Raw genomic sequence first — 42,446 nt, forward strand, 5'->3', positions numbered from 1 at the left:
CTGCGGATGGTCATAGCCTAAGCTTCCGATAAACGATCTAGTCGAAGTAATTTCTCTTAAGTAATCCATTGGAAAAAGATCCTCCGATAATTCTCCGCTGGCTAGATTAATCATTTTATGTTCCACGGCTTCTTTTCGTATCTGTTGGGTAATAGGTAAATTAGGTAAGAAGGAACCTGCCTCAATATACCTATTCCAGCTAGGAATACGTTTCTTAGTAATTCCCCATATATCCTTGCTTATAGTCGTCCCGCTTCCTCTACTTCTTTGAATAAGCCCATTTGATTCCAACTCATCATATGCAGCAACTACCGTGCTTCGGTTTATATTTAGCTCCTTAGCTAAGTACCTTTCAGAAGGTAATGGTTTGTCAGGTGGAAATGTACCATCCCCTATTCCATTTTCAAGATATTCAGCAAGTTGTTTATAAATAGCTTTTTTTGCTTTTCGATCTGGTTTCCAATCCATGCATAACAGTCCTTATTATTTAATCAATACCTTTTACCAAATGATTATTTTCCCGTTCGTATTCTTTACTCTGCCCTATCTTTCTAATAAAAACAAAACTCCACTCGAAAAAATAACCTATTATCATTATTACAATAATAGGTTAGAACATCATATAATTTGTTTTAAGAAAAAAACCTAATATATACACCGAGGGCAATGAAACCCAAGATAATAATGACCACATAAATTAAAGTTAAATTTGTGAAATTTCTTTTGGTTGAGCTACTATAATTATCGTCGCCCTTACCTGCGATTAATATCGTTGAAACAATAGATATTATTATAAGAATAATGACCAAAGCATATATAACCTTCATATTCCACCTCTTAGAAAATTCTACGTTTATACAATAATTATATTTGAGATAAAACAAGTAAAACTCTTAAAAATAATCTATTGAGTATAGCTAATGATCTTTACGGTAAGTCAATCCCTTTAACTAACTCTATTATAAGAAAATAACAACAATTAACCACCATCCAATTAACTCTATAAATTATCGACAAATTGCTTCATTCTCTTCATGGCCTCTTCATTGAAGTTGCATAGGAGCACCGTATATGCCCTTCTCCACATTCTCCAAAGGCATTTCCGGGTACAACCGCTACCTCATGCTGAATAAGTAGTTTTTCCGCGAATTCTTCTGATGTAAGTCCAGTTTGACGAATCGATGGAAATACATAAAATGCCCCTTCAGGAAAATGACAGTCCAGCCTCATTTCATGCAAATGTTTTACGACAAAATTACGCCGTTTACGATACGAATTTCTCATCTCAACGATATACTTTTGCCCATTTTTTAAAGCTTCAACGGCTCCATACTGAGTTATCGAAGGAGCACTTATTGTTGTGAATTGACTAATTTTCAATATTTGTTGAGTTAAATAATCTGGAGCACATATAAATCCTAATCTCCAACCCGTCATAGCAAAGCCTTTTGAAAAGCCTGATACAAGAATCGTTCGCTCTCTCATTCCCTTTAAAGAGGCTATCGAACAAAAAATGTCTTCTTCATACGTTAATTCAGCATATATTTCATCTGTAATAACTAATAAATCATGTGCTATGATTATATCAGCTATTGCTTCTAATTCCTGTTTGTCTAGCAAACTTCCTGTCGGGTTGTTCGGAAAACAAAGAATTATTGCTTTTGTTCTTGGGGAAATTGCTTGTTTTATTTGTTCTGGTTGAGGTTTAAACGCTTTCTCCATAGCAGTAACAATTGGAACAGGTTTTCCTCCTGCCAATTAAACCAACGCCCCATAAGCAACATAGCTTGGTTCTATGACCAGCACTTCGTCACCTGGATTGATAATAGTCCTCAATGTAGTGTCTAAAGCTTGACTCCCTCCTAGCGTTACCATTATTTCTTTAGCAAGAGAGTAAGAAAGCTGAAAACGGCTACTCATAATGGAATGATTATTCACTTTTCATCAGTAACATTATAAAAAAGGCAATCACTATGATTACCTTTTCACCTATATTAAAGAATTTATAGAGAAAGTAACCATCCAATTTGATTGTTTTTTAACCATCCAATCTCCTTAAAGTAAACTCCATCTATTCTGTATTATCTTGGCAATATGGACTCTGTCTTGTTTCGCAGACTTGTCCAATGTTTCCTAAATTTATATGAAGGAGGATATAAAAAAGACTATTCCCTTTCGAAGATAAAGGGTGTAAGTTCAGAAGGTGAATCCATTCAAAGGTATGAATGTATGAAAATATAAATTTTCATACATTAGATAAAATAAAAAAAGACCACATCATATAAGATGGATCGTCTCTTACTTCTTATTCAACTAAACCAGCCAATTTAAAATGATCAAACTTTTTTATAAAATAGTTCTCTCGCTGAATATGAAAAGAATCCATTTTGATCAATCTTTTTTCAAAATGGATTCTTTTTATTTGGCCGTTAATCGGGAATTTACGCGATATTTTTAATCAAACTTTATAGAAAGCTACAACGATTATATTAACTAAAAATGTGATTTGTTAGATTGTAGAACTTAATTTGCATTTTTCAAAAGAAAAAGGTCTTGTTTTACAAAAAATGAATTTGGCTTTTTTGCTTTAAGTTTGTCTAGTTCAAAAAAAAGTTCTTTATATTCAACAATAGATAATTCTCCATAAATATAACTTTTTTGAATATAATCTAGTAATTCATTGGCATGTAATGGGTTTCGTTCTTTTACTAGTTCAAAACGATGTATTAAGTTTTCTATTAACATAGTAATCACTCATTTCATCAGTTTTTTTGAACAATGTATGCGTTCGCAATTACTATAACATGTATATCGTTTTAAGTTTATTTTTTTAAAAATTCAAACACGAGGTATTTTTTTACATATTGGGGTACAGTCCCGAAATGTTGACGGTAACCCCTACCATGATTAATTTTTAAATTTTCGGTCCTCCCTTTGCTGATGAATCAGTGATGCAGTGATTCACTGATGTAGTTTCAAGCTTTGAAAAGTCTAAGGAAAAACAAAAGAAACTCATTTGGAGAGAGGAAGGGAAGAGGTTGTATTAAAAATTGTTCTGAACACAAATGGACAAGCATAAATATAGATCAAAAGTGGTTCACTGATGCAGTACACCACTTTCAAATACTGATATATCCAGTAAGGGGGAAATTTTAATGAGTGTATTAAAAAATCGTTCAGATGCAGCTAAAAAACGAAGTTTAGGTGGTAAAAGGTGTGTCCGGTTCAGCATTTCAATTAACAATGAATACGATAGAAAACTCTCCAGGTTATCAACTTCTTGTGGAATGACTAAATCAGAAATGTCTGACCAACTGTTAAGGATTGCCCTTGATTCACCTAATGTGTTGGAGTGGTTACAAGACCAGTTTAATAAGGTGGAAGAATACAAAGTTCGCCCTACAGTGATTAACAATAAGGTTTATTATTAAAAAAATCTCCCGGCCAGGTGTGGCTAGGGAGATTTTTATTTTGCACTTGAATATTTAAGACCTTCTTTTACCCACTTTTTGTCCCAGCTATAACACTTTGCACATAGACCTAATCTTTTTTGCGAATCCTTCGTCTTACGTATAGTTTTACTACAATATCTACATTTCATATAAACTACCTCCCAAGGGGACTACTTAGTATTGTTATTGACTAATAGAAGTAGCTTTATACAACCAATATATAAATTTTCATGACCGGATGAATTTATAATATAATCAGTCATGACTGATAGGAAGGAGAAACCTTTTGTATCAATGAATATAAGATTATCAACGTATGATGTATGCATGAATGACCGATACATGAAGGATGTGAACGAACAATTAGAAAATATCAATCAGCAATTATCAGAGATCAAGCAGAATGAAAATGTAAAAGAATTAGCAGAACATGTTTCCGAATTAAGTAATCAAGTTGAACAGATAGTAAAAACAATACAAGAGCCAGCAGCCGTAAAGGAAAAGAAATGGTGGCAAGTATGGAAATAAATAAAAGTAAGGTCTGTATATTTCTTATTGGTTAGTCATTTTTGACTACGTAAAAAAACCCTTTATTTTCAAAGGGTTTTTATTGGTTCTGAGAAGACTCATTATGTTAATTGGATATTGATAAATTTTCTATTGTCTCGTTAAACGCTCAACTTCTGATTCTGTTTTAAATAATCGTTTATTAAGAACTTGGATTTCATCGTCTCTTCCATCCAGTTTCCCGTTGATCTGTTTCAACATGGCTAAAACGTCAGCTGGTTCATTCTGTTCCACACAGTCAACGCTATTTTTAATGCTAGAAACATCACCTTGCATATGGCTCATGTTGGTTTCTATGGTATCAAAACGGCTGTTCATTTGTGACTTCACGTCTTGTATTTCGCTTTCTATACCACCTACACGTTGGTTTAACCCTTTTAACTCATCTAAAATTTGTTTTAATAATTCATGACTCACTTTATCGGACCTCCCTTTCTTTATTTGATTTTTCGTATTCGACCACGTCGTCTAGCTGGCAATCCAAGTAAGTACAGATCCTATCCAGTACAGACATCGCTACATTTTCATTACGGCCCATTTTCGCAATCGTAGCCGGGGAAACTTTTATTGCTGTTCTTAGTTTCTCTTTTGTCATTTTTTTATCGATCAGTAGTTTCCATAGTGGATCATAAGAGAAACTCATAGCAAAACCTCATTTCTATCTTTCTATGGACATAATTCTACAATATATTAAAGAAAAAATACATGATTTTAAATGATTTATTTGATAATTCAAAACTAAATATATAGAATTTCTTTATAAAGTTAAAGAACCAAGGGGATACAAATAGAATAAAAATCGATTGAAATTAAAAGAAAGGCTAGGTATGCAGATCCACTTCTATTTCTTATGGTCCAAATTAAAAAAGCCACAACGCTGGAAACGAAGTGGCTCTTCATTGGAATATCGACAATTCCATTCTATCATGAAAAAAGACTTGATCACACTGTCCTATTTTTAATCTAGTATTGAATTGCTAGAGTTAAAAGTTTACAATTAATCCAACAATTAAATGATCGGATAAAAGCAAAAGAGCCTTAAAGCGTTTATAAGTAGGACTGCAATCCTCTTATAACGTCCGTCGTGCCGAGACCACGACAAACACCTGCTTAAGACCCTTACTGCTATGTTATGCACTTATTTTAAGTGATAATGTAGTTTTTTTCAAGAGGGATCTACTGTCTAATTTTGTAGAGCGTTGTTTGTCGTAGATTTTTTACGATGGACAGCGTTCTTTTTGTTTTCCGAGAAAAAGGGAGATAAAACAAAATGACAAAATTTAATGGATTCCAAAGCCCAAACTTTACACAAGTACCAAATGAATATTTAGAATACACAACATCAGCTGAGTGCGATCTTACAGCCTTACAAATGAGGATCATGAACTTAGTCTTTCGAGAAACATTCGGATGGCATGACAAACACAAAGCACTCGTTATATCCAGCACTTACATTATGGACCTATTCGATATAAAGAAAAGAAATTCGGTGGTTAATGCTTTAACGGATCTAGTCGATAACAAACAATTTTTAGAATCAATCGAAGTAGGTAAGCTATCAAAAAAGGTAAGAGCAAACATAGAAAAGTTAATAGGGAAAACATTGCACCCAAGCCAAAAAATATATCGTTTAAATTTAATAAAAGAGAAAAAGCGACCTTGGGATAATGCCGAAAAACCACATATTAAAGATAGTAACCAAAAGGTTAGTATTGATGATGATACTAACCAAAAGGTTATAGATAAGTATAACCAAAAGGTTAGTATTAAGGGTAACCAAAAGGTTAGTATTGTAGAAGCTGAATCCCTTGATACTATAGGTGTTGAAGCATCTCTAAATAAAGGTTTAAATAAAGATTTAAACAAAGAAGAAGAAGAGGTTTCACCTCATTCTGAATTAATTTCATTCTTGCTTTCAAAAGACATAACTCTAGAAAATGCTAAAGCATTTGAAACTCGTTTACTAAGAGAAGGAATAACTGGATATACGAATGATGATGTGATCGAAGCGATCAGACTATCCTTAACAGATTTTGTAGAGGGTCATTGTAAGTCTCCTTATTTGTGGGCTGTAGGAAAACTTAAAAACATTCTAGATAGTAAGACTAAGGGCGAGAACAAAAAGCCTGTTAGAAAGCCAAATAAGCCGACTAGAACTGAAAAGCTACCTGATTGGTTTGATGATAAAAAAGAGCAGGGTCAAGTTGAACCAAAGAAAAAGGAAAAACCAAATAGTGAAGCTGTTGATCCAAAGAAAGAGGAAATTGAACGGATGCTACAGCAGTTACGAGCTTGAAAACTCACTCACAGCAGATAAGCCTATAATCATACTTATATACGATAAATAGGAGCAGTCTACCCATTAGCGTGTTATAGTTCCGTTTAAATACCTCTCAGGTTTATCAGATTGCTGTATTTAGCGTTTGAATAGTAGATTAGTAGTTTTTATTAACCTAATACAAAAAAACTCAAATAGGGGATTTTGTAGGTTTATTCTAGTTGGGGTTCAGTCGACAAAACGCAGATAGGGTATTTTACATATCCCCTCGAAAAGGTTTATTAAGAGAAAAAACAATTCAATAGTTAAAAGTTGATAAAAACAATAAAGGAGGACTAATTGAATATGGATATAACAATCGCTGATATTAAAAAGGAATATACCGAAGGATATAAAGCATTACAAGTAGAGTGGAAAAAGAAAGACAAAGAGCTAGTGTTAGTTGGTAGGTTAGCTTATTGGGTTTACTGGCTAAGTAAACTTGCAGAAGGATCTAATAATCTAGAAGAAAGGAAACAGCTATTCACACTCAAAAAGAACGGATTAATTTTACTACTAAAAAGTGATTACGTTAGTGTTAGAAAATATATCCCTAAGTTTCATAAGAAATTGTGCTACTCTCACTATGCACAAATGAAAAAGGCTAATATGAATACACACTTATATCTATATAAAAGACACGAATGGTTTGAATCATGCCCTAATTGTCAGAAAGGAAAAGATCACTATTTTAGTCTTTTTTCGATTGCTGTATTAGACGAAAAAGAGGACAGTCATGGTAGGACTCTTTTATTTCTTATGAATACGCCATATCTAATTGCCAAAGATGATTTACCCGATTTGGATTCTTTAGAACGGGTGAAAAAATACTATGGTAATGAACGGTGTACAGTGGATATTGATAAGCATGTTTATCAGCTGAATACACAAGCATTTAGTTCAGAAATAGTTTTTAAATATTTTTCAAAAAACTATGAATCTCTTTCTGAATACTTAAGGGTACAAGTATAAAGGTATATCAATCATGCGTCTCAGACCTTTATATATGGCCTGTAATCATTTAATTTTTAATTTTAATAGTTAACACTAAGGGTTAGGGTTCTAAAGGTCAAATACGGCATTCTCGGTAATGGGGGAAGGAAACGATTCGAGGAATGAGGGGCCACATCTAAAACATTAACTATGGACGGGTTTTTGCTTAATGTTTATTTAGAGTTATCAAATGAGTGTACCCTATTGAGAGGGTAACGATTTATTGATTTTCAAGGCTTATCAAAATTGATTAAATGGTATTTACCCCCATAGTGGCCCCTGAAATCCGGAATCGTTTCCATACCCCAAAATCAGTGGATTTCATTATGAAAATAGAAAAAAAGGAAAAAATTGAACTAAAAAAAAGCATCTGGCAACGTTTATTGGGCTGATCTCTCGCAACAGCTGTTTTATTAAATTTGGAAAATATCTTAAGGTTGGTTGGTCATATGGTCAAAAGTCTGTATTAAAATGAGAGTGGGGGAAAGTGACGTCAGCATTCTTTCTCAACAATTTATGTGTTGAATTACCTTACAATACTTGTTGTATAACTTTCTCAGTTAACAAGGTTGCCCCGGTTAACCACCTAATTTTAGGTAAGTTAAGGGTTAACCATAATAACAACAATAAAAAGTAATACCCCAAGGAAGTGCCCTTTTACTTTATCGGTCAAAATCCATTCCCCTATCTTTATTTTTATCTATCTTTGTTGGTTTTAATTGCTCAGAACCATCCAAAGAAGATTCAGAACGATTGAGCCCAGGATGCTCGACCCTGCTACGATCGTGAACAGTTGAAGCTTTTCCTTTGTCACCATTTTCTTTTCTTGCTCTCTGATCGGCTCCAATTTCGTGATGACTTCCAATGCTTTCTCTGTTACGTTCACGTTCTTCTGGTAATGGCTTGATATGAGACTCTGAACCTTTTGATTTACCTCGTTGTTGTTCTCCAGGACTGCTGCTAACTGCTCTTTGATCTCGTTGTTGTTCTGCTGTGTTTGTTTCCAAAGTTCTTGAGACAGCTCTTGTGTTGCTTTCATTTCTTTCATGACTTCGGTCATCATTTGCTCTAACTGGTTTTTGTGAAGGACGTTTCTGTCCCATTGTATATTCTGAAAATTTTTCAAGTCTGCTAAGAGTTCTTTCACTTCCTGTAAGTCGATCTGCTCTCTCTCTGTTTCCTGTATCTTTTGTGGTGGATCCTCCAGTATCAGCGTTGTCATTTCTTCCTGCAGATCGTGCTGTGCCTCTTTCAAATTGTTTTTCCAACTCATTTACCAACGCCTCCTTTGTATAGCCAGAACCCAGTGTTTTCCCTCTCACAAAACGCTCTCGATCAGGAGCCTTAAACGAAACATTTCTATTTTGAATTTTCATTTCAATTTGGAACTTTTCTTTTAGCTTTTCTCTCATCTCTTCCAACGTTTTCACGGCCGTTTTTACCACGTCAATGGCCTGACGCACATGCTCTTTATACGGAATTTCCCCACGTTCTAAGAGTTGAACTTCAGCCATCTTATAGGTGGCTTTTTCAGTTGGTTCTTTGATGATTGAAAGACCTTCAGCACGACACAGATCATTACTCATTTCTTTGATTTCATACATCTTTTTTCGGTCGGAATGATACTTTTTCCCGGTTTCCGGATGGACCGAATTAATGACAATATGATTGTGAATATGCTCTTTGTCCGCGTGCGTATAAATCATGACTTGGTGTCCTATGGCCACTTTTTCAGCTAACTGTCTGCCAATCTCATTCGCCTGTTCCGGTGAAACCTTGTCCTCTGGACTAAACGATTGAATCATATGATGACCTTGAACACTGGTGTTTTTATTAAAGGCTTTTCTCACTTCATACATTTCTTTTGTGGCTTGTCTTTCATCAAAAACGTTGCAATTGCTTTTTACCTCTGCTCGTTTATCTGCATATTGCAGCAACGAGCTTATTTTTTTCGTAGAGAGTAGTTTAATAACTGCCATACCTTGCTTAGCTCCTCTTGAACTTCGTTCAAGCCCATCACCTGGACCTGTCCGGCATTCGCCTTCCTTGCCAGTTGATTGACGTTGTTCCCAATCGCAAAGAGGAGACGTCTCAATTCTTTTGCCGTCTCTTCATCAATCGCAGATTGCTTCACTCTTTGCTCTGTTCCCAACTCTCGCAAAAATTCCGAAACGCTCAAGCCGTTGGCTTTTGCCTTTTCCGCAATTTGTTTTTGCTCTTCCTTCGAAACGCGCAAATTTATGTAATTTTCCCTCGGTGTTCGTTCGTTTCCCAAGAAACTCAACACCTCCCTAATTTTTCATTTTTGTATTATATTTCCATCCTATCACAAATTCAGTGGAATGAGTAAGATTCGCTTTTGTCACTACGTGACATCAGCTATCTTGTTGGTGCGATGCCCCAAACCCCCTTTTCATTGGCTCATCGCCAATGTCATTTTCTACGTGTTACTTGAAAATGAAAAACCTAAAACCTTCTTAAAAACAAGAAAGCCTTCATGGCTTTCTCGATCAGCTTCAGCTGATCAGGGTTCATCCCCTTTATGGTGATGGTTGCAGCCTAAAGGCTGCAACATAAAAAAAGACCGTTGATAATGATCACTCTTACTCAATTAAAGCATGCCGATTGTTGGAGAATGATTATATGAATTAAGGCTATCTTTTAGGGCTTTATTCCTGAAATATGTAAAAAATTTGTGAATTGTACCTACTAAAACTAAAAAAGGAGTTTAATAATAATAGATCGTTTTTAAAATTCTTCCAAAGGTGGACATCATGAGACAAAGACAAGTTTACAGAAGCCCTATATCAGCCATACTATGGTCTATTGCACTCCCAGGTCTAGGGCAGATCTATAACAGATATTACATACCAGCCTTTCTTTTAATAGGGTTAGAATTTCTAATTAATCTTTATTCTAATCTGAACCTAGCAATCTTGTATTCATTTAATGGGGATTTTCTACAAGCCCATGAAGTCATTAATTATGAATGGGGTCTATTCTATCCTTCTATTTATGGCTTTGCTATTTGGCAAGCTTATAACCATGCAAAGGCCAATAATTATAAAGTGGAAGGTAAGGGCCTTGTTAAAAAAACCTATTTTACAGGCTTCTTTTTTGGCATGGTAATCGGAATGAATTTGGGACTTTATTGGCATAATCACAAAACCCTTGAACAGGTAAAATATCTATATTTTTTACATTTCCCTGTTTATAACGGTTTAATATTGGGATTATTAGGGGCACTTTTAGGGGCTTTAATCGAAAAAACTTACAGGAAAAACTCGAATCGAAAAAAGTAGGTAGAGCCAGGCCTACTTTTTTCGATTTGACCACATTATATACATTATCAATTTAAATAATAGCAATTTTAGGAAATAGCAAAAACGCCAAACCCTTATGATTCAAGAGATTGGCGTTCGTTCATTTTTAATCGTTTATACAGGTTTTTATACATCGTTGTTACATCAACGTTTTCAGCTTCTGAAGAAACCTCTCAACTGCATAAAAAAGCTAGTTTTAACAAACAAAAAGGCCATTTTCTTTAAGCCCTCTTCCTGGTATCGGCCCCACCTACGCCAGATACTATGACAGCCACACATGCCATCCAACCCATTATCATTATAATAGAAAACGCTTACATTTTCAAAGGTTAATGTAAAACAAGTTTCGACATAAAAATGGCACTCCTTATCGAAGGACATTTTTTGTCTTTGATTTACAGGTATGATTTTACATAAAAAGTTACATTTTGTTCTCAGAACATAACATTCATTATCAGCGTCATAACTCATCAGAATGCAGGTTTTGCAGGGATTCACATAATGAGTACCGTGCACTTTTTGAGATTTATCGACTTGATCCAGCTATTACACAGCTAAACGCCCCAGGGCGATCTTATACCGCCGAAATACGGCTTATCTTATCCTTCCTTGAATCATTCCGCTGTTCCGAACAACAAAAAAGACGATTCTCCTTTAATCGGTGTCGGAGACTAGATCCACAACTTTTTTTATGTCAAAAACGAGTGTTAAAGGTTGTCTAAAAGTTGTGAGGTCTGCATTTTGCAGTTCTCAAATTCCATCACAACCTACATGCTAAAAAAGAAGTGCTGATATGATTCCAGAACTTCAAAAAGTAATTGAGGTTATTAATCAAATAACCAATGACAAGCATAGTCTAGTTGAGCGGTGTCCAATATGTAAAATCGTGAATTATCAAAATTTGAGGGAACGAATAAGTGAAAGTTAACTTTTGCTTAGGTGAAAACGGAATTTTAGAAGATGGCTTTATATAGAGAATAGATTTTCAAAGTATTTTTGTTTTGATCGGTACTCATTAGGTGAGTATCTTTTTTTATGTCTAAAAAGGACCATTTACTGCCTTGAGAAGGAACCAGTTATGGTGGCTTCTTTTTGTTATGCAAATATATATTTGTAGACCGAATAAAGCTAGGGTAACGAAAGTATATACTAGCAATGAAATAGCCGTATCTATTGATACCAACTTCCAAAAGGAAAAGAGGTTTATTTAATTTTACAACTTTTTGCATACAGGCTTATACAACGATGGTATTTGCGGATACACACATATACCTATAGCATAAATATATGCTGTAGGTATATTACTGAAGGGAGTAAAGGCTATGGCGGACAGATTATTATCAGGTCAAACTCTTTATCCAGGAGAAAGTTTGCGTTCAGCCAATGGACGGTATCGATTCATCCTTCAAAATGATGGGAATCTTGTGTTATATGAAGGAAATCAAGCACTTTGGGCTAGTAATACCCAAGGTAGGGCAGTTAGTCGTGCCATAATGCAAAGCGATGGAAACTTTGTTATTTATGGATACCCAGGCCCAGTTTGGGCTTCTGACACAGCAGGGTGGAATAATGCGTACTTAATTGTCCAAAATGATGGAAATGTTGTTATTTATGGTCAGAAGGCTGCATGGGCAACAGGCACGAACCGATACGCATATTGATTTTAGGAAAGGCACCGTAGCGATTCCCTTAAAAGAAAAAATACCTAATGCTGCGAACATTAAGTCTTAAATAAGAGAGTTACAAAGATAAGGAGGGAAAGGACTTTGTCTTATATGCAATCTTCACCTTATTATTATGGATATAATCCATAATAATAAGGGCATTATCCATATCCCTTTTATCCTAGTTATTTACCAGAGGATGATCCTTGTGTCCAAGAATGTAAGAGATTAAATATACCTCATTTAAACTGTTGCTTTCGCTGCGGATATTGCTAACAAAAATGCCGGTTTTCTATCTTGGAAACGGTTTTTTTATGGAATTGTGTTTAAATTAGCTGTTGGTTTTTTGGTGCCTGAGAAATTATCCCTAATGTATTGTTCATTCATTTTTAGCTAAAATTGATCATTTTTTAAACTAATGTAACAACATGTTCGGTAGTCTAAAAAACGATCATTTTATAGGTGTCTAAAAGTTGTAAGTTTTAGACAGTAGCATTTACTGAATTTATGAATTTAATTATCTTCGTACACTGAAAAGAGTGCCTTAAGGCACTTAACATAATCACGCTTATCGACAATAACAAAAGGATCTTCCAATCGAAGATCCTTTTGTTATTGAATTGAGCACCCGTTTGCTTATAGAAACGTACTTTTACAAACGCGTATGAAGAGAAATTTGATATTTAAGCAATATCGTAGGGCAAGATCATCAATTCATCAGAAGGTGTATCAACACCACGATCTTCTGTTTCTTTACACAATTCTAGACAAATTGTTTTAATATCATCGAAATCAGCACAGGACATATTTTCCTCCTCTTATAATTAATTTGAATATTCAAATATTATTATCCAACTTTTATTGAATGGTGTAAATGGGGTTCAGCCGAGATACATGTAATTTTGGGTCATATAATGTATTTTATTTCCAAATATACAAAAGACAGCCTACAATATTGCCAAATACTTTTACAAAAATACTGGAATAGCATAGGAAACAGCATTTGGTAAGTAATGTAACGCTATGGTCTGTTTTTAAACGTATCTCGGTCGTACCCCTAAATAACTGAAATTTACATTCTAGTCAACATAAGCGATGTTATAGGTACTGAAAAAGGATCTTCGACTGGAAGATCCTTTTAGCTGTTTGTTCAATTAAAGCATCCGTTAGTGAAACAAGGACTATTCTTTAATTATGCTTTGTTCTATTTTTAACCCAAATACTTCTTCTAATATTTATTTACCTCTTTTACAATAGTTCGTTCCACTAATAGTTGATAAAAATAAATAACGATTGCTGTTACAACTGACAATATGTAAAAATGTTTAGGTCGCATTTTCTTGAATTCGAATACTCCTATTTTAGTGAAAAATTTTACGATAGGGAATGCAAGAAGATAATCTAGTACCATATTTAATGTTAAGTACTTTATAAATCTACCGTATGTTAATTTAAATACCCAAATAGTTGTTATGAAAAATAAGCCTAAAAGGTAAGAGAAATCTAAACGATAATTTGGAAATAAAGCATTTTTTACTTTCCACCACTTACGTCTATCAGCTATTTCGCTTAAAAAACTAAAGGTATAACCAATAAAAGTTGAGACTGGAAGAAAGCGAATAAAAGAATTTTTCCCTAGCAATGGAGTAGTTAACCAAGGGATAACTAATGTACAAAATGATAAAACTTTTCTTTTACTAATCATAAGAACCCTCACAAGGTATAATTTATACATTAGTATCCTTTAAACATACTTTTTTTATTCTTCAAGATGCTTTTTTAAAAAAGTATTCTTAGTAAAATTAGGAATATATTCTTGAACTAAACTGCATCGTTGAAGAATATATTGAAGAATCGAATGAATACTGTATACAAATCTAGTTTACATAAAGTTCGTTATAGGTATGAAAAAAGGATCTTCGATTGAAGATCCTTTCATGCTGTTTATTGAAGTAAAGCACCCGTTAGCACAAGAAAGAACTTCTGTAGAAAACTCCCTTTTTAGTTCACCATTTAATTTTTTGAAAGTTAATTACCCAATAAAATAACAAAGATAACGAATGTGATAATGGCTAAACCAAAGGATTTTTTTAAATCCTTTTTCACCACAGTCACGGAATTTCTCAACCTCTTGATCACCCAAAAAATAAAGAGAACCAGAAGAACTACTTTTTAATTCTTAGGTATGTTTTTCATCCACTCCAGTTTCAAGTTTCTTACATATCTATTTTGTAGCCCAAACCCGTATAGCTACACCATTTTTCTTGCCCGGGTCAATGGAGTAATCGGTAGTTACAGTCCAGTTGTTCTCAAAGGCTTCTCTTAATAAAGAGAGCATTCCCTCGCGAGCTGGGCGATTTTTATCGTTGCGAAGTTGGAAGCCAAAAGCCATTCTAGGATGAGTATCAAGCCAAAAAACAACTTCAACATCAATAAAATCCTGGGACGGTCCATAGCCAGTACCTACATCATGTACCCTTAATAGAGTAACTTTTCCTTTTGCTTGACGAAGTTCTCGCCTCTGATTTTCCATTGTATATGGATTATAATAAAGATCTTGATAATTATACAATATCTATACCTCCATTCTTAGATCTATATAATTTTAGGATATTTGGAATGAGATTACCCTTTCACATATGAGCCATTCAATATGATATTCGTATCCAGTGAAACAAAAATAAAGATCTGTAATAAAAGTATGTAATGAAATGGTTTAAGTGTATGTCTGATCCATAATATTCCTCTTTTTAATTGTTAGAGGGAATGTATGTTGTATGCAAATCTAGTTAACATAATAGCAATTATCGGTAATAGGGGTACAGACAACATTTCGTAAATAATGTACGATAAAGCTGGAACTCTTGATATAGAAGGAAAGTACCATTAATGGGTGTTATTGGTGCTATTTTCCGATGTTTTTAAAATCTAAATAAACAACTTATTTTTTAAAAAACAAAACTCATTCTCCAAAACAAAGTGCTATCAATTTAACAGCTGACCATTTTGATTTTTCTCTTTTTTTGAAGATAGGCTTATATAGCAAAGACATTTGCGGATACACACATATATTTATTACATAAATATATAGTAGCTAATAGCCCAAAATGGGAGGGTGAATTAAATATGAGAAATCCGTATTTCAATAATCAGGCAATTAGTTATTGGACACCTTTCAGACAGCAATATCAACCTATTCCTCGTCCTCGTCCACCTCGTCCACTTTATCCACTTTTTCTTCCTCAAACTCAACCCCTTGCATATCAGTGTACGGGTCTTAAGTGTAGCTGTGTAGGTGATGCAGATTGTAATGACATGTTTTTAAGTGGAAAGTGTGGAGATGTTGCACAATGTTGGGAGACTCCTGGTGGAGGAGTATATTGTGAGTGTCTACGTGTTTAATTCCATTTATTCTAATTCTAATTGAAAGGAGATACAGTTACCAAACTGGATATTAGATTTACCGAACTAGAAAGCTTTGCTCGGAGAAAATTAGGATATTATTAAAGTAGATCAAAACAAAAGGAGGGATAAACGATGATCCCATACAATCCCTATACTTATAGACAACTACCGCAATATCAATCATATCAAACTACAGGGACACAATTGGTAGCAATTCCACCTTCCATATTAGAATTAATTCCACTTCGACTTAGAAGGAGAGTACCTCCAATACCATCGGAATTAGCTCCTTATGTTACCCCACAAGTTATAGCAAGAATAATAAGTCAGGCTGAGGGTAATCCTTTGGAAGATTGTGGAGATTTTTGTATTAAAGAGTGTGGATGGGGGAATCCGATATGCTACGGTGCCTGCTATTGGCATTGTGTTATTTGGGGAGGTCCACCAACAGAAGTGACAGAACCAGAAATACTACAACCTCAACCACTACAACCATACCCTTACCAACCATTTGGCGGCCGCTATCTACGTTAACAATATTAAAATAGGACGACATTAAAAAGAAACGCCATGATAACATCTGCAATCATGACGTTTCTAATAACATCATCGTGACGCGATTTATCGACTATCTGGAAGGAGGGATAAACGATGAACTTATACTATCCCTATATCTATAGGCAGAAACAGCAATATCAACCTACTAGAACACAATTGGTAGCAATTCCACCTTCCATATTAGAATTAATTCCACCTCGACTTAGAAGGAGAGTAACTCCAATACCAATAATTATGAATCAACCGGGGAATGTTGAACCTTGTGAAGGTTTTTGTATAACGTGGTGTAGAGGGAATATGATATGCTTTCGTGAATGCTTTTGGGAGTGTGTTATGCAAGGAGGTCCAGGAGGTCCACCACCAGCAGAACCAGAAATATTACAACCACTACAACCATACCCATACCGACCATTTCACGGCCGCTATCTACGTTAACAATATAAAAAATAGAAAGAAATACTATGATGACATCTGCAATCATGGCATTTCTAATAAATCATCATGACGTAATTTATCGATTGTTTGGTGTGATGTAATTTCGTGTGATTACATCGATTCGGCTATGCCCCAAATGCAGGGATACGAGCAAACGATGAAGTTGTTCACGGGAGAAATCCTTTTTGTTCCTGTTTTTCCGGTTGATCTGCGATAACTGGTTGCTCAACGTTGTTTTTTGTTATTTGTTTCCTTTGTATACTTTAAGTGAATGTCGGAATCCCCGAATCATTTTAAACTTTTAACAGATATGGACTTGCACCTACTGTCAGTGAGGAACTTTGCTCTCTTACGGAACTACCTCTTATTGGGGTACGGCAACGATTCGTTCTTTCTGATGTCATAAGACATTATTAGGAAATTTGATGAGAAATTTAACTCCTTTTTCTAATTCGTCTATTATGTTTAGTTTTTCGATAAAATCACACAATACAATAATCAAAAAGCATACATAATTGTTGTTATGTTTGTTTTTTTGTTAAAATCCACACTTTATATGGAAGATATTTGCTTGTGACATGAAATGAATCGTTGCCGTACCCCTTATTTAGTTGCACAAAGGATCGTATGAATAATATATACAAATCTAGTTTACATAATACTAATTTTCGAAACCTCTGAAACACAAAACCCCTTGGCGCCCAAGAGGTTTTAACGCGTGTCATTTTATGGATCCTGCATGATTTTATACAATGTTGATGAATCAACGTTTTCGGCTTCTTCAGAAGCCTCACAGCTGCATAAAAAAAAGGGGGGGAGGGCGTTATGCAATTCTTCTTCAAGTGGTACAGACAACATTTTTCTTTAAATGTTGTCTGTACCACTAAGCAATTCGCCGATAGAATTGCAAGACTTAATTTTATTTATTTTACGTTTTCAAAACGATTAGCCACAAAGGCTAAAAGGTTGCCATGAAGGCAACCAAAACCTTAGGCTGCGAAATATATTCAAAGGGGGTTCTGAAATAGAACGGGGGTGATCCTCTCTTTGGATATTGTTTTACAATTTCGATTTTTATGTTTTTTACGTTGCTCCATTAAAGGGTCCTTTAATGGAATAAGAGGTTACATAAAACTCCACTTTTAATGCAGTCAACATGCGCGCTTAAGTGTGCATAAACAATAAATTTTAACAAGTTGAGATAGGGAAATTCCGTTAGTTATGAATTATGTTGACTAGAAATGTATGAAATATGGATTATTGTTCCATGTTAAAAAAATCTTATGAATACTTAATAATACATAGTTTTTTTCAACAATGGTTGGAGACTACTGAATAATTATCAAGATTCTAGATAAAAATAAACCTTTGATATAGTGATAATGATTTGAGGATTTCATATAAAAGGAATGAGAAAATGATTATTCCAGAAGAAGCTGCAAAAAAAATAGATGATGTCTATAAAACTTTAGTTTCTGCTGATCAAAAAGATCATGAAATTTGGTTTGAATATGTGTTTTTATCCTGGCAATGGTGGTTTTGTGTCATACTTTCGATCATTCCCTGGATTTTATGGTGGAAATTTAGAAAAAAGGAGTCCACGCATCGTTTATTATACGGAGCATTTTTTATCATATTCATTTCGATGTTCCTGGATTCTTTTGGAACAGAATTGGGTTATTGGGATTACCGATATGAACCACTTCCGTTCTTGCCATCTTTCGTGCCCTGGGATTTAAGTCTTCTTCCTATTACTTTTCTTGTTCTTGTGCAAATAAAACCAAATACTTCTCCTATTTTAAAAGCCATCATCTTTTCATTTTTTAGTACATTTATAGGTGAACCTTTGTTTGAATGGCTTGGATTTTATAAAACAATAAAATGGCACTTCCTTTTTTCATTACCTATATATTTTTTAATCTTTCTAGTTGGATATTTCCTTGTTTCAGGCAAGGATTTTGACGAGTTAAAACAAAAGTGAAGTATTCAATATTTTGTAGATACTATTCGATTTAATAGAAAGGTATCTTTGTTTTCAACATAAAATTTGATCATTTATCTACAGTATTATCGACAAAAGCCTGATAGAATGCACCTTTTATCTTTGTGTACATTGAATACAGTGGAAAAACATACTGTAGATAAGGGCGCTTTTATGGAATAAGGATCACAGAAATGATCAAACTTTTTATAAAGCTACATGATTCATAACCTTTCCCTTCAATTCCCCGAACGAGTTCCGAATCCTTTGTCAATAAGGAATTTGAATGTATGATTTTTAATTCTCTTTCAAATATAGAGGGCGAAAACGGGAAAGTTAATTAAATCAAACATATGAAAGTATGAAAATATTTAAAATCATACTTTCGTTTAAAAACCAGTTACACAAAGTTCCTCAAATGAACGTCTTAGAGAAAATCCTTATTTATTAAGGGTTTTATCCTTAGCGTGGGAAATGTGATAAATGGTTGGAGCTACCCCTGAGTATAAACACCAAAGAGGCTCAATGAGACTCCTTTAAAAGGGGTGGTGTACATAAAGGGCCCAATATGTAAAGTAGAGCAGTGGTGCTCACAATCTTTACTCTACTGTCTTTTTAAATTGAAGAGTCGTACATTAGTAAGATTGTTAAAATCACGACCAGAAAAGTTGCTCATCTTTCTATTTGTTAGTTCCTCCAATTTTTGGATAGAAATTTGAAATTGTTCATTATTCATTTGTTCTGTCGCAAGGAGAGAACATAAAATAGCAAATCCAATTGGTGTTGTGTCAACATTTATATCCACTTTCAAATCAACGTCTGAGTTTCCGCTGTGGCCAATAGAATTAATACTATCATTATCGTTTTTAATTATACTTTTTTCATTAGAATTTACATGTGTTCTTAATTCTGCTTCTTCCTGTATCAATATTTCTTTTCTTCTAGCCATATTCTCACCCTTTTTTAATAGGTGGGACATAAAATACCCCACCATCCCTTAAAAGTCTAAATCAATATCACTATCTTGATCTTCTTTCTAAATCAAGATCAATATCAATATCTTGATCTTGTTCATTGTCTTGATCTTGATCAGATCTTACACGTGCATTGCTTTTGCTGTTTAAACGAATATCCACACGAGAGTTACCAGAATTCATTATTCTAGCATTAGCTACGTTTTTGTTTTGATCAGTATTCCGAACCTCTGCGTCAGCATCAGACTCTACGTCAGTTCTGTTTTGAATATCAGTTTCGAAATCTGTATCAACATCAACATTTACATCTGTGTTACTGTTATTTCTTCTATTTCTAGATGATCCTCTACTCATCTTTTTCAACTCCTTTGCTTGTCATAATAATAACGTATGCAGTTCTCATACTAAGAGCTTAGACATTACACCGAAGGTATGTGCCCTTTAGGGGAGATATTTTATTTTCTTAGTGAATACGAATACACCTTTGATAAGAAGAAGGCAGCAAGTTTACATTTTCTGCTCCCTCTTATCCAATAATAATAAAGGCCGGTGATTCCTTAGCGTAGAACAACTCGGCTTTCTTCATGTAGAAATTTGCTTAAGGAGTGCTATTTTTATGTCGAAACTTGTTTTCTATTAATCTTTGAAAATGTAAGCGTTTTCTATTATAATGATAATGGGTTGGATGGCATGCGTGGCTGTCACAGTATCTGGCGTAGGTGGGGCCGATACCAGGAAGAGGGCTTAGAGGGAATGGCCTTTTTTATTTGTTAAAACTAGCTTTTTTTATGCAGTTGAGAGGTTTCTTAAGAAACCGAAAACCTTGATGTACTAACGATGTATAGAATCATGCATAAACAATAAAAAACGGAAAAGAGCCAAACCCTTGGTATACATGGATTTGGCTCTTTTATTAGCTTCCAATATTTGGCTTTATGTAAACTAGATTTGTATAGGGTATTCATTGTAGTTAGACTATTATTTTAGGGGTTAACAAAAGTTTAAATTTTGATTTAATATTTGTCCAAAGCTGGCCATAAAGATTACAACATGCTACGGCACTCATTAATGCACTCTTGCAAGTCTTTTGAAGCGTGTTGTAAACGTTCATTGTTCATCTTGGTCATAGCGTTGTTTAAGTGTCTTTGCGCACTTTCACACTCATTAATACATTCTTGAAGTTCTTGTTTGTTATCCATGATAATCCCTCCTTCCAAATATTTATTGTTACCGCTAAGGTGAGGTATTATTCTTTTAGGACTAAGGATCAATCGAAGATCCTATTAGCTGGTTTAGTGAAAGAAGCGTAAATAAAAAAGAAAACAGGTCTTATATAATGCGGACCATTATTTATTAAATAATCGTTGAAAGAATCCCTTTTTCTGTTCACTCACTGCTGTTTCTTTTATTGTCTGCTGGATCTCTACTAGATGCTGATTAATATTCTCGAATTGCTCACTAGTTTTATTTTCACGCTCAGATGACTCCAGTTGTCGTTGCTGCATGCTATCCCTTAATGAGCCAATCAGTTCTCGGTCCTGTTTTAATTCTTCAAACTTCTGCTCGTAATACAAGTTTTGCTGTTCTAATTTTTCAAGTAACAGCTTATTAAAATTCTGTTGCTCATCCAGTGCTTTTTTAATCTCGTTTATATCCTCGCTGGTCGCAAGCGTTGATACTCCTGCTTGTTCATTGCTCACTTCTTGTTTATCACCGCTAATCACTAGTGGGAATTCATTCGCTAATACGCTATGAATCTCGTGAGTGTCCATTCCATTATCATACAAGTCTTTAATACGTTTCAGAACATCTACCGCTTGTTGCTCATACTTTTTTAATCTACTACCACCCTTAACTACAAAAAACGATTCAAAACTAGCTAAATATCTCCTGCATGAACTGTTCGGAATATCTGCCTGTTCTGCAATCTCAGCAATAGTTAAATACTTGGTCATCGATAATCACCGCCTATTACATATAATTATAATTAGTTATTTATCATTATTTATTAATTAATCACTACTTGTTTTTTACTTACTATTATTATTCATTAACCATTTACCAATGATTATCCTTTATACAAATAGCGACAAAATAACATCGAATAGCAAATAACCATGATTTAATCATGATTATTCTCTCACGACGCGAATTTTTTTCATTTCTGCACCAATAACCTCATGATATTTCAAATAGACTACTAGACGCAATCTTGAAAGCGAGAGAAGCATTTCTATTTGTTTTATTAATCCTCCAACCAATCATAAAATGGTAATTTTGGTTTCCCATCTTCCTCCAATAATCTATTTAGCTCTATTAGATGCCATCTAGCTTGCTGGAGTAAAGCATCAGCCTGCTCATAAGTGATACAGATAGGCTCTTCTATGTTACCTTTCATTTCTTCCATTTTTTTTACCATGTTAATGGCCTGCTGACGGTTATCGTCATCTCTCAAATTGACGAATTTGAATATATCCTCAAAGACTACATCCAAAATAGCTCCTAGTTCCTTTATTTGCTTTTTAGTGGCGCTCTTCACTGTTTTACCATTGGACCAAATCAAATCAAAGCCAACAATTGCACGGCCTCTTTTTTCTTCTTTGTAACGAACTTCTAGTTCCGTATGCTCATTAATCTCGCTGATCGCGACATCGAGAACACCTCTTTTAAATTCTCCTGTGTTCTGTTGATAGGTCTTTTTTTCGTCCACACCAAATAAATTCATAAGCCCTTCCTTTGAAATTGGTTTGTGCCAATAGCCATAGTGAGCTTTTAAATAGTCATACAGTATCCAACTAAAACCACTTTTAAATTTTGCTGTAACAGTTAAATCAATCGAAACGTACTTTTCTTTTAACTCTAAAATGTGAGGAAGCATTTTAGGCGACCACTCAAAAGTAAATTTACCATTATCGTATTCCACACCTAAAAACACATTCCAAAACCTAAACTTTTCATTCTCTAAATCTTCCGTGCTAACCTTTACACTTGTAACTTTATCAGAATCCTTTTTAGCATCTATGGTATTGTACTTTGTTAAACCAAATTGTTTCTCAAAATCTACTTTATGAAACTCAGTTACTCCATTTTTTTGAGTGCAAAAAATAGCAAAGGCTAATAACTGCATTTGGTTTAACCTCAACCCATGATTTAGTTTCGCCATCGACAATTCATTACTTTTTTTAATGCTGTTTTCTGCATTGATATTCTTTTCTTTTAAGTTTTTCCTCATTTACAGAGTTCCTTTTCTATTATGTATTTTTCTTCCCCTTTTATATGTATTACATAACTTTTAATACTCATTATAATGTATTTTAACCATTTATTACATAATTAAAAAGAAGAGTTTTACATAATAGAAGGAAGGATTCTACATAATAGAGGGAAGCATTATACATAATAAAGACCTGAATCCCTTGGGGCTGTTGGTGTCTAGCCCTTGCTAAATATAATTAAATTAATTAAATTAAAAATAATATATATATACAGAAATTAATCATATTTTTATATTTTCTAGCATATGTTTGCTTTCTGTTTTCGAACGCATTCTGATTTTAGATGCGGCTGTGTTTCAGCTACCTGATTCCTTAGCTTAATGGGCATGGGACTGTATCACTGTTTATACTTTACTTTCGCAAAAGGGCAAATAAACTCGGTGTAATGTCCAAGCCTTTAGTATGAGAACTGAATATATTATTATCAAAGCAAGCAAAGGAGTGAAAAAGATGAGTAGAAGAAAACGTGATCGTCACGGAAATCAAGATTTTTTCAGAGGGTCAGCCAAAAGGAGAAGAAATGACAGCAATACAGATGTAGATATTGATGTTGATAGCGAGTTCGAAACTGATATTCAAAATAGAACAGATGTAGATTCTGATGCTGACGCGGAGGTGCGGAATACTGATAAAAACACAAACGTAGCCCGTGCTAGACTCATGAATTCTGGTAACTCTCGTGTAGATATAAAATTAAACAGCAGAAGCAACTCACGTGTGAGATCCGACCAAGATCAGGACAATGAACAAGATCAAGATACTGATGTTGAAGTAGACTTTTAAGGGGTGGTGGGGGATTTTTATCCCACCTATTTAAAAATAAGGTGATAATATGGAAAGAAGAAAAAGAATATTTATGAATGAAGAATCAGAATTAAAAACAAATGTAAGTTCCAACGAAAAAAGTATCATTGACAATGATAACGAAAGTATAAATTCAATTGGCCATAGTGGAAACTCCGATGTTGATTTAAAGGTTGATGTAAATATTGACACAACAGCCATTGGATTCGCCATTTTATGTTCCCTCTTTGCGACGAGACAAATGGATAATGAGGAATTCCAAATAGCCGTTCAAAAATTAGAAGGTCTAACAAATAAAAAGATGAGTACCTTTACGGGACGAGATGTAAACAGTCCTAATAATATACGACTGTTTAATCCGAAAAAACGGTAGAGTAGAAATTGCAAGCATAGCTGCTCTACTTTACATATTGGGCCCTTTATGTACACCACCCCTATCCAAAGAGGCTCTAATCAGTCTCTTTGATTTTATATTTAAGATAAATCAATAATATAAAAAGAAGTCTCTTATATAACGCCAATGAGGTGAAGTACTAAATTAAAATGCGCTTTTTCTTGTCAAAACAGTAACCTACTTCAATCTAGTTGTTTTATGACATTTTCAAAACTTAGCAAAAGAGAATATGTCATTAGATAACGCTGCAAATCTTGTTGTAGATAGGTTTGATAAAGGTGCGTTCGAGGTAAGCACGGTATTCGTTCTAGCTGAAGTTGAAAGCGAACAGCTTGATTTAAAGCGTTCTAATGATGAGTATATAAAAGAATCACTTATTCGCTTATAAGCGCTTCTTTGCCCTTATAAGTGTACTTTTGCTTATTCCCGTCCGTTCCTCTACTTGTTTGTAAGATTGTATTTCTAGCAATTTTAAAGCATGTTCAATTTGCTTTTTTCCGTACTTTTTGGGTCTGCCCTCTCTAAAATCTGGCTTTTGCTTTGCTATTGCTTTGCCTTCTTGAGTACGTTCCACAATCATATCCCTTTCAAATTCTGCAAAAGATAACATCACATTTAATATAAGTCGCCCTGTTGATGTATCCTCGACTAATCCCATATTTAAAACATGAACCTTTACCCCATGTTCAAACAATGACTTTATGGTATTAATTCCGTCTGCAGTTGTCCTGGCAAAACGGTCTAGTTTGGTAACAACCAAGGTGTCTCCCTCTTTTAATTCCTCCAATACCTTATTGAAGTTCGGGCGATCTGTTTTCGTTCCAGTAAACTTATCCTCATAAATTTTGTCGCAGCCTTCCTTTTCCAATGCTTGAAGCTGAGCTTCTAAATCTTGGTGTAGAGTAGATACCCGGGCATATCCATATTTCATAGTAAATTCTCCTTTTATTTATGGAACTAAGTTATGACACTAGCCTATGCCTTGATATTACTACATCGTTGTTACGGTGTCAAAACCTTTTAAGTTATGATACTTTTAATTCGAGATAACTATTTGTAAAATATGTCACACCTCTAACTTTCATCATAAATTCGCGTTTAATAGTCACTAAACGTTCATACACTTTGCAATTGATTTCATTTATAATCAAATTAATCTTTTTTTTAAATTTAGGTTTGGGTGTTGGTGTACTATGCCAGCACCTTTTTTGTGTCTTCCGAATAACTGAAGTTTTATGTATCTGTTTATCTATTTTGTTACATTGGTTAATGTCAAAATAAGTCCATTTTTTTAAAATCAATTTTGACATTCATTTTGACACTGGAAACAAAATAAATGCCTTTAAGTAAGCATCTTTTTTCACTGTTTTTAGTGACTGCTAATCATGATAATGAGATGAGAGCTATACGAGGAAACGCAGAATAGTGAACACCGAATAGTCCAGGGGAATAGCAAAAATAGTTAGGAAGAGCATAAGGAAAACGTGCTTACACCTACGCTACAAGACTAGGCAAGGCCTAGTTGTTTCATGCTTGCAAGTTTTTTGATGAGTGTCTAATTACTAGACACCTAAAATCATATTTTGCCTAAAAATCCGTTAGGTACAAACGACTTTGCTTTAGCAAATCAACCCATTTAGGGTTCGGAATTACATCGATTTTTAATCTATGTATAATTGCGCTATGTTAAAAACATAGATGCACTATGTTAAAAACATAGATGCAAAGTTTGGTACAAATGTGTACCAATGATATAAAAAGCGTGGAACAGTTTTGTACCAAACGGCTAAAAAACTGGTACAAAAATGTTCCAAAATATAAATTTCTTGATATCACGCTAACACTAGGCCCTGCCTAGTCTAGCACTGAAAGTGATAGCACGTTTTCCTTATGCTCTTCCTAACTCTTTTGAAAAAACGTTGGATTCCTTTTCTAGAAAAAACGGATCTTTCGAAGAGCATTTTAGAAAAAGAAAAAGCATTACTCTTATTCCAGTAATGCGCCCTTTACTTGAATAAGATTTAATGTTTCTTCACACACTCTTTATTGATTTGTTCAAGTGTTACATATTTACCTGGCGCTTTCCGTTTATTTATTACTTTCCAATTTTTTTCTTCTCTTTTTATCTCTAATAATACGTTTGTTCCATCTAATTCTTTATAAAATAAGTAACCAGATGAAGAGTTATCTAAATTCTTATCTATAATAATTAATTTTCTATCCCCTATGGACGAACCATAAAATAGAGCCATTAGAGACTCTAAATGCTCATTTCTTTTTCTTAAATCTAACATCATTTCACTTATGTCGTCGTAAGAATATTCATTGCTTTTCTTTTCGATTTGCTTTAACAAAGGGAAACTATTTTTAATATCTTTTTGTATTTCATTGTTAAGTTGTGTCAAACAATCTTCAAATGTCATTGGAGATGCTAAAACAGTTTGTTGAGAAGTTATCATGAACAAAAGAATGAACGATACCAATATTTTATACAAATGAATAAACCTCCACTTCTAACCCAATTTTATTAATATACTTCCAACCTCTCTCATTTCTATTCTTTCTTAACAATCTGTCCCGATTGAGGAGCAAAACAGCATCCTCCGACTAATCTCTTAATACAATACTAGTTTTATATAGACCATTATACAACAATTGTTGTATAATAAACTTAACAAAACATTTGTTGTATTAGGGGTGTATATAGATGAGAACGTACAATGTGGATGAAGCTTTTGAAATATTAAAAGAAAATAAGATCACAACGCATAAAGAAAGTATCAGAAGATGGTTGCGAACAGGTGTGATGAAAGGGATTGCCCCTACTTCTCGTAAAGAAGGGTGGCAGATCCCCGAAAGAGAATTGAGAGCGTTTATCCAACAGCGATTGCCTGAATCCTATACAACAATGATTGCAAAAGGAATAAACGATGATCATACAACAATCGTTGTAACTGATGAAGTGAAGGATCAGATACGTGCGGAAATGTGGAGAGAATTAGCTAGAAAGAACCTATTTGAAGGTTTTATAGAAATAAAGAAGTCGTTGGTTCGAGAGTGTATTCAGCATAAAAAGTATTCAAAAGAATTAGAAAAAGAAGTGTGGCAGCGATGTATCTCGAACAGTCAAGAATATAGTAAGCCACGAATACCCTACTTACTAGAAGCGTTTAAATTTGAAGGGCAGCGATTGTTGCTGGATAAGAATTTTGAAGCATTGGAAGAACAGATCATGTTTTCAATGATTGAGTATGTACGGAAAAACAGAGGAATTTAACACAATGAATGATGTGATAAATTAACTGTTTTAGGTGTCCGATTGGATGCCTTTTTTATTTGTTTATCCATTCTAAATTCTGCTCTTTTTAATAATTTCGATCTGCTTGCAATCGAAACAGCATTTTTTCTATCAGTTTTTACAGCCATCAAGTGAAAATAAAGTGAGTGTAGTATCTTTGCTACCAGATCAGCAATATTCAATAGTTTTAAGATGTATTTAATAAAAAGGTAACCTTACTCTTAGTAGCAAAGTTACATTATGCTCATAAATTGTCCTCTACGCGTTTTTAAGGTTGCCCCTTACTTTTTATAAACAAAATCAAAATGAGTCGTTTAAAAAGAAAATATGAAGCTCTCAGGAGTATATCGAGACTCAAAGGGCAAAAACATTCTGTTGTGGTAATATCTTTTTTTCTAGTAACCTTTTTTGATTTAAGAGAATTTTAACAAACGAGTGCAAGTATCAAAAACTACCATTAGTGGAAGATCCCTTTTATATCAACGTTTATATCCTTAACGTACAATTTTGCAGAAATGCTGCCTGTACCCCCAAAAGTTTTTCGGTAAAAAAGGTAAAACATGTAGCTTTTTTACGTTCAAATAATATGTGTTATTAGTACAATGAATAAATTACAAAACATATCATTATTTTAAATATGCAACTAGGATAAGCCTATAAAGTTCCTATTTGAGCTTATTTTATATTTGGCTATAATTAGCTATTATTTTAAAATTCAAACGCTAAATATAGCAATCTGATGATCCTCATAGGTATTTAAACGGAACTATAACAAGCTAATGGGTAGATTGCTCTTATTTACCACGTATAAGTAAATCTATGCGCTTATATGTTGTGAGCTAGTTTTTAATCTCGTAACTCCTGAAGCATCCGTTCAATTTCTGCTTTTTGATCTGAAACGTTCTCTACGTGTGCAACTGGTGTTGTTTGTTTTGTTTCGTCAAACCAATCAGGAATAATTTCTTTTTTTGCTGATCCATTAGGTGCCTTATCTGTTGCTGGATGTACATATCCTTTTTTAAGATTCCCTTTGATAGCTGCTTTAAAATAACTTATATCGTCAATTTCAAAATCTACTAAATTTAACGTATCTACAAAAATAGAGTGCGTGAATGTTGGTCTTGTTTTCACGATATTTAATAATTTTATAATCTTTGCGTGTGTGTGTGGATCTATGTCTGATCTTTTTTCCAGTAAAGTGATAATTTCGGCTTCTTCGTTACACACACTTTTTGTAGGACTTTCTGAAACACTTTCTGTAATACCTTCTGTTATTGCTCTGCCATCATGGCAGATCGAACTTTCACCATGAAAGTTCGATCTTTCACCATGAAAGTTCGATCTTTCACCATGAAAGTTCGATTGTGGTGCGGGTTTATCCTCGCTTTTTATATGAACAACCTTAAAACCATCCAAGTGATAGCCCAATTTGTTAAGGTCTTCATTTATTTTTTCGAGGTTCAAACGATACCATGTAGATTTATCATATTTAAACTTTGGATCAGGGTTTTTCCCTAATTCAATCCACCCTTGTTCTTTAAATTCTTTATTCATTCTGCTGATAGATGATGGTGAACAAAATCCCATTAATTCGATAGTGTGATCCTCAGCCGTTTTATAAAACCATCCATTTCGATAGGCAGTTTTCATTTTCTCAATTGACTTTGGGCTAACATTATGCACAATTGCCTTTTCGATTTTTTGCTTTTGCTTTTTATCGGTTTTTAATTGAATTCCCTGCCAAAAAATTAAATTGTTAAGAAAGGCTGCTCTCATATGGATTCCATTTTTATTACCGTAGTAAGTCTCGATCAATGCCATTAACTCTTCTTTTATGACAATCCTTTGTAATTCTTCTACATTAGTATTTTGGTTATTAGTCATTTTTCATCGTCTCCCTTTTTCGGAAAACAAAAAGAACGCTGCCCATCGTAAAAAATCTACGACAAACAACGCTCTACAAAATTAGACAGTAGATCCCTCTTGAAAAAAACTACATTATCACTTAAAATAAATGCATAATATAGCAGATAAGGGTCTTGAGCAGGTGTTTGTCGTGGTGTAGTCACGACTGACGTTATAAGAGGATTGCCGTCCTACTTATAAACGCTTTAAGGCTCTTTTGCTTTTATCCGATCATTTAATTGTTGGATTAATTGTAAACTTTTAACTCTAGCAATTCAATACTACATTAAAAATAGGACGGTGAGATCCAGTCCCTTTTTATGATATAATTGACTTGTCGGTATTCCAATGAAGAGCCACTTCGTTTCCAGCGTTGTGGTTTTTTTCATTTGTACCATAAAAAATAGTTTTGATCTGCATGCCCGGCCTTTCTTGGGATTCAACCGAGATACATGTAATTTTGGGTCGTAGCATGTATTTTATTTCCAAATATACAAAAGACAGCCTACAATATTGACCAAAACCACACCTTTTGGAACTATAAAAGGAAGAGGGATAAGTAAATTAATGTTGCTCCGATTGCTAAAAACGCTCCGTTTTTTATCGCTTTATATCTTTCATAATTTCTTTTTATATGAAAATTTAATTCTCTATTTTCTTTTGCAAGCTTCAATTCTTCTTTGGTTTTATATTTTCTCAAATCTTCAATGTTTGCTCCAAACCAGACTAAGCCTTTATTTCTTTTGGTCCTGCCGACTTTCCCGAAAAAAGTGAAAGGAGAAACACATTTGCTTCTCCTTCCAGATTAACCTCATTTAGTTTTTAAACGATTTAACCATCGCCATAGCTTTAGCAATGTCATCTTCTTTTAGTGATTTTTTGTCGCTACCATATCCAAAAAGAATGATGATAATGACAATCAAGAAATCCAAATCAATATTGACATTAACTTCTTGCTTTGCATCATTGTTAACCTCGTTATTGACTGTATCAGTATCAGTGACTGTTTGAGCTTGTGCTTGTGCCTGAGCCTGTTGTTGTTCCTGTTGTTGTTCCTGTTCTTGTAGAAAAAGCAAAAGGTCTTCTGCATCTTTTTTTGCCTTTTTCCATTTTTTATCCTTTTTATCATGACAAAGATTACACATGTGGTTCCCTCCTTTCTGTAAAAACTACTATATGATATGCTTGGTCACTGATATCGAGAGGATGCTTGTCCTATTCAGATAGCCTTTTTAAAAATTTATTTTTAAAAAGGCATTACTGAATCAATATGAAACGCAATAGACCTTTACGGGGTGATCCTGGCTGCACTTGCTCGAGCCATAGCAGGAGTTTTTTGGTTAGAAGCCATTTCTTCCAAAGCATCAACGGCAATCGTCATAGATTGTCTTTTATATGACTATATGCTGTGAGTTTTCAATCTCGTAACTGCTGAAGCATCCGTTCAATTTCTTGTTTCTTTTGTTCAGGATCTGTTGGAGTAGATAAGGACGGTTCATCTTGAACATCTCTTTTTTCATTCTCTTTAAACCAGTTAGGGAGCTTCTCTTTTCTTGTAACCTTCTTATCTCGAAATTTATTAGACTTATTTTTTTTACCTACTGCCGTTGTTTTACTATCTAGGATATATTTTAGTTTTCTCACAGCCGACAGATAAGGCAAGTTACAAACACCATCTACAAAGTCCTGCAAAGACAGACCAATAGCTTCAATCACATCATCATTCGTATATCCTGTTACTCCTTCTTCAGTCAAACGCTTTTCAAAAGTTTTTGCGTCTTCTAAGGATATGTCTTTAGAAAGCAAGAAAGAAATTAATTCGGAATGAAGTAAAACCTCTTCTTCTTCTTCTTTATTTAATAAAAATTTTTTATTTAAGGGAGAGAGTCACATACCCATCAAGTTAAGAAAACAGATCAACCCCAAAAACGATAGAATAGGATTTTTTTGTTACAAAGAAATTCCCAAATATCGTTCTTGGGGAGAAGTATAAACTCTTAGCTTGATGGGCATGTGACTCTACCCCTGTTATGACTAGATGACATATTCATCACACCTTTTCTTATCCTTAGTTCCTTTTATACATAGCTCTATATTGATTAGTGAATTAATTAAAAAATATATGGTTCGGGCACTAATCCCAATCGAGGGAAATATTTAATTTTATGATGATATCTAACAGTTTTAGGTCTTGATTCATTCGTTATGTATTTTTGAGTGTCTATAAAACGAACGTTTTATAGATGTCTAGAAGTTGTAAGTTTTGGACAGTCGAAAAACGCACATTATCTCGGGAGGTTTATCCCTCACAACATGTATAAAAGTTGGTCTAAAGTTGATGTCCAATAAGTTATATATATTTTAGACAGTAGCATTTATTGAATATGCGAATTTGTTTATTTTCACACATTCGAAAAAAGTGGCTTAAGCTACTTAATATGAGCTTAAGGCCATTAACATAATTGACCTTATAACAAGAAAACCTCCGAAAGGTTTAATCTTCAGCAGCCTTTGCTTTTTAACTAACAACATTTAGTTCAAAAAGGAAGTTATCTTACATGTGTTCCTTTTTTATTGAGAATCCATACCTGAACTAAAAGAAATGAATATAAAAGTATAAGAGAGATACAAATCAAATACAGAGGCTTTGGGGGCATCATTATCCAAAAAGGAGGAATTAATAGCAAGTTATGACTAAGAAATCAATCCATTATCGTAGTATGTACCAGCAACAAAATAAGACAAGACTGTATAATAAAAATATTTGTTTATCACCAATTCCACCAAGGGGTTGTCCAAATATTTATCCAGCGAGGGAAAAACCAAAACCGATTAACATTTTAGAGGTGAAAACTTTTCAATATACTACAATCTCAGACGGTATAAAAAGGATTTATACCAATCAAGATGGAGTGTCAAAATACGGAAGCTCTGGGATTCTCAATCCAAACAGCGTATCTTATGTAAACTTATTTATAAATGGAATATTACAGCCAAATATAAATTACATCGTAGAACAGGGAAAACTTACATTCACTTCTAACGACTTACCCCTATCAGGATCCCCTATTATTCTTCAATTTGTAATAATTTATGGGGGCTAAAGAAAAAATTCACTATATATCGTTTTCTCATTGATTCCTCATCCAGTGACCAAAATTTCGACAATCAACATATTGAGGTTCCAATAACATATACAAAAAGACCCTTTTAAAAGCGAAAGGATCTTTTTCGTATTCTAAGCAGTTTTAATCCCAATATTGACTTGTTGATATTATATTCTAGTAAATATTAGTTGACTACAAATTCCACAAGAACCGGAGTCGCAGGATCAAGTACATCGCCATCCGGAATAGTTATATCGGTAGTAGTAGTGGTTGAAGTATCGGATGTTTGAATCTGAGCATTTATATATAAAACATAATAAGCAAACGACCCTGGAAATGCTGTTGCAGCTGCACCAGTATCGTCCGTAAAGGTTGTGGCAGCAATTGCAAACGTCGCACCAGTACCTGTACCATCTCCTATTGTTGCATTAAACTTTCTTGAGCCCATAAAAGGTTTAATTATTGCCATTTTTATAATTCACTCCTTTCTCTTTCAAATATGTGGTTATACGGCTTTTGTTAGTGGAAATCTTAAAGGGCTTATCCATACCCCTTTAATTATTTTATTTCATAGTACTAATTTGGAAACGGCAAATGATTTAATATCCATTTTTATTGTTTATGAAGGATTTTATAAATCGTTCATAAATCAACGTTTCCAGCTTCTGAAAAAAACCTGGTAGCTACATACACGACGATGAGTAACCACTAAAAATAACGAAAGTACGATTTTACATATTTTCTTACATCAAAGAGACTGACTTTCTACAGTCAATCTCTAAGGGGGAATAATAATGAACGTTCAGAAGTATTGTATGCAGTACGTTGGACAAACGTTAAAGACACTTGTTTAGTTAGAAAAGAAATCCCCCTGAAAATATCCAAATGTATGATTTTAAACAAATTCATACATTAGCCAAAACTCAAGAAAATTAGTGGTAATTATTTACATATCACCATTTCTCCTTGGCAAAATATTTCCAGTATTCTACAATAATTTAAAAAATAAAAAGGGAGACTGTTATGATCGGACTTATTATTTCAATCATCTTATTTAATATCATCGCCTTTAAAACAAATAAGAATCTAACACCCAACCAAATTATTCATATTTGGTTATTTACAATTGTGTTTCAACAGACTTTTGATATTTTTGTAGATTTAAAATTTGGTGGTTACTGGTATTTTACAAAAGATATAGATTGGGAAGGATTACCTGCCCATCTCGCATTAATTCCACCTGTTAATATGATGTTTCTAAATTGGTATCCTTTTAAAAGTACAATTACTCAAAAAGTTCGCTATTTTTCCTTTTGGATAATCGGTATTTTACTTTATGAAATAATTGTATTGCTTCCTGAACCTTGGGGATATTTTTCTTATGGATGGTGGAAATTTTGTTATTCAGTAGTATCCAATCCTATTCTGTTTCTGATCTTGTTAGTCTATTATAGATGGATATGTAAACTAGAAAAGAAATCTTTTAGCAGGATAAATATATGAACGTAAGTCATTGAATGTAAGCTATTAAGTAAATTCATACATTAGATAAAATAAAAAAAGAGCACATCATATAAGATGGATCGTCTCTTACTTCTTATTCAACTAAACCAGCCAATTTAAAATGATCAAACTTTTTTATAAAATAGTTCTCTCGCTGAATATGAAAAGAATCCATTTTGATCAATCTTTTTTCAAAATGGATTCTTTTTATTTGGCCGTTAATCGGGAATTTACGCGATATTTTTAATCAAACTTTATAGAAAGCTACAACGATTATATTAACTAAAAATGTGATTTGTTAGATTGTAGAACTTAATTTGCATTTTTCAAAAGAAAAAGGTCTTGTTTTACAAAAAATGAATTTGGCTTTTTTGCTTTAAGTTTGTCTAGTTCAAAAAAAAGTTTTTTATATTCAACAATAGATAATTCTCCATAAATATAACTTTTTTGAATATAATCTAGTAATTCATTGGCATGTAATGGGTTTCGTTCTTTTACTAGTTCAAAACGATGTATCAAGTTTTCTATTAACATAGTACTCACTCATTTCATCAGTTTTTTTGAACAATGTATGCGTTTGCAATTACTATAACATGTATATCGTTTTAAGTTTATTTTTTTAAAAATTCAATCACGAGGTATTTTTTTACATATTAATAATAGTGCAAGGTAGATCGTTACGCACTCGTACCATTCAGTCTAACTACATAGAATGAGAGAGCGACGAATCAGAGAAGGTTTGATGAGGAGACTAACAAAAAAGGTTGGGTATCTAAATAAACTGTACCCTATAGAGTAGACACTAAAAAAGGTCTGCCCTATAGGGTACTTTTATGTATAATGAAAAAAATGGGAGAACTGGAGAACAATTAAATGCCAAAAAAACACTTTACTGAGAAAGAAATAGAAATACTATCTAATAATCCATATGTTAAATCTGTAAGTTCAAAGGGTATTACATATACAGACGAATTTAAGAGGATTTGTATAGCTGAAAATGGAAATGGAAAGTTGCCAAGAAAGATTTTCGAGGAGAATGGTTTTGATATTGAAGTCATTGGTATTGTCAGAGTACAAAGGGCAGCCTCCAGATGGCGTACTGCTTATAATAAATTAGGAGTATTGGGACTTAGGGATACGCGTAGAGATAATTCGGGGAGACCAACTCAGAAGGAGCTTTCTCTAGAAGAAAAGAATGCTAGATTAGAAGCACAAATTCAATTGTTGAGAGCTGAGAACGAGTTACTAAAAAAGTTAGACCTGATGGAAAGGGGGCTGGAGAAAACCGAGTAAAAGTTTCTGCCGAACAGAGGTTTCTTTTAATACGTTCAGTGATCGAAAAGTATGAACTCAAAAAGATGATAAGTCTCTTATGCGAAATTTCGGGGATTTCGCGCTCAGGTTATTATAATTATTTTTCTCCAGAATCTCAGGAAAGAAGAGCGAAACGAGAAAAAGTTGACTTGATCCTTAAAGGAAATATTTTAAAGGCTTTTAATTTTAAACGCCGTAAAAAGGGTGCGCGCCAGATTAAGATGACACTAGAAGGACAGTTTCAAATGACTTACAATTTGAAGCGAATTCCAAGAATTATGAAGAAATACAAAATTGTATGTCCTATTAGAAGAGCTAATCCTTACAAGAAAATGTTGAAAGCCAATCAAGAACACAATGTACTGCCCAATTTATTAAACCGAGAGTTTAAACAAGCAATTCCGGGAAAAGTACTACTCACTGATATTACATATTTATATTACGGTAATGGACAGAAGGCTTATTTATCCACCATTAAAGATAGTTCAACGAATGAAATACTTGCCTATAACGTATCCAGTAGAATGACATTAGATTTAGCTACAGATACATTAGTAAAGTTAATAAAGAATAAACGAGGAAAGTTTGCAGAAGGAGCTTTTATTCACTCTGATCAAGGAGTCCATTATACAAGTCCAACCTTTCAGAAACGCGTAAGAAAACTGGGCCTTGGACAATCAATGTCAAGAAGAGGAAACTGTTGGGATAACGCTCCCCAGGAGTCTTTCTTTGGTCACTTCAAAGATGAAGCCTATATAAAGCCGTGTAATACGCTGGAAGAACTTAAAAGAGAAATCAAAAGATATATGACGTACTATAACAATTTCAGGTACCAATGGAACTTAAAGAAGATGACTCCTGTACAATATAGAAATCATCTTCTCCATGTGGCATGACCTTTTTCAAAAATGTCCTTTACAAAGGGTACAATTTAAGTACATCCATTGACCTTTTACTTTTATATACGTTCCATCCACTCTCCACGAGTCATTGGTTTGTTCGAGATGACGACGGACGCGTTTGTCTAATTCCGGTCCATATTGATGAACCCAACGCATAATCGTTGTGTGAGCCATCGATAGGCCACGCTCTTCCATCATTTCCACCAAATTACGAAAGCTCAAGTTGTACCGTAGGTACCATCTTACTGTTAATAAGATAATGTCAGGCTGATAATGCTTCCATTTGAATTCCGCTGGTTTCTTCATACCGATACACATCCTTTTTATACTGATAGTATCAGTATGTCCAAGATTGAGAGATTACTTGCAAGTGTTTAAAAGTTTTTGCATCAGAATCCTTTTGGAGCTAGACCGTTCTCTACGTTAAAACTTTATACTTTCTTATCTTCCAAAAATACAAAGCAGCGACTGAAGTCAATTCAGTCACTCCTTCCTCTATTTTCCACTCTAGTCCTAACATTGTGCTTTTCCCTCTACTTTTTACTCTCTAAATCCCTCGTTTTTTGTTAAACTTGTAAAATAAATACTTATGTTGTGACAACCACCGGAATAAGATAGGAAAATAGAGTATAAAAATGGAGGTTAAGTGATTTGGGAGAATTTCTCGATTTTATTTATCACGATTTTAAATACAAGCTATATGTCCCTGGTGAATATAATTCAGATAAAGAGTCTCCGTTGTTGGTGATGCTTCATGGATGTGGACAAGATCCGAATGACTTTGCTGCAGGCACAAACATGAACACGCTTGCTGAAAAGGAAAAATTCCTTGTCCTCTATCCTGATATGAACCATCTGTTAAACCCTTCAGATCTGGCCGGGTATAACCCCTTTGGCTGCTGGAACTGGTTTTTAGATAAAAATCAACGCCGCGGGAAGGGACATCCCAAGCTAATTTATGAGATTATTAATGAGGTCAAAAGTAAATACAAGATTGATTCAAATAAAGTGTACGCTGCGGGCTTATCAGCAGGCGGGTCACTAGCCTGTATTCTTGGCGTTACGTATCCAGATGTCTTTAACGGTATCGGAATTTGTTCGGGACTAGCCTATGGCGCTGCCAATGTATTTTTTCTAACCGACCCGATGGCTGAGGAAGCTAAAAAAAGTATGGAGAAAGGCGTGCCTGACCCATATGCATGCGGAAACAGTGCACTTCAAGAGATGGGAGAGTATAAGAAAAAAATACGGGTGATTGTTTTCCATGGGATCTGTGATACAACGGTCCACCCCATTAACGGCCAGCAGGTTATCACCCAATGGGCTCAAACCAATTTTCTCGTTGAAGGCGGTATAGGCCTTGCTGATGTTACCCCTGCCCTGGTCAAATCAGATATAATAAATGGAGAAAGCTATACCCAACATGTATATAATGATGGGGACAGCGAACCATTATTGGAACTTTGGATGATCGATAAAATGGGGCATACCTGGTCTGGTGGAAGCCTGAATGGTTCTTACACGGACCCTTCGGGTCCAAATGCAACAGAAATTATATGGAATTTTTTTAGTAAACATCAACAACAGCCGGAAGAAAAACTGATCGAGACTCTGGCCAAAAAACCAATCTCGGCACCAGTTGAGCTGCCAGTCAATCAACCTGTCCAAACACCAACTGAAACAGCAGCGGAATTACCAATTGAATCATCAGTCAAAACATCGATTGAGTTAACGGTCAAACCACAGGACGAATCACCAAGCGAATCACCAAAAAAGAACTTTTTTAGCATCCTACTCTCAAAACTTATGAAAAAGAAAAAATAAAACAAAAAACTAAAGAACCATCCCTATTAATACAGGGTTTTGAACAAACTTTTTTTCAAAACCACATTAACCAAAAGAAAGGCAAAAAAACCCCATATTCATCATGTGACAATACAGGATTTTTCATCAAACTTCTGTGTAGTATTCATTTTTAGTTTTTGATACCTCATGATGAACTCGTCTAACTTCTGACTGTAACGAATGGTATCATCGCTATTTAAGCCAGTTTCTTCCGCAATCTGGATTAATTCCTTTTTCAATTGATTAATTCTGTCCTCTAATTCATCTATCTCTATAAGATCCATAGAAAGAGGTGTTATGTTGAACCAGGTAAAGAAAGATACAAAAAAGGTAACCCACGTAGAATGTAAATTTTTAATACTATCATTATTAAACTTAAATAAATCTACAGCTGTCATGTAGTACACTCTCCCTTTATAATAAATCTACAACTTTGATATAAAACATTCATCCTAACTCCCTTGATTGCCCATTATCTTTTATTGTTTAGTGTATGAATTAATTAGTATACAAGTAATATTATGCAAAAAACTCTACATAATGGGAATACATATGACAAAGGTTCTTATGGAATGACAAATGATGACAGGTAATTTTATAAGAAATTGCATAAAACCCCACTTTTTTATGTAATCATCAGGTTTCTTCATAAACTGAAAACGTTGATGTATCAATGATGGATAAAATCCTGCATAAACGATAAAAAATGGGCAAACTCCAATTCCTTGATATGTATGGGATTGGGGTTTATGCTAACTAGTTCAGTATAAGATATACATAATCATTCCCAGGTATATGGTATAATTTTATTGGTGATTTAGTTTACTATTTGGGGGATTTAAATGAGTTTATGTAATGCTATTGATTCAGAAATTCAGGTAAAAGTATTTGAGGATTCAGAAACATTAAACTGTTGGCTAAGAGAACAGAAAGATGTGAGGATTCTAGATATTAAATTTAGATCCATCGTTATTATTGATGAGGTTGTTATAAGAGATCGTTTCTTAGTCATTTATAAATAATAACTTAATAGTTTAGGTTAAAGGGGATGGCTTTATAGATACTTTTTAATGTCCTTTATCGAATCTTACTATTAGCTGACTTTCGGGAAAAGATAACGAGGTGTAACCAGTGCTCCATCTTTTGTTTTTAAAAAAAGAAAGAGACATTAGAAGATATAGGGCTACCTAAAAGTGATCTTCTCGATTTACAAAATCAGCTGGGACAAGGAAAATTAAGAAATGAAATCCCTTTATTATCAAAAGGCTTTAGGTAAGTTTAGGTTATCATTCAACACGTTGGTTGAACAATGTCCAAAAGATATGGACGAAAAGAAATATGTAGTAAAGGTTGCTAAGGCGTTAATAGAGAGTAAAGATTTAAAAAAGATCTTATTTCAAAAGAAAAAAAATACCTATTAGACAGCTGAAAAAATTAGTTTTAGTGAACAAGAAAACAATTAAATGTCATTATAACTATATTATTGCAATAGCGATCATTTTAGCAGGTGATTATGTGTATCTGAAAGATTATATAAAGGAATGCTAGAATCTTCAATTTTAACATTCATATTAAACACCTTAGATTTATTTTTAGGGCATTGGTATGTCAACCCTAAACTAGATAACTTTTTTAAGGTGTTCAAGTTGTAATCAATCGGACTTACATAACCAAGTGTCCCATGAATTCGTATGTGATTAAACCAATGGACATAGTCCTGTAATTCCCTTGTTCATTCTTCTAAACGATTAAAATGTTGACCTTTCACAAACTCTGTTTTGATGATTTTAAACGTTGCTTCAGCTACGGCATTGTCATACGGGTAGCCCTTCATGCTTAAAGATCGTTGAATATGAAATGTCTTTAAAGCATCGTCCATCAGCTTATTTTTAAACTCATTTCCACGACCCGTATGAAAAAGCTGGATTTTACGGAGATCGACCTTGATGGAGGCGAATGCACGATAGACGAGTCATGCATCTTTGTTTGGTCCTGTACTGAAGCCTACGATTTCTGGATTAAAGAGATCAACAAATACACATACGTAATGCCATTTTTTATTGACTCTTACGTAGGTCAAATCGCTGACGACCACTGTCATTTCTTCTTCCTGGTCGAACGCGCGGTTCAGTTCATTTTTCTGTTCGGATTCATTACATGATTTGGTATGAGGCTTAAATTGAGCTACAGTATACGATGAGATAAGGCCCTGCTCTTGCATAATACGGCCAATTCTTCATCTAGAAACGATGAGACCACGTTTCTTTAGTTCTACTTTAATTTTACGTGTTCCATAATTCTGACGGTTCGTATGGAAAATATCGATTATATCCGAAGTAATATCATCCTCTGTTGATCTTTCTTTCGCCTCATGATAATAGGTGCTTCTAGGGATTTGCAGGACTTTGCACATGGCTGATATCGAGTATTTATGTTGATTATTCTTGATCACATTTACTTTCGTCCTAGTATCAGCGCTCCTTGCTTTAAAATGTCATTTTCCATTTCAAGTTGCTTATTTCGCTTTCGGAGTTCCATCAGTTCCTTTTGTTCATCGGTTACATTGTCTTTTTCTTTAAAAGAACCAGAGTTCTGACTCTGACCCACCCACTTATCTAAAGAAGAAGGAGTCAGACCATACTCACGAATAATCTCTTTTCTTGGTTTCCCATTTTGGTACAGCTGCACGATTTGTTGTTTGAATTCTTCCGTAAATGTTCAGCGTTCTCTTTTGGCCATGTAGATTCTCCTCAAATGTAGTATCTGTAGTCTACTTGACCTTAAAAATTCTGTCCAACTAAGTGTAGCCTATTCAACAACGTCTCGCACCATTCAGAAGTTCGTCAGTTTAACCTTTTATTATAGGTTCTTAAACATTCTCACCTTATTCATTCAACTCAAGCATCATGATTTACACCACCCCCGCGGGTAGGCCTTTCGTCAGCTTAACCTGTTACGGTAAATTCTCACGCCTTTTCACCGAGCTTATAATATTATCATTCTTACTAAATCAAATGCTATTCGACTAAGAGAGAGCCCTTCAAGGCGTTACCCCATCATTTGACTCTTCGATATAACCCTTCAGTTCCTTAAATATGGAACTGTCTAACCTTTACCAGAGAGATGTGACCATCCTCAATTTAAATTAGAAACGTTTCACACAAAGAAAGGCGCCCTATAATGGAATAAAAAAATAGAGAAACAGATACAACCTAGCTTATTTTTCTTTAAGTAACGCCCCTGTTACTTAAAGTGAATTAGTTCACAATGCTATTGTTCTCATTCGACGTTTTGTGTTGGTACCTCTGGATATTTCGATTTACATACGGTAAGTTTTAGTCGTATTTCCTGTTAAATATAATGCAAACTTTGTCGCAATATTGATCAAATATTAACTTTTTTCGAACTGAGTAGTAATATATTTGTCCCTCTAATCCTATTTATTTCTCTCATATAACAAAGTTAATGTAAAATGAATATTCCCCGTCATATTACTGAATAATATTACTTGTGTTCTAATCCTTTAAAAGGAGTAATAAATGAATGTTCAAAAAATGATAAGGGGTGTAGTAATGGGAATTTTAAGTGGTAACCCACAGGATGAACCGATGCACTATGGTGAGGTTATTGGAACTTGGACTCATCTTTTGACAAACAATGGTCTTATTGCTGCCTACCAGTCTTATATTAATCACACAGGTGATCATGACTTAAAAAAACTTATTGAAGAATCTATTCAAGGTATGAAAAACGAAAACCAACAATTGCAAGAACTTCTTAAAACAAATGGGATCGGCTTACCACCAGCACCCCCAGATCGTCCAAATGCAAATTTAGAGAATATCCCTGTCGGGGTGAGGTTTACTGATCCCGAAATTAGCGCAGCTGTTTCCAAGGACGTTGCTGCTGCACTAGTAACTTGTAGCCAAGTAATGGGCCAGAGTATTCGAGAGGATATTGCCATGATGTATGGTCAGTTTCATTTAGCCAAGGCTCAATTTGGCTTAAAAATGTTAAAGTTAAATAAGGAAAAAGGTTGGTTGATTCCTCCACCACTTCACTATAGTGAATCTAAAGATTGCTAGTGAAGCCTACACCTCACATGAGGTATTTTTTAATTTCCGCTTTTAACTTATTATTTCCTTCGCAGTTCTGATCTAATGCGACATAATAGCTTGAACTACCCACCACTTAATTTCTGACGAAATTTGAAGTGGGGGATTCCTGCGAACTCGGTTCTATCGAACAGATATTGAGCAGGCTAACCCCGTCGCACCGACGGTTACTAATTTAGCCTCCTGCCGGTCATGCAAACTTGTACGTTGACTCGCCACACGTCCTACTTTAGCTAAGGATTAGCAACTTCGATACGTGTGGGACGAAAGAACGTTGAAGATTTTACCTAGCAGACGTTTTTCCTGCTAGAACCT

At 34.2% G+C, this 42,446-nt stretch carries 42 protein-coding genes and 3 pseudogenes (1 of these 45 only partly in view); 19 read left to right on the forward strand and 26 right to left on the reverse strand.

Going from position 1 to position 42,446, the window contains the following annotated elements; translation table 11 throughout:
- The 3 genes and pseudogenes from pdxR to yppF (JMM81_RS10700) all read right to left on the reverse strand — a co-directional run.
- Window positions 1-468, reverse strand: the beginning of a protein-coding gene (pdxR, locus tag JMM81_RS10690; RefSeq protein ID WP_256241563.1) for a MocR-like pyridoxine biosynthesis transcription factor PdxR. It extends 963 nt beyond the left edge of the window; the window shows 468 of its 1,431 coding nt (coding positions 1-468); it begins with the start codon at window positions 466-468; its stop codon lies beyond the left edge, outside the window.
- Between the two features lie 532 nt (window positions 469-1,000).
- Window positions 1,001-1,911: pseudogene (locus JMM81_RS10695) on the reverse strand (aminotransferase class I/II-fold pyridoxal phosphate-dependent enzyme); the annotation flags it as partial.
- 612 nt (window positions 1,912-2,523) lie between these two features.
- The gene (gene yppF / locus JMM81_RS10700; protein WP_256241564.1) at window positions 2,524-2,745 is read right to left on the reverse strand and encodes a YppF family protein; all 222 of its coding nucleotides are present in this window, start codon (window positions 2,743-2,745) and stop codon (window positions 2,524-2,526) included.
- A gap of 410 nt (window positions 2,746-3,155) precedes the next feature.
- On the opposite strand from yppF (JMM81_RS10700), the gene JMM81_RS10705 reads away from it, so the two are divergent.
- Both JMM81_RS10705 and JMM81_RS10710 read left to right on the forward strand, forming a co-directional pair.
- Complete coding sequence (locus tag JMM81_RS10705; protein WP_256241565.1) at window positions 3,156-3,431, forward strand: hypothetical protein; 276 nt, start codon at window positions 3,156-3,158, stop codon at window positions 3,429-3,431.
- Window positions 3,432-3,746: 315 nt separating this feature from the next.
- Window positions 3,747-3,980, forward strand: coding sequence for a hypothetical protein (locus JMM81_RS10710; RefSeq protein WP_256241566.1), 234 nt, complete (start codon window positions 3,747-3,749; stop codon window positions 3,978-3,980).
- A gap of 129 nt (window positions 3,981-4,109) precedes the next feature.
- Here JMM81_RS10710 and JMM81_RS10715 read toward each other — a convergent pair whose 3' ends face one another.
- Window positions 4,110-4,436 carry a hypothetical protein gene (locus JMM81_RS10715; RefSeq protein ID WP_256241567.1) on the reverse strand — a complete coding sequence of 109 codons (327 nt, stop codon included), beginning with the start codon at window positions 4,434-4,436 and terminating at the stop codon, window positions 4,110-4,112.
- Window position 4,437: 1 nt separating this feature from the next.
- Complete coding sequence (locus JMM81_RS10720; protein WP_256241568.1) at window positions 4,438-4,662, reverse strand: helix-turn-helix domain-containing protein; 225 nt, start codon at window positions 4,660-4,662, stop codon at window positions 4,438-4,440.
- Between the two features lie 627 nt (window positions 4,663-5,289).
- Between JMM81_RS10720 and JMM81_RS10725 the strand changes: the two genes are divergently transcribed.
- Window positions 5,290-6,315, forward strand: a complete 1,026-nt coding sequence (locus JMM81_RS10725; protein WP_256241569.1) for a replication protein — start codon at window positions 5,290-5,292, stop codon at window positions 6,313-6,315.
- Between the two features lie 321 nt (window positions 6,316-6,636).
- On the forward strand, window positions 6,637-7,308 hold the full coding sequence (locus JMM81_RS10730; protein ID WP_256241570.1) for a hypothetical protein: 672 nt from the start codon (window positions 6,637-6,639) through the stop codon (window positions 7,306-7,308).
- A gap of 683 nt (window positions 7,309-7,991) precedes the next feature.
- Here the strand turns inward: JMM81_RS10730 and JMM81_RS10735 are convergent.
- Entirely contained in the window at window positions 7,992-9,308 is a 1,317-nt protein-coding gene (locus JMM81_RS10735; RefSeq protein ID WP_256241571.1) for a relaxase/mobilization nuclease domain-containing protein, read from the reverse strand.
- Window positions 9,272-9,613, reverse strand: coding sequence for a plasmid mobilization protein (locus tag JMM81_RS10740; protein WP_256241572.1), 342 nt, complete (start codon window positions 9,611-9,613; stop codon window positions 9,272-9,274). Before JMM81_RS10740 ends, JMM81_RS10735 begins: the two co-directional genes overlap by 37 nt.
- A gap of 490 nt (window positions 9,614-10,103) precedes the next feature.
- Here JMM81_RS10740 and JMM81_RS10745 point away from each other — a divergent pair, with 490 nt between their 5' ends.
- Together JMM81_RS10745 and JMM81_RS10750 are read left to right on the forward strand one after the other, a co-directional pair.
- Window positions 10,104-10,631: a hypothetical protein gene (locus JMM81_RS10745; protein ID WP_256241574.1), complete on the forward strand. Its 528-nt coding sequence runs from the start codon at window positions 10,104-10,106 to the stop codon at window positions 10,629-10,631.
- Between the two features lie 1,343 nt (window positions 10,632-11,974).
- Entirely contained in the window at window positions 11,975-12,313 is a 339-nt protein-coding gene (locus JMM81_RS10750) for a lectin (protein WP_256241575.1), read from the forward strand.
- Between the two features lie 686 nt (window positions 12,314-12,999).
- Here JMM81_RS10750 and JMM81_RS10755 read toward each other — a convergent pair.
- The 3 genes from JMM81_RS10755 to JMM81_RS10765 form a co-directional block, all read right to left on the reverse strand.
- Window positions 13,000-13,122 (reverse strand): hypothetical protein, encoded by a 123-nt coding sequence (locus JMM81_RS10755; RefSeq protein WP_256241576.1) that lies wholly within the window; start codon window positions 13,120-13,122, stop codon window positions 13,000-13,002.
- 422 nt (window positions 13,123-13,544) lie between these two features.
- Window positions 13,545-14,021 (reverse strand): hypothetical protein, encoded by a 477-nt coding sequence (locus tag JMM81_RS10760; RefSeq protein WP_256241577.1) that lies wholly within the window; start codon window positions 14,019-14,021, stop codon window positions 13,545-13,547.
- Between the two features lie 519 nt (window positions 14,022-14,540).
- Complete coding sequence (locus JMM81_RS10765) at window positions 14,541-14,888, reverse strand: hypothetical protein (protein ID WP_256241578.1); 348 nt, start codon at window positions 14,886-14,888, stop codon at window positions 14,541-14,543.
- Between the two features lie 554 nt (window positions 14,889-15,442).
- Between JMM81_RS10765 and JMM81_RS10770 the strand changes: the two genes are divergently transcribed.
- The 3 genes from JMM81_RS10770 to JMM81_RS10780 all read left to right on the forward strand — a co-directional run bounded on the left by JMM81_RS10770 (window position 15,443) and on the right by JMM81_RS10780 (window position 18,695).
- Window positions 15,443-15,718 (forward strand): hypothetical protein, encoded by a 276-nt coding sequence (locus tag JMM81_RS10770; RefSeq protein WP_256241579.1) that lies wholly within the window; start codon window positions 15,443-15,445, stop codon window positions 15,716-15,718.
- Window positions 15,719-15,853: 135 nt separating this feature from the next.
- Entirely contained in the window at window positions 15,854-16,255 is a 402-nt protein-coding gene (locus JMM81_RS10775; protein ID WP_256241580.1) for a hypothetical protein, read from the forward strand.
- A 1,876-nt stretch (window positions 16,256-18,131) separates the two neighbouring features.
- Complete coding sequence (locus JMM81_RS10780) at window positions 18,132-18,695, forward strand: CBO0543 family protein (protein ID WP_256241581.1); 564 nt, start codon at window positions 18,132-18,134, stop codon at window positions 18,693-18,695.
- Between the two features lie 604 nt (window positions 18,696-19,299).
- Here JMM81_RS10780 and JMM81_RS10785 read toward each other — a convergent pair.
- From JMM81_RS10785 to JMM81_RS10805, 5 genes are all read right to left on the reverse strand, one after another.
- The gene (locus tag JMM81_RS10785; protein WP_256241582.1) at window positions 19,300-19,644 is read right to left on the reverse strand and encodes a hypothetical protein; all 345 of its coding nucleotides are present in this window, start codon (window positions 19,642-19,644) and stop codon (window positions 19,300-19,302) included.
- 70 nt (window positions 19,645-19,714) lie between these two features.
- A complete protein-coding gene (locus tag JMM81_RS10790; protein ID WP_256241583.1) occupies window positions 19,715-20,023 on the reverse strand; it encodes a hypothetical protein in 309 nt (102 codons plus the stop codon).
- A 689-nt stretch (window positions 20,024-20,712) separates the two neighbouring features.
- Complete coding sequence (locus JMM81_RS10795; protein WP_256241584.1) at window positions 20,713-20,868, reverse strand: hypothetical protein; 156 nt, start codon at window positions 20,866-20,868, stop codon at window positions 20,713-20,715.
- A gap of 147 nt (window positions 20,869-21,015) precedes the next feature.
- Window positions 21,016-21,624 carry a MerR family transcriptional regulator gene (locus tag JMM81_RS10800; protein WP_256241585.1) on the reverse strand — a complete coding sequence of 203 codons (609 nt, stop codon included), beginning with the start codon at window positions 21,622-21,624 and terminating at the stop codon, window positions 21,016-21,018.
- Between the two features lie 290 nt (window positions 21,625-21,914).
- Entirely contained in the window at window positions 21,915-22,901 is a 987-nt protein-coding gene (locus JMM81_RS10805) for a replication initiation protein (RefSeq protein ID WP_256241586.1), read from the reverse strand.
- Window positions 22,902-23,394: 493 nt separating this feature from the next.
- On the opposite strand from JMM81_RS10805, the gene JMM81_RS10810 reads away from it, so the two are divergent.
- From JMM81_RS10810 to JMM81_RS10820, 3 genes are all read left to right on the forward strand, one after another.
- A complete protein-coding gene (locus JMM81_RS10810; protein ID WP_256241587.1) occupies window positions 23,395-23,727 on the forward strand; it encodes a hypothetical protein in 333 nt (110 codons plus the stop codon).
- Window positions 23,728-23,776: 49 nt separating this feature from the next.
- The gene (locus JMM81_RS10815; RefSeq protein ID WP_256241588.1) at window positions 23,777-24,121 is read left to right on the forward strand and encodes a hypothetical protein; all 345 of its coding nucleotides are present in this window, start codon (window positions 23,777-23,779) and stop codon (window positions 24,119-24,121) included.
- A 250-nt stretch (window positions 24,122-24,371) separates the two neighbouring features.
- A complete protein-coding gene (locus tag JMM81_RS10820; protein ID WP_256241589.1) occupies window positions 24,372-24,530 on the forward strand; it encodes a hypothetical protein in 159 nt (52 codons plus the stop codon).
- Here JMM81_RS10820 and JMM81_RS10825 read toward each other — a convergent pair.
- Together JMM81_RS10825 and JMM81_RS10830 are read right to left on the reverse strand one after the other, a co-directional pair.
- Window positions 24,525-25,073: a recombinase family protein gene (locus JMM81_RS10825; protein ID WP_256241590.1), complete on the reverse strand. Its 549-nt coding sequence runs from the start codon at window positions 25,071-25,073 to the stop codon at window positions 24,525-24,527. The genes JMM81_RS10820 and JMM81_RS10825 overlap by 6 nt on opposite strands.
- 1,090 nt (window positions 25,074-26,163) lie before the next feature.
- Window positions 26,164-26,637 (reverse strand): hypothetical protein, encoded by a 474-nt coding sequence (locus tag JMM81_RS10830; RefSeq protein ID WP_256241591.1) that lies wholly within the window; start codon window positions 26,635-26,637, stop codon window positions 26,164-26,166.
- Between the two features lie 212 nt (window positions 26,638-26,849).
- On the opposite strand from JMM81_RS10830, the gene JMM81_RS10835 reads away from it, so the two are divergent.
- The gene (locus JMM81_RS10835) at window positions 26,850-27,419 is read left to right on the forward strand and encodes a hypothetical protein (protein ID WP_256241592.1); all 570 of its coding nucleotides are present in this window, start codon (window positions 26,850-26,852) and stop codon (window positions 27,417-27,419) included.
- An 867-nt stretch (window positions 27,420-28,286) separates the two neighbouring features.
- Here JMM81_RS10835 and JMM81_RS10840 read toward each other — a convergent pair.
- From JMM81_RS10840 to JMM81_RS10855, 4 genes are all read right to left on the reverse strand, one after another.
- Window positions 28,287-29,324, reverse strand: coding sequence for a hypothetical protein (locus JMM81_RS10840; protein ID WP_256241593.1), 1,038 nt, complete (start codon window positions 29,322-29,324; stop codon window positions 28,287-28,289).
- 559 nt (window positions 29,325-29,883) lie between these two features.
- A complete protein-coding gene (locus JMM81_RS10845; protein WP_256241594.1) occupies window positions 29,884-30,045 on the reverse strand; it encodes a hypothetical protein in 162 nt (53 codons plus the stop codon).
- A gap of 115 nt (window positions 30,046-30,160) precedes the next feature.
- Entirely contained in the window at window positions 30,161-30,490 is a 330-nt protein-coding gene (locus tag JMM81_RS10850) for a hypothetical protein (RefSeq protein ID WP_256241595.1), read from the reverse strand.
- A 271-nt stretch (window positions 30,491-30,761) separates the two neighbouring features.
- Window positions 30,762-31,100 carry a hypothetical protein gene (locus tag JMM81_RS10855; protein WP_256241596.1) on the reverse strand — a complete coding sequence of 113 codons (339 nt, stop codon included), beginning with the start codon at window positions 31,098-31,100 and terminating at the stop codon, window positions 30,762-30,764.
- Window positions 31,101-32,065: 965 nt separating this feature from the next.
- Here JMM81_RS10855 and JMM81_RS10860 point away from each other — a divergent pair.
- Entirely contained in the window at window positions 32,066-32,449 is a 384-nt protein-coding gene (locus tag JMM81_RS10860; RefSeq protein WP_256241609.1) for a DUF4183 domain-containing protein, read from the forward strand.
- 187 nt (window positions 32,450-32,636) lie between these two features.
- Here JMM81_RS10860 and JMM81_RS10865 read toward each other — a convergent pair whose 3' ends face one another.
- Window positions 32,637-32,921 carry a DUF4183 domain-containing protein gene (locus JMM81_RS10865; protein ID WP_256241597.1) on the reverse strand — a complete coding sequence of 95 codons (285 nt, stop codon included), beginning with the start codon at window positions 32,919-32,921 and terminating at the stop codon, window positions 32,637-32,639.
- Window positions 32,922-33,475: 554 nt separating this feature from the next.
- Here JMM81_RS10865 and JMM81_RS10870 point away from each other — a divergent pair.
- Window positions 33,476-33,955, forward strand: a complete 480-nt coding sequence (locus JMM81_RS10870; RefSeq protein ID WP_256241598.1) for a hypothetical protein — start codon at window positions 33,476-33,478, stop codon at window positions 33,953-33,955.
- Between the two features lie 312 nt (window positions 33,956-34,267).
- Here the strand turns inward: JMM81_RS10870 and yppF (JMM81_RS10875) are convergent, their stop codons facing one another.
- Window positions 34,268-34,489, reverse strand: a complete 222-nt coding sequence (gene yppF / locus JMM81_RS10875; RefSeq protein ID WP_256241599.1) for a YppF family protein — start codon at window positions 34,487-34,489, stop codon at window positions 34,268-34,270.
- A 339-nt stretch (window positions 34,490-34,828) separates the two neighbouring features.
- On the opposite strand from yppF (JMM81_RS10875), the gene JMM81_RS10880 reads away from it, so the two are divergent.
- Window positions 34,829-36,165 (forward strand): IS3 family transposase gene (locus JMM81_RS10880; RefSeq protein WP_375162371.1). Its coding sequence is split into 2 segments (ribosomal slippage): window positions 34,829-35,216 and window positions 35,216-36,165, totalling 1,338 coding nucleotides; the frame shifts between segments, so codons are not numbered across the junction.
- 36 nt (window positions 36,166-36,201) lie between these two features.
- On the opposite strand, the pseudogene JMM81_RS10885 reads toward JMM81_RS10880, so the two are convergent.
- Window positions 36,202-36,477 (reverse strand): annotated as a pseudogene (locus JMM81_RS10885) (IS6 family transposase); the annotation flags it as partial.
- 345 nt (window positions 36,478-36,822) lie between these two features.
- Here JMM81_RS10885 and JMM81_RS10890 point away from each other — a divergent pair.
- Window positions 36,823-37,995, forward strand: coding sequence for an extracellular catalytic domain type 1 short-chain-length polyhydroxyalkanoate depolymerase (locus JMM81_RS10890; RefSeq protein WP_256241601.1), 1,173 nt, complete (start codon window positions 36,823-36,825; stop codon window positions 37,993-37,995).
- 101 nt (window positions 37,996-38,096) lie between these two features.
- Here the strand turns inward: JMM81_RS10890 and JMM81_RS10895 are convergent, their stop codons facing one another.
- The gene (locus tag JMM81_RS10895; RefSeq protein WP_256241602.1) at window positions 38,097-38,414 is read right to left on the reverse strand and encodes a Spo0E family sporulation regulatory protein-aspartic acid phosphatase; all 318 of its coding nucleotides are present in this window, start codon (window positions 38,412-38,414) and stop codon (window positions 38,097-38,099) included.
- A 444-nt stretch (window positions 38,415-38,858) separates the two neighbouring features.
- On the opposite strand from JMM81_RS10895, the gene JMM81_RS10900 reads away from it, so the two are divergent.
- Window positions 38,859-39,038, forward strand: coding sequence for a hypothetical protein (locus JMM81_RS10900; protein WP_256241603.1), 180 nt, complete (start codon window positions 38,859-38,861; stop codon window positions 39,036-39,038).
- A 605-nt stretch (window positions 39,039-39,643) separates the two neighbouring features.
- Here JMM81_RS10900 and JMM81_RS10905 read toward each other — a convergent pair.
- Window positions 39,644-40,707 (reverse strand): annotated as a pseudogene (locus JMM81_RS10905) (IS3 family transposase); the annotation flags it as partial.
- Window positions 40,708-41,588: 881 nt separating this feature from the next.
- Here JMM81_RS10905 and JMM81_RS10910 point away from each other — a divergent pair.
- A complete protein-coding gene (locus JMM81_RS10910; protein ID WP_256241610.1) occupies window positions 41,589-42,101 on the forward strand; it encodes a DUF3231 family protein in 513 nt (170 codons plus the stop codon).
- Window positions 42,102-42,446: the final 345 nt, after the last annotated feature.

This window comes from Bacillus sp. V3B, assembly GCF_024494465.1.
In the GTDB taxonomy this organism is placed as follows: domain Bacteria; phylum Bacillota; class Bacilli; order Bacillales; family Cytobacillaceae; genus Bacillus_BD.

What these genes read in the sequence shown, in the direction of transcription:
- JMM81_RS10780 (WP_256241581.1), top strand. Translation starts at nt 18,132, where the DNA reads ATGATTATTCCAGAAGAAGCTGCAAAAAAAATAGATGATGTCTATAAA.
- JMM81_RS10705 (WP_256241565.1), top strand. Translation starts at nt 3,156, where the DNA reads ATGAGTGTATTAAAAAATCGTTCAGATGCAGCTAAAAAACGAAGTTTA.
- JMM81_RS10735 (WP_256241571.1), bottom strand. Translation starts at nt 9,308, where the DNA reads ATGGCAGTTATTAAACTACTCTCTACGAAAAAAATAAGCTCGTTGCTG.
- JMM81_RS10870 (WP_256241598.1), top strand. Translation starts at nt 33,476, where the DNA reads ATGATCGGACTTATTATTTCAATCATCTTATTTAATATCATCGCCTTT.
- JMM81_RS10850 (WP_256241595.1), bottom strand. Translation starts at nt 30,490, where the DNA reads ATGTGTAATCTTTGTCATGATAAAAAGGATAAAAAATGGAAAAAGGCA.
- JMM81_RS10840 (WP_256241593.1), bottom strand. Translation starts at nt 29,324, where the DNA reads ATGACTAATAACCAAAATACTAATGTAGAAGAATTACAAAGGATTGTC.
- JMM81_RS10775 (WP_256241580.1), top strand. Translation starts at nt 15,854, where the DNA reads ATGATCCCATACAATCCCTATACTTATAGACAACTACCGCAATATCAA.
- JMM81_RS10825 (WP_256241590.1), bottom strand. Translation starts at nt 25,073, where the DNA reads ATGAAATATGGATATGCCCGGGTATCTACTCTACACCAAGATTTAGAA.
- JMM81_RS10790 (WP_256241583.1), bottom strand. Translation starts at nt 20,023, where the DNA reads ATGAGTAGAGGATCATCTAGAAATAGAAGAAATAACAGTAACACAGAT.
- JMM81_RS10770 (WP_256241579.1), top strand. Translation starts at nt 15,443, where the DNA reads ATGAGAAATCCGTATTTCAATAATCAGGCAATTAGTTATTGGACACCT.
- JMM81_RS10745 (WP_256241574.1), top strand. Translation starts at nt 10,104, where the DNA reads ATGAGACAAAGACAAGTTTACAGAAGCCCTATATCAGCCATACTATGG.
- JMM81_RS10755 (WP_256241576.1), bottom strand. Translation starts at nt 13,122, where the DNA reads ATGTCCTGTGCTGATTTCGATGATATTAAAACAATTTGTCTAGAATTG.
- JMM81_RS10720 (WP_256241568.1), bottom strand. Translation starts at nt 4,662, where the DNA reads ATGAGTTTCTCTTATGATCCACTATGGAAACTACTGATCGATAAAAAA.
- JMM81_RS10710 (WP_256241566.1), top strand. Translation starts at nt 3,747, where the DNA reads ATGAATATAAGATTATCAACGTATGATGTATGCATGAATGACCGATAC.
- JMM81_RS10900 (WP_256241603.1), top strand. Translation starts at nt 38,859, where the DNA reads ATGAGTTTATGTAATGCTATTGATTCAGAAATTCAGGTAAAAGTATTT.
- JMM81_RS10805 (WP_256241586.1), bottom strand. Translation starts at nt 22,901, where the DNA reads ATGAGGAAAAACTTAAAAGAAAAGAATATCAATGCAGAAAACAGCATT.
- JMM81_RS10810 (WP_256241587.1), top strand. Translation starts at nt 23,395, where the DNA reads ATGAGTAGAAGAAAACGTGATCGTCACGGAAATCAAGATTTTTTCAGA.
- JMM81_RS10815 (WP_256241588.1), top strand. Translation starts at nt 23,777, where the DNA reads ATGGAAAGAAGAAAAAGAATATTTATGAATGAAGAATCAGAATTAAAA.
- JMM81_RS10865 (WP_256241597.1), bottom strand. Translation starts at nt 32,921, where the DNA reads ATGGCAATAATTAAACCTTTTATGGGCTCAAGAAAGTTTAATGCAACA.
- JMM81_RS10760 (WP_256241577.1), bottom strand. Translation starts at nt 14,021, where the DNA reads ATGATTAGTAAAAGAAAAGTTTTATCATTTTGTACATTAGTTATCCCT.
- JMM81_RS10835 (WP_256241592.1), top strand. Translation starts at nt 26,850, where the DNA reads ATGAGAACGTACAATGTGGATGAAGCTTTTGAAATATTAAAAGAAAAT.
- JMM81_RS10785 (WP_256241582.1), bottom strand. Translation starts at nt 19,644, where the DNA reads ATGGCTAGAAGAAAAGAAATATTGATACAGGAAGAAGCAGAATTAAGA.
- JMM81_RS10860 (WP_256241609.1), top strand. Translation starts at nt 32,066, where the DNA reads ATGTACCAGCAACAAAATAAGACAAGACTGTATAATAAAAATATTTGT.
- JMM81_RS10910 (WP_256241610.1), top strand. Translation starts at nt 41,589, where the DNA reads ATGGGAATTTTAAGTGGTAACCCACAGGATGAACCGATGCACTATGGT.
- JMM81_RS10750 (WP_256241575.1), top strand. Translation starts at nt 11,975, where the DNA reads ATGGCGGACAGATTATTATCAGGTCAAACTCTTTATCCAGGAGAAAGT.
- JMM81_RS10895 (WP_256241602.1), bottom strand. Translation starts at nt 38,414, where the DNA reads ATGACAGCTGTAGATTTATTTAAGTTTAATAATGATAGTATTAAAAAT.
- JMM81_RS10795 (WP_256241584.1), bottom strand. Translation starts at nt 20,868, where the DNA reads ATGGATAACAAACAAGAACTTCAAGAATGTATTAATGAGTGTGAAAGT.
- JMM81_RS10725 (WP_256241569.1), top strand. Translation starts at nt 5,290, where the DNA reads ATGACAAAATTTAATGGATTCCAAAGCCCAAACTTTACACAAGTACCA.
- yppF (WP_256241599.1), bottom strand. Translation starts at nt 34,489, where the DNA reads ATGTTAATAGAAAACTTGATACATCGTTTTGAACTAGTAAAAGAACGA.
- JMM81_RS10800 (WP_256241585.1), bottom strand. Translation starts at nt 21,624, where the DNA reads ATGACCAAGTATTTAACTATTGCTGAGATTGCAGAACAGGCAGATATT.
- yppF (WP_256241564.1), bottom strand. Translation starts at nt 2,745, where the DNA reads ATGTTAATAGAAAACTTAATACATCGTTTTGAACTAGTAAAAGAACGA.
- JMM81_RS10820 (WP_256241589.1), top strand. Translation starts at nt 24,372, where the DNA reads ATGTCATTAGATAACGCTGCAAATCTTGTTGTAGATAGGTTTGATAAA.